The sequence below is a fragment of the Photobacterium salinisoli genome (genome assembly GCF_003614885.1).
Lineage (GTDB): Bacteria > Pseudomonadota > Gammaproteobacteria > Enterobacterales > Vibrionaceae > Photobacterium > Photobacterium salinisoli.
The window spans coordinates 287,020-344,690 of sequence record NZ_QZMS01000007.1 but is presented as its reverse complement, the minus strand read 5'-3'; the positions used below and the strand labels follow the sequence as shown (position 1 = coordinate 344,690).

General features: G+C 50.3%; 54 protein-coding genes and 2 pseudogenes (2 of these 56 only partly in view). 26 read left to right on the top strand and 30 right to left on the bottom strand.

Annotated features, from left to right (window positions below; all coding sequences use genetic code 11):
• The 5 genes from recR to D6M16_RS02310 all read right to left on the bottom strand — a co-directional run.
• Positions 1-196 carry the 5' portion of a recombination mediator RecR gene (gene recR, locus D6M16_RS02330; RefSeq protein ID WP_120510394.1) on the bottom strand. 407 nt of this gene lie to the left of the window's left edge, so the window shows 196 of its 603 coding nt (coding positions 1-196); it begins with the start codon at positions 194-196; the stop codon falls past the left edge of the window.
• Between the two features lie 3 nt (positions 197-199).
• Positions 200-529 (bottom strand): YbaB/EbfC family nucleoid-associated protein, encoded by a 330-nt coding sequence (locus D6M16_RS02325; protein WP_046219420.1) that lies wholly within the window; start codon positions 527-529, stop codon positions 200-202.
• Between the two features lie 28 nt (positions 530-557).
• Positions 558-2,681, bottom strand: a complete 2,124-nt coding sequence (gene dnaX / locus D6M16_RS02320) for a DNA polymerase III subunit gamma/tau (RefSeq protein ID WP_120510393.1) — start codon at positions 2,679-2,681, stop codon at positions 558-560.
• Positions 2,682-2,870: 189 nt separating this feature from the next.
• Positions 2,871-3,431, bottom strand: coding sequence for an adenine phosphoribosyltransferase (gene apt, locus D6M16_RS02315; protein WP_120511840.1), 561 nt, complete (start codon positions 3,429-3,431; stop codon positions 2,871-2,873).
• Positions 3,432-3,569: 138 nt separating this feature from the next.
• Positions 3,570-3,971 (bottom strand): YbaN family protein, encoded by a 402-nt coding sequence (locus D6M16_RS02310; protein WP_120510392.1) that lies wholly within the window; start codon positions 3,969-3,971, stop codon positions 3,570-3,572.
• Between the two features lie 376 nt (positions 3,972-4,347).
• Here D6M16_RS02310 and D6M16_RS02305 point away from each other — a divergent pair, with 376 nt between their 5' ends.
• Positions 4,348-4,710 (top strand): TraR/DksA family transcriptional regulator, encoded by a 363-nt coding sequence (locus D6M16_RS02305; RefSeq protein WP_120510391.1) that lies wholly within the window; start codon positions 4,348-4,350, stop codon positions 4,708-4,710.
• Positions 4,711-4,754: 44 nt separating this feature from the next.
• Here the strand turns inward: D6M16_RS02305 and D6M16_RS02300 are convergent, their stop codons facing one another.
• Positions 4,755-5,384 (bottom strand): YccT family protein, encoded by a 630-nt coding sequence (locus D6M16_RS02300; protein WP_120510390.1) that lies wholly within the window; start codon positions 5,382-5,384, stop codon positions 4,755-4,757.
• A gap of 90 nt (positions 5,385-5,474) precedes the next feature.
• On the bottom strand, positions 5,475-6,425 hold the full coding sequence (locus D6M16_RS02295; RefSeq protein ID WP_120510389.1) for a porin: 951 nt from the start codon (positions 6,423-6,425) through the stop codon (positions 5,475-5,477).
• A 550-nt stretch (positions 6,426-6,975) separates the two neighbouring features.
• Between D6M16_RS02295 and dinG the strand changes: the two genes are divergently transcribed.
• The 6 genes from dinG (at position 6,976) to D6M16_RS02265 (ending at position 13,180) form a co-directional block, all read left to right on the top strand.
• Entirely contained in the window at positions 6,976-9,066 is a 2,091-nt protein-coding gene (gene dinG / locus D6M16_RS02290; RefSeq protein ID WP_120510388.1) for an ATP-dependent DNA helicase DinG, read from the top strand.
• Between the two features lie 7 nt (positions 9,067-9,073).
• A complete protein-coding gene (locus D6M16_RS02285) occupies positions 9,074-9,847 on the top strand; it encodes a sulfite exporter TauE/SafE family protein (RefSeq protein WP_162940896.1) in 774 nt (257 codons plus the stop codon).
• A 29-nt stretch (positions 9,848-9,876) separates the two neighbouring features.
• Positions 9,877-10,431, top strand: a complete 555-nt coding sequence (locus tag D6M16_RS02280) for a primosomal replication protein (RefSeq protein WP_120510387.1) — start codon at positions 9,877-9,879, stop codon at positions 10,429-10,431.
• Positions 10,432-10,433: 2 nt separating this feature from the next.
• Positions 10,434-11,399 carry a histone deacetylase family protein gene (locus D6M16_RS02275; protein WP_120510386.1) on the top strand — a complete coding sequence of 322 codons (966 nt, stop codon included), beginning with the start codon at positions 10,434-10,436 and terminating at the stop codon, positions 11,397-11,399.
• Complete coding sequence (rsmS, locus tag D6M16_RS02270; protein ID WP_240435510.1) at positions 11,399-11,608, top strand: pleiotropic regulatory protein RsmS; 210 nt, start codon at positions 11,399-11,401, stop codon at positions 11,606-11,608. The genes D6M16_RS02275 and rsmS overlap by 1 nt, the downstream gene beginning before the upstream one ends.
• A 201-nt stretch (positions 11,609-11,809) precedes the next feature.
• Positions 11,810-13,180 (top strand): hypothetical protein, encoded by a 1,371-nt coding sequence (locus D6M16_RS02265; RefSeq protein ID WP_120510384.1) that lies wholly within the window; start codon positions 11,810-11,812, stop codon positions 13,178-13,180.
• Positions 13,181-13,243: 63 nt separating this feature from the next.
• On the opposite strand, the gene D6M16_RS02260 is transcribed toward D6M16_RS02265, so the two are convergent.
• From D6M16_RS02260 to D6M16_RS02235, 6 genes are all read right to left on the bottom strand, one after another.
• Entirely contained in the window at positions 13,244-13,495 is a 252-nt protein-coding gene (locus D6M16_RS02260) for a GlsB/YeaQ/YmgE family stress response membrane protein (RefSeq protein WP_120510383.1), read from the bottom strand.
• A gap of 185 nt (positions 13,496-13,680) precedes the next feature.
• Entirely contained in the window at positions 13,681-15,867 is a 2,187-nt protein-coding gene (locus D6M16_RS02255) for a carbohydrate-binding protein (protein WP_120510382.1), read from the bottom strand.
• A 133-nt stretch (positions 15,868-16,000) separates the two neighbouring features.
• Complete coding sequence (locus D6M16_RS02250) at positions 16,001-17,611, bottom strand: glycoside hydrolase family 3 N-terminal domain-containing protein (protein WP_120510381.1); 1,611 nt, start codon at positions 17,609-17,611, stop codon at positions 16,001-16,003.
• A gap of 37 nt (positions 17,612-17,648) precedes the next feature.
• Positions 17,649-18,626, bottom strand: a complete 978-nt coding sequence (locus D6M16_RS02245; RefSeq protein ID WP_120510380.1) for an ABC transporter permease — start codon at positions 18,624-18,626, stop codon at positions 17,649-17,651.
• Between the two features lie 16 nt (positions 18,627-18,642).
• Positions 18,643-20,127 (bottom strand): sugar ABC transporter ATP-binding protein, encoded by a 1,485-nt coding sequence (locus D6M16_RS02240; RefSeq protein WP_120510379.1) that lies wholly within the window; start codon positions 20,125-20,127, stop codon positions 18,643-18,645.
• 57 nt (positions 20,128-20,184) lie between these two features.
• The gene (locus tag D6M16_RS02235) at positions 20,185-21,201 is read right to left on the bottom strand and encodes a substrate-binding domain-containing protein (protein ID WP_420812224.1); all 1,017 of its coding nucleotides are present in this window, start codon (positions 21,199-21,201) and stop codon (positions 20,185-20,187) included.
• A gap of 380 nt (positions 21,202-21,581) precedes the next feature.
• Between D6M16_RS02235 and D6M16_RS02230 the strand changes: the two genes are divergently transcribed.
• Positions 21,582-22,382 (top strand): helix-turn-helix transcriptional regulator, encoded by an 801-nt coding sequence (locus tag D6M16_RS02230; protein ID WP_120510377.1) that lies wholly within the window; start codon positions 21,582-21,584, stop codon positions 22,380-22,382.
• A 39-nt stretch (positions 22,383-22,421) separates the two neighbouring features.
• Here D6M16_RS02230 and D6M16_RS02225 read toward each other — a convergent pair whose 3' ends face one another.
• Positions 22,422-22,646, bottom strand: coding sequence for a hypothetical protein (locus D6M16_RS02225; protein WP_120510376.1), 225 nt, complete (start codon positions 22,644-22,646; stop codon positions 22,422-22,424).
• A gap of 313 nt (positions 22,647-22,959) precedes the next feature.
• Here D6M16_RS02225 and D6M16_RS02220 point away from each other — a divergent pair, with 313 nt between their 5' ends.
• The 12 genes and pseudogenes from D6M16_RS02220 to D6M16_RS02170 all read left to right on the top strand — a co-directional run bounded on the left by D6M16_RS02220 (position 22,960) and on the right by D6M16_RS02170 (position 34,689).
• Positions 22,960-23,589 carry a thermostable hemolysin gene (locus tag D6M16_RS02220; RefSeq protein ID WP_120510375.1) on the top strand — a complete coding sequence of 210 codons (630 nt, stop codon included), beginning with the start codon at positions 22,960-22,962 and terminating at the stop codon, positions 23,587-23,589.
• Positions 23,586-24,572 (top strand): annotated as a pseudogene (locus D6M16_RS22455) (AMP-binding protein); the annotation flags it as partial. The gene D6M16_RS02220 and the pseudogene D6M16_RS22455, both read left to right, overlap by 4 nt.
• 582 nt (positions 24,573-25,154) lie before the next feature.
• Positions 25,155-25,832 (top strand): iron-containing redox enzyme family protein, encoded by a 678-nt coding sequence (locus D6M16_RS22450; RefSeq protein ID WP_240435565.1) that lies wholly within the window; start codon positions 25,155-25,157, stop codon positions 25,830-25,832.
• Between the two features lie 40 nt (positions 25,833-25,872).
• Positions 25,873-26,682: an SDR family oxidoreductase gene (locus D6M16_RS02210; protein WP_120510373.1), complete on the top strand. Its 810-nt coding sequence runs from the start codon at positions 25,873-25,875 to the stop codon at positions 26,680-26,682.
• A 16-nt stretch (positions 26,683-26,698) separates the two neighbouring features.
• Positions 26,699-27,352: a tetratricopeptide repeat protein gene (locus D6M16_RS02205; RefSeq protein WP_120510372.1), complete on the top strand. Its 654-nt coding sequence runs from the start codon at positions 26,699-26,701 to the stop codon at positions 27,350-27,352.
• Between the two features lie 3 nt (positions 27,353-27,355).
• Positions 27,356-28,015 (top strand): response regulator, encoded by a 660-nt coding sequence (locus tag D6M16_RS02200; protein ID WP_120510371.1) that lies wholly within the window; start codon positions 27,356-27,358, stop codon positions 28,013-28,015.
• Positions 28,002-29,453, top strand: coding sequence for a sensor histidine kinase (locus D6M16_RS02195; protein ID WP_120510370.1), 1,452 nt, complete (start codon positions 28,002-28,004; stop codon positions 29,451-29,453). The genes D6M16_RS02200 and D6M16_RS02195 overlap by 14 nt, the downstream gene beginning before the upstream one ends.
• 206 nt (positions 29,454-29,659) lie before the next feature.
• Positions 29,660-30,850 (top strand): glycine betaine/L-proline ABC transporter ATP-binding protein ProV, encoded by a 1,191-nt coding sequence (gene proV, locus D6M16_RS02190; protein ID WP_120510369.1) that lies wholly within the window; start codon positions 29,660-29,662, stop codon positions 30,848-30,850.
• 1 nt (position 30,851) lies between these two features.
• Positions 30,852-31,991 carry a glycine betaine/L-proline ABC transporter permease ProW gene (gene proW, locus D6M16_RS02185; RefSeq protein WP_120510368.1) on the top strand — a complete coding sequence of 380 codons (1,140 nt, stop codon included), beginning with the start codon at positions 30,852-30,854 and terminating at the stop codon, positions 31,989-31,991.
• 10 nt (positions 31,992-32,001) lie between these two features.
• Positions 32,002-33,018, top strand: coding sequence for a glycine betaine/L-proline ABC transporter substrate-binding protein ProX (gene proX, locus D6M16_RS02180; RefSeq protein ID WP_120510367.1), 1,017 nt, complete (start codon positions 32,002-32,004; stop codon positions 33,016-33,018).
• Between the two features lie 163 nt (positions 33,019-33,181).
• Positions 33,182-33,559 carry a DUF3302 domain-containing protein gene (locus D6M16_RS02175; RefSeq protein ID WP_120510366.1) on the top strand — a complete coding sequence of 126 codons (378 nt, stop codon included), beginning with the start codon at positions 33,182-33,184 and terminating at the stop codon, positions 33,557-33,559.
• Positions 33,559-34,689 carry an HlyD family secretion protein gene (locus D6M16_RS02170; protein ID WP_120510365.1) on the top strand — a complete coding sequence of 377 codons (1,131 nt, stop codon included), beginning with the start codon at positions 33,559-33,561 and terminating at the stop codon, positions 34,687-34,689. The genes D6M16_RS02175 and D6M16_RS02170 overlap by 1 nt, the downstream gene beginning before the upstream one ends.
• A gap of 36 nt (positions 34,690-34,725) precedes the next feature.
• Here the strand turns inward: D6M16_RS02170 and rarD are convergent, their stop codons facing one another.
• From rarD to D6M16_RS02150, 4 genes are all read right to left on the bottom strand, one after another.
• Positions 34,726-35,631: an EamA family transporter RarD gene (gene rarD / locus D6M16_RS02165; RefSeq protein ID WP_120510364.1), complete on the bottom strand. Its 906-nt coding sequence runs from the start codon at positions 35,629-35,631 to the stop codon at positions 34,726-34,728.
• A 128-nt stretch (positions 35,632-35,759) separates the two neighbouring features.
• Complete coding sequence (locus tag D6M16_RS02160) at positions 35,760-36,881, bottom strand: ABC transporter permease (RefSeq protein ID WP_120510363.1); 1,122 nt, start codon at positions 36,879-36,881, stop codon at positions 35,760-35,762.
• Positions 36,878-37,801 (bottom strand): ABC transporter ATP-binding protein, encoded by a 924-nt coding sequence (locus tag D6M16_RS02155; protein WP_120510362.1) that lies wholly within the window; start codon positions 37,799-37,801, stop codon positions 36,878-36,880. Before D6M16_RS02155 ends, D6M16_RS02160 begins: the two co-directional genes overlap by 4 nt.
• Positions 37,794-38,750, bottom strand: a complete 957-nt coding sequence (locus tag D6M16_RS02150) for an HlyD family secretion protein (RefSeq protein ID WP_420812195.1) — start codon at positions 38,748-38,750, stop codon at positions 37,794-37,796. The genes D6M16_RS02155 and D6M16_RS02150 overlap by 8 nt, the downstream gene beginning before the upstream one ends.
• A 287-nt stretch (positions 38,751-39,037) precedes the next feature.
• Here D6M16_RS02150 and D6M16_RS02145 point away from each other — a divergent pair, with 287 nt between their 5' ends.
• A complete protein-coding gene (locus D6M16_RS02145; protein WP_120510361.1) occupies positions 39,038-40,003 on the top strand; it encodes an ABC transporter substrate-binding protein in 966 nt (321 codons plus the stop codon).
• Here the strand turns inward: D6M16_RS02145 and D6M16_RS02140 are convergent.
• Positions 39,965-40,798 (bottom strand): hypothetical protein, encoded by an 834-nt coding sequence (locus D6M16_RS02140; protein WP_120510360.1) that lies wholly within the window; start codon positions 40,796-40,798, stop codon positions 39,965-39,967. The two genes, D6M16_RS02145 and D6M16_RS02140, sit on opposite strands and share 39 nt — an antisense overlap.
• A 684-nt stretch (positions 40,799-41,482) precedes the next feature.
• On the opposite strand from D6M16_RS02140, the gene D6M16_RS02135 reads away from it, so the two are divergent.
• Both D6M16_RS02135 and D6M16_RS02130 read left to right on the top strand, forming a co-directional pair.
• Complete coding sequence (locus tag D6M16_RS02135) at positions 41,483-42,349, top strand: hypothetical protein (protein ID WP_120510359.1); 867 nt, start codon at positions 41,483-41,485, stop codon at positions 42,347-42,349.
• Between the two features lie 66 nt (positions 42,350-42,415).
• The gene (locus D6M16_RS02130; RefSeq protein WP_120510358.1) at positions 42,416-44,386 is read left to right on the top strand and encodes a hypothetical protein; all 1,971 of its coding nucleotides are present in this window, start codon (positions 42,416-42,418) and stop codon (positions 44,384-44,386) included.
• A gap of 141 nt (positions 44,387-44,527) precedes the next feature.
• On the opposite strand, the gene arsB is transcribed toward D6M16_RS02130, so the two are convergent.
• The 3 genes from arsB to D6M16_RS02115 all read right to left on the bottom strand — a co-directional run bounded on the left by arsB (position 44,528) and on the right by D6M16_RS02115 (position 46,715).
• Positions 44,528-45,595: an ACR3 family arsenite efflux transporter gene (arsB, locus tag D6M16_RS02125; protein WP_120510357.1), complete on the bottom strand. Its 1,068-nt coding sequence runs from the start codon at positions 45,593-45,595 to the stop codon at positions 44,528-44,530.
• Between the two features lie 21 nt (positions 45,596-45,616).
• The gene (locus D6M16_RS02120; RefSeq protein ID WP_120510356.1) at positions 45,617-45,985 is read right to left on the bottom strand and encodes a metalloregulator ArsR/SmtB family transcription factor; all 369 of its coding nucleotides are present in this window, start codon (positions 45,983-45,985) and stop codon (positions 45,617-45,619) included.
• Positions 45,986-46,046: 61 nt separating this feature from the next.
• On the bottom strand, positions 46,047-46,715 hold the full coding sequence (locus D6M16_RS02115) for a glutathione S-transferase family protein (protein ID WP_120510355.1): 669 nt from the start codon (positions 46,713-46,715) through the stop codon (positions 46,047-46,049).
• 120 nt (positions 46,716-46,835) lie between these two features.
• Between D6M16_RS02115 and D6M16_RS02110 the strand changes: the two genes are divergently transcribed.
• Entirely contained in the window at positions 46,836-47,819 is a 984-nt protein-coding gene (locus tag D6M16_RS02110) for a helix-turn-helix transcriptional regulator (RefSeq protein WP_120511837.1), read from the top strand.
• 52 nt (positions 47,820-47,871) lie between these two features.
• On the opposite strand, the gene D6M16_RS02105 is transcribed toward D6M16_RS02110, so the two are convergent.
• A complete protein-coding gene (locus D6M16_RS02105) occupies positions 47,872-48,765 on the bottom strand; it encodes a LysR family transcriptional regulator (RefSeq protein ID WP_120510354.1) in 894 nt (297 codons plus the stop codon).
• Between the two features lie 135 nt (positions 48,766-48,900).
• Between D6M16_RS02105 and ampC the strand changes: the two genes are divergently transcribed.
• A complete protein-coding gene (gene ampC, locus D6M16_RS02100) occupies positions 48,901-50,073 on the top strand; it encodes a class C beta-lactamase (RefSeq protein ID WP_120510353.1) in 1,173 nt (390 codons plus the stop codon).
• A 160-nt stretch (positions 50,074-50,233) separates the two neighbouring features.
• On the opposite strand, the gene D6M16_RS02095 is transcribed toward ampC, so the two are convergent.
• Positions 50,234-50,479 carry a hypothetical protein gene (locus D6M16_RS02095; protein ID WP_120510352.1) on the bottom strand — a complete coding sequence of 82 codons (246 nt, stop codon included), beginning with the start codon at positions 50,477-50,479 and terminating at the stop codon, positions 50,234-50,236.
• Between the two features lie 72 nt (positions 50,480-50,551).
• Here D6M16_RS02095 and D6M16_RS02090 point away from each other — a divergent pair, with 72 nt between their 5' ends.
• Positions 50,552-51,430 carry a LysR family transcriptional regulator gene (locus D6M16_RS02090; protein WP_120510351.1) on the top strand — a complete coding sequence of 293 codons (879 nt, stop codon included), beginning with the start codon at positions 50,552-50,554 and terminating at the stop codon, positions 51,428-51,430.
• 135 nt (positions 51,431-51,565) lie between these two features.
• Here D6M16_RS02090 and D6M16_RS02085 read toward each other — a convergent pair whose 3' ends face one another.
• The 6 genes and pseudogenes from D6M16_RS02085 to D6M16_RS02060 form a co-directional block, all read right to left on the bottom strand.
• Complete coding sequence (locus D6M16_RS02085; protein ID WP_120510350.1) at positions 51,566-51,985, bottom strand: hypothetical protein; 420 nt, start codon at positions 51,983-51,985, stop codon at positions 51,566-51,568.
• 298 nt (positions 51,986-52,283) lie between these two features.
• Positions 52,284-53,342, bottom strand: a complete 1,059-nt coding sequence (locus tag D6M16_RS02080) for a fatty acid desaturase family protein (RefSeq protein ID WP_120510349.1) — start codon at positions 53,340-53,342, stop codon at positions 52,284-52,286.
• Between the two features lie 109 nt (positions 53,343-53,451).
• Positions 53,452-54,809: pseudogene (gene nhaA / locus D6M16_RS02075) on the bottom strand (Na+/H+ antiporter NhaA).
• Positions 54,806-55,801: a protease modulator HflC gene (hflC, locus tag D6M16_RS02070; protein ID WP_120510348.1), complete on the bottom strand. Its 996-nt coding sequence runs from the start codon at positions 55,799-55,801 to the stop codon at positions 54,806-54,808. The pseudogene nhaA and the gene hflC overlap by 4 nt, the downstream one beginning before the upstream one ends.
• Complete coding sequence (hflK, locus tag D6M16_RS02065; protein WP_234204166.1) at positions 55,798-56,871, bottom strand: FtsH protease activity modulator HflK; 1,074 nt, start codon at positions 56,869-56,871, stop codon at positions 55,798-55,800. The genes hflC and hflK overlap by 4 nt, the downstream gene beginning before the upstream one ends.
• A gap of 488 nt (positions 56,872-57,359) precedes the next feature.
• Positions 57,360-57,671, bottom strand: the 3' portion of a protein-coding gene (locus D6M16_RS02060; protein ID WP_120510347.1) for a TrkH family potassium uptake protein. 1,053 nt of this gene lie beyond the right edge of the window; the window shows 312 of its 1,365 coding nt (coding positions 1,054-1,365); the start codon falls outside the window, past its right edge; its stop codon occupies positions 57,360-57,362.

Here is a 57,671-nt window from a genome sequence, read left to right as displayed (position 1 = left end):
CTTCAGTGAAGGTCCGGCAATCGCGGCAATGACCGATTTCAGTCATGGCTTTGCCCAGCACATCAGCCAGCTGCAACCCACCCTGACGGTTGCGTTGCAACAGGCTGAAAGCCATACGCTGCGCTGATTTTGGCCCAACACCGGGCAGGCAGCGCAGCGCGTCCATCAACTGCTCAAGTAACGGACTGGTACGCATTGATTAAAATGGCATCTTAAAGCCAGCGGGCAGATTCATGCCGCCGGTTACACTGGCCATTTTTTCTTTCTGTGCTTCTTCGATACGACGGGCAGCATCGTTAAACGCCGCCGCAATCAGATCCTCCAGCATATCTTTATCGTCTTCCATCAAGCTGTCATCGAGCTCAACACGACGGACGCTGTGACTGCCGGTCAGGGTCACTTTTACCATGCCGGCACCGGCTTCACCTGTCACTTCCATGTTGGCGATTTCTTCCTGCATTTGCTGCATACGCTCTTGCATCTGCTGCGCCTGCTTCATCATATTCGCCATACCACCTTTACCAAACATATCTTCTCTCTCTATCGGTCTGGTTAATTTATAAGGGTCTTACGCTCTCTTCATCAAGTACAGCACTGAATCGCTGACAGATGAAAGTCACGTGAGGATCCTGCTGCAGACTTGTCTTAGCCTGATCCAGTTTCTGTTGATAAATAAACTCCCGCCATTCGAGGGGGGTACGCCCATTATCACCAGGCTTGATGTGTAATTCTATCTCGTGTCCCAGTATCTCAGCCAGCGCTGTGCTTAACTGAGCTCTGGCTTTTGGTGTATCCAGATGTTGCTGAGACGGACGCAGATACAGAATCAGTTCACTGCCTTGCTGCTCCATCGCAGAATTTAATGCCAGTTGCTGAACTAAACGATCGGTATTTAACCGAGTCACCAGTTCAGACCAACTATCCTGCTTTGCCGCTTCACTGACAAGCTGTTCTGCCATCTCTGGTGTTTTTTCGTGCTCCAGCGCTTGCTTGAGCTCGGTTGGCGCGATCACTGCTGGCGATTGAGTATCTGGCTCAGGCTGGCTCGTCGGCTGCCACTGATAATCCTCAGTCTTGACCGGCTCAGCCGCCGACAGCTGAGCAACCGGCGATCCGTGATTTGCACCTGCTGGCTGAGAACGACGACCAGCATGCTGGTTCGTGATCCGTTCCAGAACACTGGAAGCAGGTTTCTTCACCGATGCCGGTTCAGTCTTTTTTGGCTCGGCAGATTCCTGGCCTCGCCGGCTCTGGCTGCGCAAGCGATTTCTTGCTGCCAGCAGCCCGGACGCCGGTGATGCAGCCTGTGTCATTGCCGCTGACTGAGGCTGGTTGTGCTCAGTCGGCTGCGTGTGCATCACAGGCTGAGATGCCGTTTGCGGCTCAGGAGCATACTCCGGAGCCCTTGCCGGCTCAGAAGCGGCGACAGGCTGAGAAGGTGAGTCACCTTCAGATAACGGTCTTGCCGGTTCAGACGGCCTGGCCGGTGGAACCGGTGAAGAGTCCTGAGGTATCGCTCTTGTCTGAGACGCAGCCGGACGGCCAGCAGGTGCTGATGCCGGTACCGGAACTGCCTGCGGGGTTAATGCTCCCGCCGCGACAGGACGGAATGCCAGCATACGCAACAGCACCATTTCCAGCCCGGTACGGCCATCCGGTGCCAAAGGTAAGTCCTGGCGTCCCTGCAATGCTATCTGATAGTGCAGCTGCACATCCTGTGGCGACATCGATTTGGCCAGCAGGACAATTCTGTCGGCATCAGGCGCAGACAGATCAAGCGCAGCGGGTAACACCTGATACATGGCCACACGGTGAAGCTGCGCAGCTAATTCACTCAGTAAGCTATCCCACTCCACACCAACGGCGGCCAGTTCTGCCAGGCAGGCCATTGCTGGCTCGACCTGGCCCTGAGCCATAGCCTCCAGCAGATACAGCGCCTGCTCTGTATTGAGTGTACCCAGCATAGCCGCAACGGTATCTGACTGTACCTGGCCATTACCCAGCGCAATCGCCTGATCGGTAAGGCTGAGTGCATCACGCATACTGCCTTCTGCTGCTCGTGCCAGCAAACTCAGTGCATTACTCTCGAAGCTGACCCCTTCTTCTGTCAGGACATGGTTCAGCTGTTGTTGGATCTGGGTATTATCCAGATGCTTGAGATGAAACTGCAGGCAACGGGAAAGAATCGTCGCAGGCAGTTTTTGTGGATCTGTGGTCGCCAGAATGAATTTAACGTGCTCTGGCGGCTCTTCCAGCGTTTTCAGCAAGGCATTAAAGCTGTGACGAGACAGCATATGCACTTCATCAATCAAATAGATCTTGAAGCGCCCCCGCGCCGGTTTGTACTGCACGTTATCCAGCAGTTCCCGGGTATCTTCGACCTTTGTTCTGGAAGCGGCATCAATTTCCAGCAGATCAACAAAACGCCCCTGCTCGATTTCAAGACAAGTATGGCACTTACCGCAGGGGGATGCCGTGATGCCCTGTTCACAGTTGAGTCCCTTGGCAAACAGGCGGGCAATGGTTGTTTTACCTACGCCACGGGTACCACTGAACAGGTAAGCATGATGAAGTCGGTTATGTGTCAGCGCATTGGTCAGGGCTGTCAGGACATGGGATTGGCCGACTACATCGTCAAAACGATGCGGCCGCCATTTCCGAGCCAGAACCTGGTAACTCATGGTGATAAATCCTACAGAATCCGATCAATCAGTGACGGTGATCCGCCAGACTGAATCCAGTCGACCATGCTAGCACAGGGAGTGAAAAGGCGCGAGAGAACTCAAGGGGATGTTTCTCTTTCCAGATTGCTACTGACAACATTTTAACCTGAAAATCCACATCCCCCAGATTTAAGCAGAACGGTTCTATCAATGACCGTCAAAGTCACAGATGCTGAAAACGTTGAGGCCAATATTACGCAAACGCTGCTGACCACCAATCTCAGGCAGATTAATGACAAAAGCCGCATCTTCCACAATGCCGCCCAAACGACGAACCAGTTTCGTGGTGGCTTCAATGGTGCCGCCAGTTGCCAGCAGATCGTCAACCAGTAAGACTTTATCGCCTTCGACAATGGCGTCTACATGGATTTCCAGCGTATCCTGGCCATATTCAAGCTCATAACTTTCGCTGATAACATTTCGCGGCAATTTACCCGGCTTGCGAACCGGTACAAAACCGACACCCAGAGCCAGCGCCAGCGGGGCGCCGAACAGAAAGCCCCGAGCCTCGGTGCCAACAACTTTGGTAATCCCTTTGTCACTGAACTGCTGATGTAAAATTTGCATCGTCGCACCGTACGCGGCCGGGTCTTCCATCAGGCTGGTGACATCGCGAAACAGTATGCCTGGCTTAGGATAATCCGGAACCGTTTTGATGCTGTTTTTGATCAAACTGAAATCGTCTTGGACAAGGGTATCTTGGCTCATAGTCTTTTCCACCGGCTGCATATTTACAGCAGTCTGTTTAGGTATTTGACGCCTGTGATCAGGCAGTTTAGGCGCAAATAGTAGTGATTTTTACAGTAAGGGGCAACTTTCACTCTGAAATGTAAGAGCTCACAGGGGCTAACGGCTTTCACCGCGTCCTGAACATTCCGTTTCCCTGACAGGTAAGCGGTTAAACCAAATCAGCAGAACAATAGCAATCACAAACAGTAAAGCTTTGACCCAGGAGACAGGCACGATCAAGATAGAGAAAGCAAAACTGAGCGTTATGGTCAGATTGGCACGACGTTTGACTGATCGACTGATGGCATGATGCTGATGCCAGTTATCCAGTACAGGGCCCAATTTAGGATGGTTGTGCAGCCAGGAGTGTATTCGGGGGGAGCCACGCATGAAGCAGGCGCTGGCTAACAATAAAAAGACAGTGGTAGGTAAAAGAGGAAGGAAAATACCCAATACGCCTAAGGTTACGAAACACCAGCCGGAAACCAGCAACAGGGTTCGCCAGATCAGTTGTTTCACATTCCCTCTCTTTTACTTTCAGCCTGTTTCAGGCTTTCCGCTGCTGGCGGATTAATTGCTCAGAATACCCAGCCAGGTCAGGCTTGCAGGTAATGTCGGCAGCAGCATAGCAATCAGAAAACCGATAAAGTAATTAAGATTATACGGTTCTTTGAAATCATGTTCCATTATATCTTCCTTTTCCTAAGTTTAACGTACTGAAAAATAGAAAAAAGTGGCAAAGTGACCACATAAAAACAGCACGGAACTATAAAGCATTCTATTGATAACAAAAACCGACAAAAAGAAGGGTTATTCTGCTGTTGCTTTGACTTAAGTCAGTATTGGCGTGGCGTTTAGGCATACACTGTGATTCAGTTTACCTAGGAGTCTCTCTATGAATAGTGATTACCTGCAACAGCAGTCCTCTCGACTGGAGCAAGAATATGAGGCACTTTCAGTGGAACTCTATTCAGCGCTGAATGCTATTCGTGCTGACAGCACAGAAAACAACCCGCCCGAAAAAACCATCAACGAATTGCTGACGCTGGCAACTCATAGCGCCGAACCGGCACTAAGACGAAAAGCACGGCGCCTGGAAGCTATTGATGCCGCATTATGTGCAATACGGTTAGATTTGTACGGTATTTGTACCGACTGCGAAGAGCCGATTGATGCCGCCACTCTAGACCAGGACCCCGCTCAACCCCGCTGCCATCAGTGTCAGTCACACAGTAAATACCACCATCAGCGCTCATAACCCGCCCTCACCTGATAGTGGTATTGTCCCTCAGCGCCTCGCCTTTATGGCTGGTTAGCCATCCATGCCTTGAAGGCGGCTTTTTCTTCAGGTTTCGCTTTGCTGTACCACAACTTAAGTTGCGCCAGCGAATCACCGGTAATTTCTACTCTGCCGTCTTGCCCGACTTCCACTGCCGCTTGCTGTAGATCAACAGCATAGCCCTGTTCAAACGTAATACCGTGCTGGCGGTTATATTCAGCAACCAACTTTTCCATATCGCTGAATGCCGCAACGCCATCGCCCTGCAATTCCACAAAAGGTAAAACGCGTTTGCTGCCATCGGCCAGCACCAGCGTCCATTCAGGGCCGCGCTGGAAATAAGCCTGAGCCTGGCTGAGAGCAACCATAGCCGGCAGCTCAATGCGGGCATCCTGCGCCGGCATAGTTAACTCAAATAAGTAGGGCCGGGTGGTATAAATGGTATTCTTGCTGCCGTTTTTCAGTTCGGCATCATAACGCAAAACCACCTGGTGCTTACCTGCTGGCAGCTCCACCTCTGTCGCTCGTGACCACAGCGATGTACTCACTTCTTTGCCGTCTACCACCAACAGCTCAATACCATTGCTTACCGACAGGGTTGCCGCCTGCACATGCGTCGCCAGCAGCGAGGCAAATAAAAGAATTTTTTTCATAGCCAATCAGTCTTGTTATCTTGTTCACCAAAACAAAAAGCCGCCCAAACGGCGGCTTTTGCAATATCTGTGTACTGGTAGAAACCGTTCTTAGAACAGTACTTCCATACCTGCTACGTAGCCCAGATCCAGGTCATATTTGTCTGAATCAGCCCAACCCAGCTCAGCATACAGCTTCACGTTGCTGTGCAGTTGGTGAGTCACGTTTGCATATACGTTGTTGTAATCGTTTTCCAAACCACCGGCTTTTGGATCGCTTTCCAGGTCAGCAAATACATAACCCAGAGCGAAGGTGTTCTTGCCCATAGTGTATGAACCAGCTACTTCGACAAGGTCAGTATCAGCATTGTTCTCTTCAACATTACCGTAAGATGCAGCCAGAGCGAATGCATTGAAGATATATTCAGCTTCGATGTTGTAACCGTCAACTTCGTTACCAACTGCGCCTACATCATCAGAGGTGTAGTAGTAGCCACGTACATCCAGACCGGCAAAACGCGCACCCAGACGTGCATCAGTGATACCACCGTTGTCGTCCGCGTTAATGTCGTGAGAAGCGCCGAAATAGAACTGGCCGTTGTCGTAAACGTACTTAACAACTTCACTGCCCTGAGTTTTACCCAGATCCAGCTGCTCCAGACCCATTTCGTAGTCTTTGCCGATACCTGCATCATCAGAGATCAGGAACTGACGACCGAAAGTCAGAGTACCAAAGCTTGCACCTTGGAAACCAGCATACAGCTCGTCATTGAAGAAATCAGAAGAGCTACCATTGTCATTAGTGTTAGACAGGTCAAAGCTCAGACCAGCAACCACGTTCAGGTTGTTGTTAACCGGGATAGTGGTGTTCAGCGTGATGTCACCATCATCCAGACGGATAGTTGGATCTGAATCTGTAGTATCGGCAACAATGCCTTGGAACAGCTGAACTTCAGCAGAACCAGACAAATCGACGATAACGCCGTCTTGGTCCAACAGGTTAACAGAAGCGTTTGCAGAGCCTGCAGCCAGTACAGATAGTGCAATTAGCGTTTTTTTCATGATATCCACTGCCTTTTCTTATGGATGGAATTCCTATTTCCAGAATCCCTATTGTTTTTTTATATCCCTTCCCGGCAGCCTGTGTGCGGCTCAGAAAAACCTGACCATGCAAAACCATGCCGGGATGGCGTAACTTGCGGAACTCATCCTGACAGAGAAATTATTACCATGTCAAATTCTCACTGTGTAACAACAAATTTTTCTTACGGCCTTTATATTCAATAACTTAGCTTTATTATTTAGCATAAATTTAACAAAGACACACTTATCACATGGAATTTAATGGTTACTTAATAGCGTCAAATAAAAGAATTTATAGCCACAAAAGCATTTAAAACACCACAAAAGTAGAATATTACACTTCATTTTAGTTAAATATAAGAACATTGGATTAATCAAGTGGTTAACAACCCGCCATTCAACTGAGGTTCAATCTTATTTCGTGAGGAGAATCCCATTTCAAGTTAAAAATGCACGAGGATCAGCGAGAGGCTCCATGACCAGAGCTTCGTGTTATAATGTCAGCCCCAACCAAGATTAAGTTTCAGTCATGCTTCACAACCAGATAAAAACTGATATTAAACAGTGCTATACCAACCTGAGTGCACAACTTGAGCATTTTATACCCCGTCGTGCACAAAACTATCTGGTTGCTGAAATCGCGAAAACGCTATCAGGCGAATACCATGATAAACACCGTATGCTGGTTGCGGAGGCAGGTACAGGCATAGGCAAGTCCCTGTCGTATCTGATGGGGTGTATCCCGTTTGCCCTGTTCAATAACAAAAAAGTACTGATCGCGACAGCAACCGTTGCCTTACAAGAACAGCTGGTTCATAAGGATTTACCGCTTTTCAGGCAAATTTTTCCGAAAGAATTTAGTTTTATCCTGGCGAAGGGCCGTCAGCGTTACTGTTGCAGTCATCGCCTTGAAGCCAGCTGTGCCGGTCAGGACGACGGTCAGCTGGCGCTCTGGCAAGAGAAACCGAAAAAGTCTGATCTCAATATGCTTAAGCGCATGCTTGCCGCCTGGCAGCAGGGAAAGTGGGATGGCGACAGAGACAGCTGGCCCACTGTGGTGCCTGATCGTGTCTGGCAGCAAATCGTCTCGGATAAGCACAGTTGCAATTCCGGCATGGCCAAACACAGAAGCTGCCCTTTTGCGAAAGCCAGAGAGCACATGGATAAAGCCGATGTGATTATTGCCAATCATGCCCTGCTGATGGCCGATCTGGAGTTAGGCGGCGGCATCATATTGTCAGAGCCTGAACACACCATTTATGCCATTGACGAAGCACACCACCTGCCGCAAGTGGCGAGGGACTTTTCCGCTGCGGCCGCCAGCCTGAAAGGTGCCAGTAACTGGCTGGAAAAACTCAATCAGTCGGTCAGTAAGCTGGCCGATCTGGCTGATGCCCAAAAAGCTGGCCGTTTTCAGAATACCCTGCAGGAATCCATCCAGCATTTAGTGCCGACGTTACGCCAGTTAGCCAGTCAGGTCGATCCTGCGGTATTCAGCAAAGACGGCAGTTACCGTTTTCCGCACGGCGAACTGCCTGCCTGGCTGGCGGAAGAGGCGCAGGGTTGCCGTGATGCCAGCAAAAAAGCCAGGCAATCTCTGGCGAAAATGCATGACATGATCACTGAGCGCCTGAAAGATGACGAAGTACCGGCGCGCAGTGCGGAACCGGCATTGGCAGAATCAGGCCACTATCTGCAGCGCCTTGAAAACCTTGAGAAAGTCTGGTCGCTCATGGCGCAGCCCATCAAAGAGCATGGCGCCCCGTTAGCGCGCTGGCTGGAAAAAACCCCGGAACAGGACGGGGACTTTATCGTTCAGGTATCCCCGCTGGAAATCGGCTATCGTCTCGATCAGCTCCTGTGGAGCCGGGCAGCAGGCGCTATTTTAGTGTCGGCGACACTCAGGGCTCTGAATCAATTCAGTTATTTCTGCCGTCAGGCCGGTATCAGCGAAACAGAAGGGACACGCTTTCTTGCCCTCGCCTCACCGTTTGATTACCAGAATAACGGCCGGTTGGTGATCCCGCAGATGAAATGCGAGCCACAGGCTGAGCAGTTCACTGACTTACTGATAGAAACCTTGCCTGAGTATTTTGAAGGCGAGACCGCTAGTCTGGTGCTGTTTTCTTCATACTGGCAAATGAACAAAGTTGCCGAAGCCTTAAAGCCGCTTTGTCAAAAAAACAGCTGGGAACTGCTGGTACAAGGCGAAGAGTCACGTACAATCCTCCTTGAAAAACACAAGAGCAATTGTGAACAAGGAAAAGCCAGCATTCTGTTCGGTACCGGCAGCTTTTCAGAAGGTCTTGATTTACCCGGGCACCTTTTGAGAAACCTGGTGATCACCAAAATACCGTTTGGCGTTCCTACCTCGCCGGTTGAAGAAGCGCATGCGGAATACATTGAAAGTCGGGGCGGCAATCCTTTTTTACAGATTGCCGTACCGGAAGCCAGCAAGAAGCTGATCCAGTCTGCGGGCCGGCTGCTGCGCAAAGAGCAAGATTTTGGTAGAGTTGTGCTGCTCGACAGACGGATCATCACACGGCGCTACGGCAAAGCACTGCTCGATTCATTGCCTCCATTTAAGCGCGTAATTGAACACACCATCAAAGAAAAATGAATAATTAATGATTGAAATGATAGATCCGGGCATGTGGCTCATTCTCGGTCTGGTAGCGCTGGCTGCCGGTTTTATTGATGCGGTCGCCGGCGGCGGCGGCATGCTGACAGTCCCGGCCCTGTTATCGTTAGGATTGCCTCCCCATATAGCGCTAGGGACCAATAAACTGGCTGCGACTTTTGCATCCTCCACTGCCGCGCTGACCTATTATAAAAAACAGCTGTTTTCCCCGGCTTTCTGGAAAGCTTCATTTGTAGCGACCCTGATTGGCGCTGTGACAGGTACGCTGGTTGTAAACATCATCAGCACTAACTGGCTGGAGAAAGTGCTCCCGCTGATCATTCTTGCAGCGGCGGTTTACACCATCTGGCACCCGCACCCCAAAGCTGACAATCACAAGCTGCCTGAACCCAGCGTCAGCCTGACGCGAAAACAGTGGCTGCAAGGCACGGGGCTGGGCTTTTATGACGGTTTAGCCGGTCCTGGAACCGGGGCGTTCTGGACAGTATCGAGCATGGCTCTCTATAAACTGGACATTTTGCTGGCATCGGGCCTGGCTAAAGCCATGAACTTCACCAGCAACCTGACCTCACTGATAACCTTTGCCATACTGGGTCATATCAATGTTGCCCTCGGGCTGACCATGGGCGTCTGCCTGATGCTCGGCGCCTACATTGGCGCTCACTCTGCCATTCGCTTTGGCAGTCAGTTCATTCGACCGGTATTTGTGACCGTGGTGGTTATTCTGGCTATCCGGCTGGCCTGGCAGGCATGGTTTTAAGCGGATAAACGGTAAGAGGAAAAACAGCTATGACGAACGATCTACATCGCCTTTCTGATCTGGTCGAAAAGCTGCTCTCTCCTGCCGAAGCACTGGATCATCAGCGCAGAGAAAGCAGTAAACCTCTTTTTGACAAACAATTATTTCACGGCCAGTCACGCCTGCTGGTTCCTTGTATTCGCGAGATTCAGCAAGAGATTGCGGCACTGAAAAGCGAGCAGGCATCGGGCCGGTTACACGCCACCAGAGCCAGTTATGTCTGCGAAAAAATTCTGGCGCAGATCCAGGCGGTACAGCGTGAAATGGCCACCAAGCAGATTCGTGAGTCTGAACCGAAATATCAGGTCAAACAACGTAAAAGCCTGCACGAGCTGTACGATGAGCTGGCACAGCATCAGGACTGGGAAAGGCGGCTTGCCGCTATGGTGAAAGACAAAGCGTTTGCGCTGGAACAGGCAACGCAAGTCAGTTCTCGTCAGCCTTTGCAACAACAACTGCTCGCGCTGGAGGGCCGGCTTGCCCGCTGCCAGCAGGCCATGACCCGCCTTGAAAAGGCAATCCTACAGCTTGAACGTAAAGGGTAACTATGCTGCCACTCGTCTATCACCCGGTGTACTCTCAGCTGGTTCTGCCAGAAAAGCACAGATACCCTATCACCAAATATGAACGTTTGTTCCTGCATCTCACTCAGGAAAAACAGATAGAAACATGGGCTGATGTGGCTTTTTTCGAGCCGGAAGCTGTCACGCCCGATGCCCTCAAAACGCTGCATCAGGCTGACTATATTGACAGCCTGATAAACAACACTTTACCCGCAGCAAAAATGCGCCGTATCGGTTTTCCCTGGAGCCCGCAGCTGATAGAGCGGACCCTGACCTCGGCAGGCGGAACCAGAATGACGGTGGATTTAGCCTGCCAATACGGCATCAGTCTGCATTTAAGCGGCGGTTATCATCATGCTCACTATGACTTCGGCAGCGGTTTCTGTCTGGTCAATGATCTGGCGTTTGCAGCCCGCCACGCGCTGACGCTGCCCAATATTGATAAGGTCATGATCATTGACTGCGATGTCCACCACGGCGACGGCACCGCCACCTTGCTGGCCAATGACGACAACATCCTCACCTTTTCTGTCCACTGCGACAAAAACTTTCCGGCGCGCAAGCCTGACTCTGACATTGATTTAGCCTTACCGCGCGAAACAGGCACCGTCGAATATTTATCGGCCTTTAAGGCTGTGCTGACACTGGCGCTGGCACAGCACCGGCCTGATCTGGTGATCTATGATGCGGGGGTAGATATCCACCAGCACGACGCACTTGGCTATTTTAACGTCACCACTGAGGGCATTTTTCAGCGTGATCACTTTGTCATCAGCCAGTGCCACGACAACAACATCCCGCTCGCCGCTGTGGTGGGAGGCGGATACCGTGACGATCACCAGCAACTGGTTAATATCCACGCCCAACTCTTCTGGGCAGCACTGGCCGTCCATCAACCCGAAAAACAATTTACCGCACCAGATATTGCTTTTGACTTTCAGGATGCATGATGAACAAAAAACAACCGACACAGTCAACCGGACAAAACACAGTGAAACATTCACTCACAGATGCCCCTAAAGAGGTTCAGCTGGCGGTAGATTTAATCTATCTGCTGGAAACCAATAATGTTGATCCCGAATTGGCACTGGCCGCGCTGGAGATAGTGAAAACCGATCTGCAGGCGAAAGTGCAGCGAAAAAGAGATGAACAAGGTTAATCCGTCAAAACAATGACGAAATAATAAATAAAACCCGTCATTTCATCGCCCCGATTTTTATTTACCCTAAAACGCAATATATCCATTCAGATTCATTCTGTTCTTCTCTAAAATACCTACTCAAATTGATAAAAATAATAAATCAGCCAGTATCAGGCACGGAAACCTGATACTTGGTGTGTTTTCTCAGGGATAAATAAAATGACAAAATTATGCAACCAGTCCATTGTTAATGGGCTGAAACTCACCAGTATTGCCAGCCTGCTGCTATTAGCCGGTTGCGCCTCAGACTCCGCCTCTGTTGCCAGCCCAACAACCGGAACAAATGCCAGCTTCACGGCCACCAGCCTTGAACCGGTAAAAGATATGCAGGCAAAAATCAAAGCGGCCGAACAAACTTTTGCGCAAAGCCAGGCGCTTACCTGGTTTGCCACTGATACCATGAATGAGGCCAAACAATCGCTGGATGATGCACTGGAATACTTCAGTGAATATGAGTTGGATTCAGACAAAGCGAACGACAGTATCGGGATTTTCAGTTCGAAAACCTATCTGCAGGCAACACAAGAAGCCTTAACCCAGTTCAAGCAGCATATTAAATCTGCCGAGCGTACTCAGACAGAAGCCATGAAAATACTGAATGAAGCATTCAGTAACCGCCGTGAGTTAAACAGCATCAATGCCGGTACTTATTTCCCTCAGGCAATGGCACAAGCTGAAAAAGAGCTGAAAAAGCTCGTGGATTATATTGCTGACAATGATAATGACAGCGCCATTAACGGTCAGGCGGATTTGCTGCGAAAGCAACGTGCTTTAGAAGTTGATACAGTGACGACTATTTATCTGGCTGACAGTCAGAAAGAACTCAAGCGTCTCCAGACAGAACAAGCCGGACAGCATGCCCCCGAAACGCTCAGACATGCGGAGACGACGCTGAAAGCAACAGAAGCTTTCATTAATGCTGAACCTCGTGCGAAAAGCGTTATCCAGGAAAAAGCTGACGCGACTGCCTTTGCACTGGCACACGCCAGACATATCGCGCATGTTGTCAAACAGCTGAAAGCCATGAAAACCAGTGATTACGAACGCCACATTCTGAGCTATGAAAACATGCTGCTGGCAATCAGCCAGGAACTGGGGACTGAAGATCTGCGTAATCACCCCATTTCCGAGCAGGGCAAAACACTGGTGTCTGCTATTCGTGAAACGCTGAACGAACAAGGCAATGAAGCCAGACACTTAGCACAAGCCAAAAACAAACTGGCAGAGCAAACCCAGCGCGGTGATGAACTGGCTGTCTCACTGGTGGCAGCGAAACAACAGATTGCGGCACTTGAGCGCCAACATACCGCAGAAAAAAACCTGCTGATACAACAAATTGCCCAGTTGACCGACAGCAGCCTGCCGACAGAAAAAACAGCCCAGTCGCCACAATCTCCGGCCACCTCTATTCAACCCAATCAGCCGGTAAAACAAGCTGAAATCTCGCAACCGGAGCCGGATGACAACGCTTCCACGACGTCCGGCGAGATCACTTCACCGGCGACGCAACAGGAGCAGCCTGCCGCGTAACCCTTCAGGATAAACAGATAAAGCCGCTCAGCATGAGCGGCTTACCCGCAACGAGATAATCGACTAAGAACGAATGAACTTCTTGTAAACAAGCAAGACGATAAATGCCCCTAAGGTCGCGGTAATCAGGCTGCCAATATTCACCCCGGTAACTGGCCCCAGGCCAATTAAGCTGCCAACCCAGCCCCCGACAAAAGCACCGACAATCCCCAGAGCCATAGTCACAATCCAGCCGCCGCCATCTTCACCCGGCATCAGCCATTTGGCCAGTGCACCCGCAATCAGGCCCAGAATAATCCAGGAAATAATACCCATTTTTCACTCCTCTCGTCGGAATTGACCACGTTCAAAAGAAGCTTAGCTGAGTTTACAAGATATGATGTATTGGAATTAATGCAGATTAAAAAGCAAACCTTTCATTAAATAAAAACCCGGCAATCGCTTACCGGGTTTTTTCGTTAGTCTCTCAAGGAATAGGTTTAATTGTCATCAATTACCGATCAGTTACAAGGACCAATCAATGCCCAAGGTCCACCCTGATCAGGCTGATTATTGTTCGTCCACCATTTGGCTTCATAAATAATGCCGTCATAAAGCGCCTGATCGCCTGCGGTATAAATCTGTCCATTGACCCAAGGTGCGGGGCAAGATGAACCCGGTTCAAAGCTCACTACCAGAGTCTGGTTTGCCGTCACAGCCGTAAAGGTGTAGCTGCTACTCACAGGCTGAGCAACACCATTAACAATCACTGAACTGACGGTATAACCACTGTCAGGGACAAAATTGACAGTGAAATCATCGCCACCTTTCGCAGACAATACACCGGATGCATCAGGTGCAGGTGAAATAGTACCACCGCTACCACTGACACTTACGCTGATATCAAAGTAAACCGGGATATCGATGGTTGTCTCTGAATAACTCCCCGTGAAGCCGGCGAAATTACTGGCAGACAGTGTAGTCACATCAGTATTGTTCAATACCAGACGTTTCTGATTGCCCTGAGCAAATGGTTCCAGCAAGGTTATCACAGTGTTTGCGCCTTCCTGGGTCAGCTTCACAGCACTAAACGGAATCGCTTCATTGCTTGGCGTTGTAATGACGGTTTTTGCCACATCAAAACTATTCACGACCAGCTCAACATTCCAGCCCCAGGTCACACTATTGATTGGCACAATGTAACCCAGACGGTCATAACCTCCTGTTACATTGACAAACATATCCGGAGTGAGATCCGCCAGTGTCAGACCCACCAGCTCATAAGAGGCATAAATACCGCCATCTTCAGCCTGTGGCCCGATAACGACTGAGGTTGCAGTTTCGAAAGCTTTCAAATGCTTAAAGCCTATACCAGCAGTACCTTCAATCTTATCAACCGCGGGATCAAACCCAGTAACCACTTGCTTGCCCGAGTTCCAGGCTAGCGTATAGACATCCGACTTAACAATAACCTGCTCAGTATTTGCCTGGACATCTGAGGCATTGACTCCGGTTAAGATCACTGTCTGCCCGGAGAACTGTAACTCTGTTCCCCCAGCAACGGAAGAAACCACCAGGCCAGCTAATGGATCCGCCGCTTGCCAGCCGCGCAGCACGATAATGTCATCACCAACGGTAAAATCGTTCACTGTCGTGACCGCACCAGTTTGCTCATTCAGCAGAATCTGATCCTTACCGCCACCGGTAATCACAGTGTCATTACCTTCACCGGCAGTCAGCACTTCGTCGTAAAGTGAACCCTCAATGACATCATTTCCTGGGGTATCAAAAATGGTGTTATAACCGCCAAACTTATGTACATATTTAGTAATGCAAGTTCCCAACTCGTCGCAGGTAATCTGATCATTGGTCAGCAATGCGGCAGTCCCCCAGGCACCACGTAAGTGGGCTGCTGCCAGGATACCGGACATTGTTGCCTGAACCTGAATTGGATTGCCGTCATCGTCTGTACCCGGCCAGCTTTTTGCCAGAGCCTGTCCCCAGGTCATGTTGGCATCTTCCAGTAACTTGCTGATCACTTTAACATTAAAGTGCATCGCATCCCGCATCACCAATTCTTGCTTTTCAGGCAAACGCAAATCGGCCAAAGAGTTCACACCATTTTTGCCAACAAATGTGCCTTCCCAGCGGTTATTATCAGTCACATAAACCTGATTGCCCCCTGATCCATCAATTTCAGCTAAGGCTTCGGTTTTACAGCCAATCCAGGTTGAGTCAGGAACAAACATATAAAAACTGTCGTAATCTGTACCGTCGATATTAACCACTTTCGGGCTGTAATAACCGGCATCAATCAGAACGGCCTCACCTAACTGATAACCTATAAAACCCCACGCATTCATAGAGTTATACTGCATCTGCCGGAACATTTCCGGATCGTTCGGTGTGCTCGGATTATAAATATTATCAATACCCAGTTTGGTGAAAAACTGGCTGATAGTTGTAGGCTCAGAGAGCATAGTACCAGTCGAGCAGTCACGAACCAGCCGTCCCGGTTCTGTCACTTGCGCGTAGGTGTACACTGGATTATCAAGGTTCTGAGCATAAAAATCTGCCAGAGCAGGATTAATACCCGATTCAAAATCACGCAATGAATCTAAGAACCCCTGAATACCGCTAGCCTGCGCCTGTCCACTTAATGCTGAAGCCACCAGCAGAGTGACGAGCCCGTATTTTGTGTTTAACATAATTTCCCTTTCTACTTTTATTTGAGGCAAAACCTCTCCCGAATCTCCCAACCACAAAATACTGGGAGGCCACCCCGCTGGCGTACGCCAGCAGGAAATTTAATGTGTGTAAATTCGATCAGACAGTGAGCGGTCAGCTCACCCGGCTCACCGCGCAGCCATTTCCGGCTGCGTGCTCACCCGCCAGTACCCTGGCTGCAGCGGCAGCACTTTCAGGGCGGGAGGAGTGAGCACAAAGGTAGTGAGAGACTGTGGGATAACGCAGCAAGTCATAAGGGCTGCGCAACGCCACAACGATCAGATTGCTGAAGTCCTGACTGAGTTGCTGAACCAGTTGCTGAGCCTGCACCTGGTCAAAGTCTTCACCGGGCAGCGGATGATTTTCTGTTACCACCACGAGGTAACCATCATTACAGCTGTCGGGGAGTTGCTCGACACTGACTTCCTGCCACACGGCTTCGGTCTGGCGCAGAGTTTGGATGAATGCCTCATAAGCAGGCTGAGACTGGTTAGGACCAATCCCTCTGGGGTTCATCAGATTATGATAACTGGCATCCGGCGTGGCATTGATAACATAGAGTTTCTGACCACTGATTTCTAAGCCGCCGCGAACCCAGGTCACCGCCGATTCTGCCGTCTGCCTGGCCACTATCTGGCCGGCTGGCATAGAGACTTTGTGAAACAAGGGCATGGGCTGCAGTTTATCCAGCTTGAATCGCACCACTTTTTGTAATGCTTCATCAATCACTTGTTCTGAAAGTTCACCCGATTTCACGGCATCTATCACGCCGTGAATCATCGCCAGTTGCTTATCCAGATACGCCTCTGAATGGTCATAGTGCTCTTCAGAGAGCATGATCATAGTAATCCCGGCCTGCATCGCTCTGACAGCCGCCTCGACCGGCGTATAGTGATGCTGGATGGCACCCATGTTCATGCTGTCGGAAATAATGATGCCGTCAAATCCCATATCCCTGCGCAACACCTGCTGCAAGATAATTGATGACAGTGTCGCCGGGTAAATGTCATCAAGCTGAGGGTAAAGAATGTGGCTGGTCATCACCAGATCCACGCCGGCATTGATCGCCGCCTGAAACGGCGCCAGATCATTGGCTTTCAGCTCGTCGTAAGATTTATCGACGCGGGGGATATCCCTGTGCGTGTCCCCTTGCGTGTCACCATGGCCGGGAAAATGCTTGGCGCAGGCTGTTATTTCGCCTTGGTGTAATCCGCGAACCGCAGCAGCAGAATGGGCGCTGACTTTTTTCGGCTGATCGCCAAACGAACGGGTATCAATGATCGGCGACTCAGGGTTAAAGTTCACATCACAGCATGGGCCAAGGATGCAGTTAAAGCCGGCATAGCGCATTTCATCACCGATCACTTTATACATGCGTTCCGTACCCGTCACCGTATCCGCTACCCCCAGAGCCAGATTGCCTGGCCCGGTCGTCGACTCTCCCACCAAGACACCCCAGGCACCTTCCTGATCCACGCCCAGCAACAAAGGCAAACGGTGGTGATGCTTGACGATGACATCCAAAGACTGGCTTAGCTGATGGGCTTCGGTGAACGTTTCCGCGTTGTCCTGACTTAAGTAACAGCCGCCCAGGTTGTACTCAGCCACCATCTTACGCGCCGCCTCGGCAGATTTGCCGGGAAATGCCAGAATAAACAGCTGACCCACTTTCTCCTTGAGCGTCCAGCTGGCAATCAGCTCTGCCACTTTTGTATCTGCATCCATGTTTCTCTCCCTAACATCCCTTATAAAAATCAAATCATTATTTCTTACGTAACTGACGGATCTGGCCCATGGTGAAAGTCACCGCCACAATCACAATAATGCCGCGCAGGATCAGTTGCTGATCAACATTCAGCCCCATCAGAATCAAGCCATTGTTCACCATGCCCATGATGAGTGCCCCAATCACAGAACCAATGACAGTCCCCTTACCGCCAAACAAGTTGGTACCGCCTATGATCACGGCAGCAATCACCAGCATCAGATCGTTCTCACCTAAGGTGTAGCGGGCACTGTAAAGGCGGCCTGAATACAAGATACCGGCCAGTGCAGCAAGAAAGCCGTTCAGCATCAGCACATACAGCTTGATACGGTTAACATTGATCCCCGAATACATGGCAGAGACTTTATTGCCCCCCGTCGCCAGCACATGCTTCCCAAAAGTGGTGTTGCGCAGCACAAAGGCGCCGATGACGGTGACGATAATGGTCCAGATAAACAGAATGGAAAACGGGCCTATGTCGCCGGAACCAAAGATGAAGGTATAGGTATCATTATCAATCGGAATCGACTGCAACGACGTAGACCAGCGGGCAATACCGGTAATAATGCCAGTCGTACCCAAGGTGACCAGAAAGGATGGAATACCCACCTGAGTGACAAAAACGCCGTTCACAAAACCTATCATGGTGCCCACCATCAGAGCGGCCGACATTGCGAGCAAAATACTGTCGGTTTCCTGCAGTGTCAGGGCCGACACTATGGCGGCTAAAGCAACCGTTGCGCCAAAAGACAGGTCAATCTCAGCCGCACTGAGCACAAAAGTCATGCCGACCGCCATAATCGCAATCGTTGCTGTCTGACGGGCAATGTTCATCAGGTTCACTGAGGTCAGAAATCCTTTGTCATGCAGCATCACCGAAAAGAAGATGAAGATGCCGATAAAGACAAAGTAAATGATGTAATCGCGCCAGTTAATGCGGGTTGTACGTGGCGGCTGAAGTGTTTTCTCGTTCATTCGCAATTCCTTATCCTTACTGCACTGCTGCCAGCAATGCTTCTTCCGTCATACGCTGGCCACTGAAATGGCGAACGATACGCCCTTTGTTGACCACATAAATTACATCGCAGAAACTGCCAACTTCGGCATATTCACTGGACACAAAAATCACACCATTACCCTGAGCGACATACTGATTCACAATTTTCATGATTTCGTATTTCGCGTTGATATCAATGCCGAATGTCGGATCATCGAGCAGCAGGACTTTAGCGTCTGTGGACAGGCATTTGCCAATCACGACTTTCTGCTGATTGCCCCCGGACAAAAACCGTACCGGCTGAGTCACGCCAGTCGTCTTCACGCCCAGTTTTTTAATGGTGTCTTCCACCATGGACTGGCCCTTGGCTTTATCCAGCACCATAGATCGTGAAATCCGGTCAAACGAGGCCATCAATACGTTGTCTTCGACAGAAAAATCCAGCACCAGTCCCTGTGAACGGCGCTCTTCCGGCACCATGTTGATCCCGTTTTCTATCGCCTGCCGGGGGGAGTGAATATTCACGACCTGGCCGTTCACCCTTACTTCGCCACTCTGTATCGGCGTTAAACCATAAATGGCTTCCAGAATTTCCGTTCTGCCGCTGCCCAGTAACCCAGCCAGACCTACCACCTGGCCCGGCATCACCTTAAGGGATACCGCATCAAGATCGCAGGTCGTCACATTACGCAGCTCTAATAAAGGCACTGCCTCAGATGCAGAAGTGGCCGGTCGCTCCCAGACAAAATCCGTGTCGGTCTTGCTGCCCAGCATGGCTTCGACCAAGGCATCAACAGAAGTGTCTGCCGTCTGGGTTTCCAGCACGCTATAGCCGTCCCGCAGAACCGTAACTGCATCACAGATACGCATGATGTCGCTCATATAATGCGTGATGTAGATAATTGAAATGCCTCTGCTTTTCAGGTTTCTGATCACAGTGAACAAGGCATTGATTTCATTGTTCGACAAAGAAGCGGTTGGTTCGTCCAGTACCAGAATGCGGGCATCCATTGCCATGGCTTTGGCAATCTCAATAAACTGCTGCTCACCGACACTTAAGTTCTCAACCTTTTGCCGTGGATCGATGTCCACCCCCAGCGTTGCCAGAATCGGCTCAGCCTGTCGCACCCGGTCACGATTGGAGATCAGTGCAGAGCGCTGAGATTGAGTCAGAAAAATATTGTCTGCCACACTCAGGCTGGGTATCAGGCTGAGATCCTGATAGACCATAGCTATCCCTTTCGCCTGAGCCTCTTTCGGGGTGGCGAAATGACTCTCTTCGCCAAAGAGGCGGATCTCACCGCCGTCCCGCTGATGAAAACCATTGATCAGTTTCACCAGGGTCGATTTACCGGCACCGTTCTGACCAACCAGGGCATGTACCTCTCCGGTTTTCAAGGTGAAATTAACCTCTTTCAGCACCGGATTACCATCAAAGCCTTTCTTAAGGCGACGGGCTTCAATTGCATTCACTTCCATTGGATACCTCTTCATAGCGGTATGCCGACAGCTAACTGGCATACCTGCAAACCGAATTTAATTACCCAGTGCTTTTTGCACAGAAGCCGGTGCTTCGCGGCGTAGCGCCTGCTGCCAGGCATCAGCCAGATTATCGCGGGTCACAGCACTGGCACTGACAGTGACAAAAGGTGGCGTGTATTCACCCAGTTTTGCCAGAGCGCCCATGCGGGCCAGGGTCTGCCCGAGGTCATAAGGCAAATCGGTCACGATACCGGCAACGTTTCGGCCTTTGGCCATATCCAGCGCATTGGCCGCGCCGAGATCCATGGTCACGACTTTGATATCTTTACGACCTGCGGCGCGCGTTGCCGCTACAACGCCTTCGGCAATGCTGTCCCAAGGGGCATAAATGGCGGTCATATCCGGGTACTGGGTAATCAGTGCCGAGGCAACCACCTCGCCGTCATTCGCATTGGCAATACCGCGTTTTGCCACAATCTCGATACCCGGGTAGTTTTTCTGCAGATTGGTCAGTACCGCCTGATCACGCTGATTGGTGACGTAATAATTGGCTTCGTGATAAATAAACCCGACTTTGCCTTTATTACCTACGGCCTTGGCGATCATGTCCGCTGCCAGCTTACCCATCTGGAACAAATCATCGGTCACGATACCGGCATAATCTTTACCGTGCTCAAAGCCACTGGGCAGGTTACTGATCAACACCAGTTTGCTGCCCTGCTGTACCGCGGGTTTAAACGCAGCGGCCCCTGACACCGGGTCGACCACCAGCGCAATCAGAATGTCGGGCTTCATGGCCATAGTGGTTTCAACATCCGTTTTCTGCTTATTGGCATCAAATTCCGCGTCCGTCACAGCCACCACATCAATGTTCAGTTCGGCAAACATGTCTTTCGCGCCATCAATCAGGGCGTTAGACCAATCTGATGTGCTGTGCATCAGAATCGCCGCGGTGTAGTCCTTGCTTTTAATCGCGCTTTCTTGCGATGCATTTAATGTCACCTCGGTATAAGGCGTTGCTTTTTCTCCGTTAGGCCCCTTCGTTGAAGTGACTTCTGCTAATGACGGCATGGTCACTGCCAATAGAGCTGTGAAACCTAAGGTTTGGCATACCTGAGCGATTTTCTTCAATTTCATTCCCTGTCCCACCTTTTCTTTGAGTATTACATGAGTATTAATATAGGTGTTTTTTAGGTATTTAATGCGATCGAGATCTCGACACATAACCTTTACATAGTGATAACAATCACAACAACGATTGAAAAAACAACAGGAAATTCATTGACCCTATCAATAACACCTGTAAATAACGTCATGAAACGCGGCAAAACACCCAGTAAATACCTATAAACAAAAAAGCAAGGTGATTGATAGGTAAAAGCTGGGTATCATGACAGGAAAATACAGACCAAGGCCGCGGTCTGTAGAAAGAAATGAGGTAATCAGGAAACATGAGTCAGCACACCGCTAATCAAAACAGCAGTTCTGCCAAAGTGACTGCCGGTATTTACCACCAAATACTGGCGCATCACGATATCTACTTCATTGCATTCGATCAGCATGAGCAGGTAATTGCCAGTAACTACCCGGTTGCAACACTCACACTAAAGCAGTTGGATGATCTCGTTTTTCTGGTTGGGCCGGCGAATCTTGCGCAGATCAGATCAGTGCTGTTGCAGCAAACCGAACAATGCCGTTTCTCTGTCGCTAATCTGGCATTTGAAGCGCTGTGCCTTCAGGATGGCAGCGGGCCTGCGATCTACTGCCTGCATATCAAAGCCAAAGACGACAATACAGCCGAGCCTAAACTGTCTGCCATTGAGCAGGATTATAAGATTATCAATGAACTTGCCAGCTCCCTGAGTTTCCTTACCTCGGCATCGGAGCATCATCTGCCTGAACATTTGCAGCAGGAAGTACGCGATACCCATTTACCGGAAGTGGAGGCCCGTCTGCAGCAAGTACAGGATCCCGGGCTGAAAATGTGCCTTGAGATTGTAAAATCCAATATGGAAAACCTGCTGAACGATGTGCCGGGGATGAATAGCCGTTTGCTGGAGGTGCTAACCCCGTCAGAACTGCAGGTTGCAGAATTCATTCGAGGCGGAATGTCGAGTAAAGAAATTGCGAGTACCCTGAATGTGGCGCGCAAGACAGTGGAAAACCACAGAAACAGCTTACGCAATAAACTGGGTATAACAAACAGAGGGGTAAATCTCAGAAATTACCTGTTAAGTCTGGAAAAGAAATGATCGTCCATGATGCATCGTGGTCTGACTCAACTCTTCAGCTTAATACCCGTTCACAGTACGCAGAGGTTTATCCCACTGGGTCGTACCGGACGACAACATGACAATCTTCCCTTCCCTTGCTTCACCCGAATGATGGGAAAGCACACTGCCCAGCAGCGGTTCAACTTTCATAGGACTGCGCGAAGCCGGAGTCATGTCGATTAAACGGGAGAACTCTTCAAATCCCATTGGTTCCAGATGATTGGTTCGAATTTTCATGTTCATTGCGCTTCTACACTCCTTTCCTTGGCGGTCATCATCGCAACAAAATATGACAATAATAAATCTCAATGTGACATTTATGTTAAACGTTAATTCCCTGTAAGAAATTGACATATCCCTCAATAATCTGGACGTACCACTGCGTTCTCTTCGAGCAAGGTCACAAATATTAAAGATAGGAAACATAATCAAAATCAATGTATCACCTCATTGCGACGGAAAAGCCGTAAAGATTAGATGATTATTTTTATGTCTTAAGTCTGTCTTAAGTTTCTCTTTCTAAGGTGTGTATACATACCTTAAGGGGAAATATGCGATGAATCAGAATAATTCTAACAATTTAACCTTGGTGCATATTGATAAAGATCATCCTTTTCGTGAAAAAACAGAATCTTATGTCGCTTCACGCTATGCTTCTGCCTTTCACGCACGTATCAACACCTTCATGCCCGACTTTCTGGCATTAGTCGATAACCAGAATCACCTCCTGTCAGTATGCGGTTTTCAATCTGCCGCCGCCGGGCCGCTGTTCCTGGAGCAATATCTGGATCTGCCCGCTGATCTTCTGATGTCTGAGAGATTGGGGTTGCCTGTCTCCCGTTATGAGTTAATTGAATTCGGTCAGCTTGCTGCATTCTCTAAAGGGATGTCATCTTTGCATTTCACCCTGATTGCCCGCTATCTGGTCAACCTGGGTTATCACTGGTGCATTTTCACCGCTACCGGGCCACTGCAAGCCATGATGCGCCGGTTGGGATTAACCCCCCACATACTGGCTGATGCATCTGCCGATCGCATTCCTGATGCTGAGAAAACCTGGGGCACTTATTATTGCCACCAACCCAGAATATCCGGCGGCAACCTGGCGACTGGCCTGCAAACCCTGATACAACGTCAGCAGGCGTCACCTTCTGCACTTAACCAGACTCAGGGAGGACAGGCATGAGAAACCTGATCCTTAAGCGATTATTTCAGTTCGCAGAAACCGCGCCCCAACAGACTGCCCTTCAGGGGCGCAATCCGAAGACGGGTGAAGCCATCAGCCTCAGTTTCAGCCAATTGGCTGAAGAGGTTGTGCTGGCTGCTGACACCCTGAATCAGCAGAACGTTCAGTGTATTGCACTCCAAGCCGACAACGGGCTGGCCTGGGCCGTAGCCGATCTCGCGGCCATGGCCGCAAAAAAAGTGCTGATACCGGTGCCCGCTTTTTTCTCTGATCAACAAATCCGGCACCTGATCACTGCGGCACATGCTGATGCGCTCTGGGGCAACTGGTCTATCGACCAACAGGCTGAGCCGGAAAAGATTGCCGCTCTGCCGTTTTACCGGATCACATCACCCGTCCCGTCAACAGCCTTGCCTGAACAGACCAGCAAAATCACTTTTACATCCGGTTCCACCGCCCAACCTAAGGGGGTATGCCTGAGTCAGCACCATCTGGCCACCACCAGTCAGGTGTTAGCGGAAGCTATCACCCCGAGTGTCAGCCCCAAAAAACATCTGGTTATGCTACCGCTTGCTACTTTGCTGGAGAACATTACCGGTCTGTATGTGCCGCTGCTGCTGGGGGCCACTTCCGTTATTTTACCGGGTGAGGACGTGGGACTGACTGGCTCCAGTACCTTTGATCCGGTGCGATTCGCACAGGTTCTGGCCGAGCATCAGCCGGAAAGCCTGGTGCTGACGCCGGCGTTATTGATGGCACTTTGTCAGATTGCCGCTCAACAGCCCGCGCTGGTCAGGTCACTGCAATTTGTAGCTGTGGGTGGCGCACGGGTTGCCCCCTCCCTGCTGGCAAAGGCGCGAGCGCTGAACATCCCCGCTTATGAAGGTTACGGACTGTCAGAGTGCGGCTCTGTGGTCAGCCTCAATCTTCCCGGTGCCGACAAACCCGGCAGTTGCGGTCGCCCTCTTTCCCATTCACAGATCAGCGTCACGGCCGAGGGCGATATTCAGGTTACCGGAAACAGCATGCTGGGATACCTGGGTGAAAAAACAGCTTCAAACAAGGTAGACACTGGCGATATTGGCTATCTGGATGCCGACGGATTTCTCCATATTACCGGTCGGCGCAAGAACCTGCTGATCACCGGCTTTGGCCGTAATGTCTCGCCAGAATGGATTGAATCGGAGGCTCAGGCATTTCCCTCGCTGGTTGGCATGGTGGTTATTGGTGATTCGCAACTCACGCTGAGCGGCGCCGTGTTCAGCCAGTCACCGGACTCAGTGCTACCGGCAATACAGGCACTTAATCAGCAACTTCCGGATTATGCCCGAATCGGTAATCTGATCATCACAGACCGACCGCTGTCTCATATTCCGGGTTTGATGACGGCCAATGGCCGCCCCAAACGCGATGCTCTGCATCGCTACTTCATGCCTGCCTTGCTCGCCGCGCAGACAGAAACAGCGTCTTTGCACAGCAGCCAGGCACCGCTTTCGCTTTATACAGCCAAAATCTTCACTGACCAGCTTGCGCTTTACCCTTTTACGACCAAAGAGGATCCTCCTATGAGTTCGGGATTTTTCCAGACCCTGAAAACAGAAACAGAAGCCGCCCGCAGCCGCATGACAGATGCCCCTATTTTTGCGGCCTGCCAGCAAGGGACTATCGATAACGCCACTTACCTGGCATTTCTGACTCAGGCTTATCATCACGTAAAACATACTGTGCCCCTGCTTATGGCTTGTGGCAGCAAATTAAACGAGGACTATGAATGGCTTCGTCAGGCCCTGGGGCACTACATTGAAGAGGAAATGGGTCATCAGGCCTGGATTCTGAACGACATTAGCGCCTGTGGTGGCGATCCCGATCCGGTGCGCAATAACCAGGGACAAGGCAGCGTTTGTGCCGCCATTGAACTCATGGTGTCTTACCTCTATCACCAGATTGACCGTCGAAATCCGATGGGACTGTTCGGCATGGTCTGGGTGCTGGAAGGGACCAGTGTCAGTATCGGCGGTCAGATTGCTCAGCAGATCCAGCAAGTACTCGGCCTGCCTGATAACGCCATGACCTATCTCAAGTCACACAGTGAGCTGGATCAAAGTCATATTCAAACCTTTGAAAGCCTGATGAACCGCATTGACGACCCCAACGATCAGCGCGCCATTATAGAGAGTGCCAATATGGTCTATGGCCTTTACGGCCAGATGCTGGCTTCACTGCCGATACCCAGACTGCACTAATCAGACAGAACAATATATTTACGCGCACAGGAGAGCTTACATGGATATCCACAATAAACGCCTGCTGCTGACCGGCGCTTGCGGCGGAATAGGCGCTGAGATTGCCGCAGTATTGGCTGATGCCGGCGCCAGCCTGATTCTGGTCGGTCGTAACGAAAGTAAACTCAGGGCGTTACAACTTTCACTGAACCAGCCCGATTCACACCGGCTGATTGTGGCCGATCTGAGTACGCCGGCAGGCATTGAAACCATCAATCAGACCTGTCAGCAATGGAAACTGGCAGGCACGCCCATTCACGGCCTGATCAACAATGCCGGCAGTAATTGCTTTGCCAGTTTGTCGCAACGTGAACCGGCCAGTATCAGCAATGAAATTCACCTTAACCTGACTGTGCCGGTTCTCCTGTGCCAACAGGCGCTGAACTGGCTGTCCCGTCCGGCTCTGATCCTCAACATAGGCTCGACGTTCTCGGCGATCGGTTATCCCGGCTACACCACTTACTGTGCCAGCAAAGCCGGACTGCACAGATTCAGTGAAGCCCTGCACCGTGAGCTGGACGGAACCGGGGTGCAAGTGCTTTACCTCGCCCCGCGAGCCACTGATACCACACTGAATTCCACCACAGTGACCGAACTCAATCAGCAACTGGGCAATCATATTGATGCTCCCCGCTGGGTGGCTGAGCAAGTCCTGCGCTGCCTGATAAAAGAAACACCAATTTGCTGGCTGGGGTGGCCGGAGAAACTCTGGGTCAGAGTGAACCAGATACTCCCTGCGTCGGTCGCCAAGGCTATCCGGAAACAAAGCCACACCATACGCCAGTACCTCACCAAAGCCGAAGTCATTTGATATTCATGGAGGCATTATGAAAACATTGACCTTTTCACCGACTCGATCCCTGCTGACCATCGCCTGTATTCTGGGTGCATCAGTCAGTTTCAGCAGCCTGGCTGTCGCTGATGAACTCAGTGATATCCAGCAACAATGGGCGAAATGCCAGTACGATACCTTTAACAAAGACAACAAAGTGCAGTGCCTGAATCAGGTGATCGCCAGCAATCAGCAAGCCCTGCGCCAGGCGCCAACCCGCTCCGACCTGAAAGTCTGGCTGGCCATCAACAAAAGCAGCCTGGCCGGCGCTAAAGGTGGACTGAGCGCCCTGCCACTGGTAAAAGAAGCTAAGTCGTTGTTAGAAGATGTGATCCGCACCGACCCTAATGTGCTGGATGGTTCGGCCTATACCAGCCTGGGCACGTTATACTATCAGGTACCGGGCTGGCCTATTGGCTTTGGTGATGACGACAAAGCAGAAGCTATGCTGAAAAAGGCACTGGCAATCAACCCGAACGGCATCGATCCTAATTACTTTTATGGCGATTTTCTGGCTCAGAACGGGCGCCGTGATGATGCAATTAGCTACCTCAAGAAAGCCAGTCAGGCCAAACCCCGCCCCGGGCGCAAACTGGCCGATACAGGCAGACAGCAGGAAATCCGACAAAAACTGAAGGAGCTGCAATAACCGATGCGCATCTTATTAATCGAAGATGACCTGATGCTGGGAGAATCCATGGTGGCCTCATTAAGCCGTCGAGGCTACACCGTTGACTGGTTGCAGCAAGGCCAGGGAGTTGAACTCACCCTGAAAACCGAGGACTTCCTGGCCGTTATTTTAGATTTAACCCTGCCCGATATCGACGGTCTTCAGGTATTACGGCAGATTCGGCGCGCAGGTCACCAGCTTCCCGTCATGATCCTTACCGCCCGTGACGGGATAGACGATCGCGTCAAAGGACTCGATGGCGGCGCAGATGATTACCTGGTAAAACCGTTCGCACTGGAAGAGCTGCTGGCCCGCCTGCGGGTGATGATACGTCGGCTGTCTGGCAGCTCTGAAACCGAGATTCAGTTAGGCGAACTAACCTTATCCTTGCTCAACAACGATGTCAGCTTTCGTGGCGAACCGGTGAAACTCACCCGCAATGAATTCAAAATTCTCAGTACGCTAGTCGCGCAGGCTGGCCGGGTGATGAGTAAAGACAAGCTCCAGCAAGCGCTTCACGGTTGGGATGACACTGCCAGCGACAACGCGATTGAAGTGCATATCCACAATATCCGGAAAAAACTCGGCAGTCCTGTGATTAAAAATATTCGCGGCGTAGGGTACATCATTGAAAACCGCTGAGACCAAACCTGTTCTTTCCATCAAAAAACGGCTGATCACTCTGACAGTGGCGGCGGCCACTGTGCTGATTGCCATTTCATGGAGCCTGATCTTTGCTGAATCTAAACATGAAATTGATGAAATTTTTGACGCCCGGCTGGGACAATCGGCAAAGCTGCTGGCACTCAGTGCACCACAACTGCTCAACATGCCGCCGGATCAAATCGAGCAGTTTTATAACGACTGGTATCAGGGAATCAGCAATCATGCCACTGCCAGTGATGATGATCCAACCCCTTACGGCCACCCCTATGAACAGCATCTGATGTTCCAGCTGTTCGACACCCAGAGCAAGGTTCTGCTGCGCTCTCCCGGTGCGCCGGCGCACCCGCTCTCGGCCACCGAGAACATTGGTTATCATCCCATTACCTTTGATGAGCAGCTTTGGCGTAGTTTTCAGATTCGCCTGCCATTTAGCGATAACAACCAAGATGCCACATACCTGGTGGTCGCTGAAAAACAGGCGATCCGCGATGAACTCATTGATGAAATTGCCTTCTCAACCGGCATTCCGCAATTGCTGCTTATTCCCTGCCTGGCTTTGGCCATTATTCTGCTGGTCAACTATGTCATGCAGCCGGTCGGTGAACTTCAGCAAGCCCTTTCACAAAGAACAATCAATAGGTTGCATGCCATCAGGGTGTCACAGCCCACGGTTGAGCTCAAACCACTCATCGATCAATTGAATTACCTGTTGTCAGAGCTTGATAAAGCCTGGGTGCGCGAAAAACGCTTTACCCACACAGCAGCTCACGAGCTGAAAACACCACTGGCTGTCCTTCGGCTAAATGCAGAAAATGCCCTGTCCAGCGATAATCCGGCTGATCTGCAGAGCGACCTCAACCACATTCTCAAAGGGATAGACAGGACTGACCGCCTCATACAGCAGTTACTGATGCTGGCGAGAGTCGAGAGCGGTAACACCTTTTCGTTCAGCCATCTTGACCTGATGGAATGCCTGCGTGAGGTGATTGCTTCACTGGCTCCTTTCGCGTTAAAACAAGAGCAGAATTTGTCTCTCGATGGCCCGCCTTCGCTCACGATTGAGGCCAATCTTCCGCTTCTGCTCAGTCTGTTCAGCAATCTGATCGACAATGCCATCCGCTATGCCGGTGAGCACGCCGACATCAACATCCGTGTTCTGACATCGGAACCTAACCAAGTCCTGATTCGTGTCTGTGATTCGGGCCAGCCCATTCCTGACGCGATCCGCGAGCGGATATTTGAAAAGTTCTTCCGGGCCAATACAGAACGCGGCGATGGCGCGGGACTGGGTATGTCTATCATACGTGACATCGCTGAACTGCATGGCGGCACTATTTCGCTGGAACCACAATCTTCGACTGGCAAAAACTGTTTCCTGGTCACGCTCCCGCTCAAAATGGGCCACATTCAATAGTAACCTAACCCTATCATCAGGCTATCTGGTCGGCGGCACCATTGCTGGCTATCAGTATGATTAAAAAACAGAAAGCCAAATCCAAGCACTTCTTAATCGCACTGTCATTGCCAAATTAAACCCTACCCACTTGGAATCAGCTGCCATAATTACTTAGATGACAAAACATTTTATCTGTAAGGATTTTCTAGCGGACACCCTCATTTATGACTGTCAAAATGGAAGTAAAGAATCTCTACAAAGTGTTTGGCAGCGCCCCTGAAAGGGCGTTCCCATTACTGGAGCAGGGGTTAGATAAGGATGCCATTTTTGAGAAAACCGGCCTGACTGTCGGCGTCAAAGATGCCACTCTCACCATTAATCAAGGCGAAATTTTCGTTATCATGGGCCTCTCCGGCTCAGGAAAATCGACCCTGGTTCGCCTGCTTAACCGCCTCATCGAACCCACCAGCGGCCAGGTATTGCTTGATAACAAAGACATCGCCAGCATCTCAGAAGACGAGTTGCGTACTGTGCGGCGCAACAATATCAGTATGGTCTTTCAGTCATTTGCCCTCATGCCCCATATGACGGTGATTGATAATACGGCCTTCGGTCTGGATCTCGCGGGCGTCGATAAAGCTACCCGCTACGATACCGCACTTCAGGCGCTGGCACGGGTTGGGCTGGAAGCTTATGCCGCCTCCTACCCTGACGAGTTATCAGGGGGTATGAAACAAAGGGTCGGCCTGGCAAGGGCACTGGCTAATGACCCGGATATCCTGTTGATGGACGAGGCTTTTTCTGCTCTTGACCCCTTGATCCGCTCCGAAATGCAAGACGAACTCATCCGGTTGCAAAGCGATGACAAACGCACGGTTGTTTTTATTTCTCACGATCTGGATGAAGCCATGCGGATAGGCGATCGGATTGCGATTATGCAAAATGGTGAAGTGGTTCAGATAGGCACACCGGATGAAATCCTCCATCACCCGGCCAATGACTATGTGCGATCTTTCTTTAAGGGCGTCGATGTCACCCATGTCTTTACGGCCAAAGACGTCGCGCGCAAACACCAGGTCACTGTGATTAAAAAAACTGAAACGGACGGCCCGCGCGCCGCATTGAAACTGCTCAATGATAATGACAGGGAGTTCGGCATTGTGGTCGACCGCCGCAACCTGTATGTCGGACTGGTATCAACAGACACACTGCAAACGGCCAGTAAATCAGGTCAAACCCTGACTCAGGCACTGCTGGACGATACCGTGACTTTCCTGCCTGAAACCCCTGTGGGTGAGCTGATAGGTCGGGTTGCCAACCTGCCCTATGGTGTACCCGTTGTCGATGAAAACCAGGTTTATCATGGTGTTATTACAAAAGCTCGCCTGTTACAGACTCTAGATCGGGAGGCCTGATATGAGCCAGGAAAATCGCCCAGAATCATCCGCACCGGTAACGGATACCCCGTCAGCACCTGCCTCACAAGACCCCTGGTCCAGTACAGACACCAGCAATACCGATCCCTGGGGCAATCCGGCGACCTCGACGCCTAACTCAGGTTCCGACTGGCTCAATACCACAGATTCAGCGCCCGTTGACCCTTCCATCGACTGGATACATCCGTTTCAGGATGCCCTGATCCCGTTTGATCAATGGGTCGAAGACGGCATCAACTGGCTGGTTGTTAACTTCCGGCCAGCGTTTCAGGCTATCAGTGTGCCGATTGATTACATTCTCACAGCCTTTCAGACCACGTTACAGAGCACACCGGCACTTCTGATGATTTTTCTGATCATGATCCTGGCCTGGCAGATTGCCGGACCGCGTATGGGCATTGCCAGTGTCGTCTCGCTGCTGCTGATTGGTGCCATCGGTGCCTGGGATCAGGCAATGGTCACGCTGGCGCTGGTGCTGACATCTGTCTTCTTTTGTTTACTGATCGGACTGCCGACCGGTATTTGGCTGGCCAGGAGTGAAAAAGCCGCCAGAATTGTCAGGCCGATCCTTGATGCGATGCAAACAACCCCGGCTTTCGTCTATCTGGTACCTATAGTGATGTTATTTGGTATCGGGAATGTGCCCGGCGTGGTGGTAACCATCATTTTCGCCCTGCCCCCCATCATCCGGCTGACGATTCTGGGTATCCGTCAGGTGCCTGAAGAATTGATTGAAGCAGCCCATTCTTTTGGCGCGAACCCGAAACAAATGCTCTATAAGGTTCAGTTGCCGCTGGCTATGCCCACTATTATGGCCGGTGTTAACCAAACCCTGATGCTGGCGCTGTCCATGGTTGTGATTGCTTCCATGATAGCCGTTGGCGGGCTGGGACAGATGGTACTGCGCGGTATTGGTCGTCTGGATATGGGCCTGGCAGCCATTGGCGGGCTGGGTATTGTCATTCTGGCTATCCTGCTCGACCGGCTTACACAGGCGATGGGGGCATCCGAACGTGGCCGATCTTACCGCCACTGGTATGAACATGGCCCTATCGGGTTCATATACCGTCGGTTCAAAAAAGACGAGGCTCCACACCTGACAACACATTCACAACCCTAAGGAGAAGACAATGACAAGGTCCCGGAAGTCACTTTCACTAAGCGCGGCCTTATTGGCCGGTGCCTTTTCATTTCCTGCAATGGCAGCCGATTTACCCGGAGAAGGCGTTACCGTACAGCCCGTACAAAGTACAGTAGCGGAAGAAACCTTCCAGACACTGATCGTCAATAAAGCGCTGGAAGCGCTGGGTTACGACGTAAAACCCACCAAAGAGGTGGATTACAACGTGGGTTACACCTCGATTGCCAATGGCGACGCCACTTTCCTGGCCGTGAACTGGGCACCACTCCATAAAGATAAGTTCATTCAATCAGGCGGGGACGACAAATTCTACCGCCAGGGCTATTACATCACCGGCGCCGCCCAGGGCTACCTGATTGATAAAAAAACCGCCGAACAATACGGCATCACCAATATCAGTCAGCTGAAAGACCCTAAGCTGGCAAAGCTGTTTGATGCCAACGGAGACGGCAAAGCCGATCTGACCGGCTGTAACCCGGGCTGGGGATGTGAAGGGGTCATCGAACACCAACTGGATGCTTACGGGCTGCGCGACACAGTCACCCATAACCAGGGTAATTACGCCGCCATCATTGCCGATACCATCTCCCGCTACCGCAATGGCTCGCCCATTTTGTACTACACCTGGACCCCTTACTGGGTCAGCGGTGTGCTGGTACCGGGCAAAGATGTGGTATGGCTGGAAGTACCGTTTTCGTCATTACCGGGCGAGCGGGAAAACGTTGATACCGCCCTGCCTAACGGTAAAAACTACGGCTTTGAGATGAACAGCATGCGTATTGTTGCCAACAAACAGTTCGCTGAGGACAACCCGGCCGCAGCCAAACTGTTTGAAATCATGACACTGAATATCAATGACGTCAGTGCTCAGAATATGCGTATGAGTCAGGGCCAGAATTCCCAGAAAGACATAGAAAACCATGCTAACGGCTGGATTCAGTCTCACCAGCAAGAGTTTAACAGTTGGATTAATCAGGCAAAAAAAGCCGCTGAAGATGCCTCTTAATAGCTGAACTATGCAATTAATCTGATACTATATTTCCAGGCCAGCTTCTCATGCTGGCCTGATGTAATCTGAATTAAACCTGAAAGACAAATAACCTCATAATTGCTAAGTTTATTTATTAGCTATATTCTTGAGATCATGGTTCAAATTTGACGGTAAATATATGTTCTTGGATTATTTTGCATTGGGATTACTTATTTTTGTAGCCCTTGTTTTGTTTTACGGCATCATAGCTATTCACGATATTCCTTACGAGATTGCCAAAGAGCGAGAACATCCTCATCAGGATGCTATTCACTATGCTGGCTGGGTAAGTTTATTCACATTACATGCTCTGTGGCCATTTTTATGGATATGGGCAACCCTGTGGCGTAAAGAAAGAGGCTGGGGGTTCAAACAGGTTCATGATGAGCAAGTATTACTTCAGACCCAGTTAACCAAAATGGAAATGCAACTCCAGCTACTGCAATCAGAACTTACCGCGTTAAAACAACAACAGCCTATGAATAACAGCAATAATAACACTGAGGGTAATCAATAATGGAAACGTTACTGATCCTCTCTTACGCGGCCATCTGTATTTTTATCTTCAAAGTTTTCCGTATTCCACTAAATAAATGGACAGTGCCGACTGCGGTACTTGGCGGTATCGTCCTTGTCGGCGCCCTGGTTCTGTTCATGAACTATAATCACCCGCATACCAGCCTGGGCGGAGAATATTTTGTCTCAACGCCTATTATGCCGAACGTACGCGGTAAGGTGATTGACGTACCTGTCACCCCGAACGCCCCGCTCAAGCAAGGCGACATACTGTTCAAAATTGATCCCACGCCTTTCCAGGCCGAAGTTGACCGGCTGGAAGCCCAGCTAGCAGAAACCCGGCAAAACGTACTGGGACAGGAAGCCAGCTACAAAGCGGCGATGGCAACCCGCATCAAAGCGCAGGCAGAACGCGATCGCACCTATCAGCAGTACCAGCGTTATGCCACAGGCTATAAACGCGGCGCCTTCACCAAAGCCGATGTTGATAACCGTGAGCAATTCTACCGCAGCGCCGAAGCCGCCCTGGAAGCCGCGCAAGCTGATGAGCGCCGGGCTAAACTGGCTTATGAGTCCAACATCAATGGCGAGAACACGGCTGTTGCTCAAATCCAGGCCCAGCTGACCAAAGCCCGGTTTAATCTGGATTCGACGACTGTTCGCGCGCCTACGGATGGCTTTGTTACTCAGGTGCTGCTGCGCCCTGGCATGATGGCGGTGCCACTGCCACTGCGTCCGGTGATGACCTTTATCAACACCAACGATGACTTCATCATAGGTGCTTTCCGTCAGAACTCCCTGCTGCGCCTCAAACCTGGCTATGAAGCCGACATCATTTTCCGCGCCATTCCCGGAAAAACCTTCAAAGCCGAAATTATCGACGTATTGCCCGCGATTGGTGAAGGTCAGGCACAGGCGCAAGGCACACTGATTGGCACCGATATGTTAATGCGTCAGGGCCGGCCGCTGGTCAGGTTTAAAATGATAGACGACCTCAGTGAATACCAACTGCCTTTAGGGGCCAATATGGAAATTGCCGTGTATTCCGATCACGCTCACCATCTGGCGGTGATGCGTAAGATTTTGATCCGCATGAAGAGCTGGCAGAACTACCTGTATCTGGATCATTAATCCCTTCCCGGCATGCCTGCCTCGCGCAGGCATGCTTCACTCTCTGACCTTTACTGCCAGCTGAACCTGTTTCTGGGTCATTATCTGGCGAACACAATCAAGAATAAGAAAGAACACGGCTATCCAGATAAAGAGATAGGTCGGCCATTCTCCTTCGCCAATACTTTCCCCGAGCGCCAGTGACACCACCACCAGCAATACAGGTTCCACATAGCTCAATAATCCGAACAGACTGAAACTCAGCAGTTTGCTCGCCACAATGTAGCTGCCAACGGCAAACGCACTGATAATGCCCAGCCCCATAATGAGCCAGCTAAGATGAGGATGCTGAGCAAAAACATCCAGGCTGTCGTGCTTGGCAAAAAGCCACCAGATGGCGGGCGGAATCATGATGGCCATATCAAACCACAGGCCCCCCAGGCTGTCTGTGCCGAGTTTACGCCGCAGCATAAAATAGCCGGGATAACCTATCGCAACCACCAGGGTTTCCCAGTATAAACCTCCTGAAAGCCAAAGCTTGCAGGCAACGCCAACAGCAGCAAAAGCCACTGCAATTTTCTGCCAGCCGCTCAGTCTGTCCTGATAGACAAAGCGGCCCAGTACCACCATCACCAGCGGCATCATGAAATAGCCCAATGAAACAGGCAGCGCTCGGCCATTGATCGGCGCCCACATAAACAGCCAGAACTGAACCCCCAGCAAAAATGCCGACAAGGGTAAGCCCAGCCATAACAGGGGGCGCTGGCGGACTGAGGACACAATGGCCGCCACTTGCGGCCATTCTTTACTAAGCAGCAGAAAGGCGGTGAGAAAAGGTAACGTCAGTAACAGACGCCAGCTGAAAATCGCTTCACCATTGAGAGGATCGAGCAAGGTCGAGTAGTAATACAGTGCCCCGAACAGACAAGAAGACATCACTGACAGAAAAACGCCTTTACCCACATTACACCCCTGACATCCAATCCATTTGGCGACAACCTTAAACGCACAGGATGATATCAGCCCGCTGTCGCCAATGGCGATGCAAATTTCCGTCAGGGGTTCAGGACGTTGCGAATATGGGATCCGGGTCAGTCCAGCGTTTTCTTAAACCGCCAGGAAGCCAGCAGCAAACCGAACAAGGTAAAACCCAGCAGCCAAAGAGCGTCTTTCCACAGCACAGTCACATCGGCGCCGCGCAACACTATGCCCCGTATCATGCGCATAAAATGGGTCGCAGGCAGAATTTCAGCAATCCACTGGGCAGGTACAGGCATACCTTCATACGGGAACATAAAGCCGGATAGCAAAATCGAAGGTAGCAGAATGAACACTGTCATCTGCATGGCTTGCAACTGGGTCTGGGCAATCGTTGAGATCACCAGCCCCAGGGTCAGGCTGGCAGCAATAAACAGCAAAGTGCCCAACAGAATCTGACTGACCGGGCCATTAATAGGCACGGCAAAAATGTAATGGCCCAAGCCAAGAATGATCACCACCTGAATCAGACCAATAACGATATAAGGGGCGATCTTTGCCAGCATGAGCTCTAGGGAATGCACAGGCGTGGTGATCAGTAACTCCAGGTTGCCCCTTTCCCGTTCGCGGACTATCGCCGCAGAGGTGAAGAGTATCATGGTCATGGTGAGTATTACGCCGAGCAGGCCCGGCACAATGTTCACCGCCGTTCGCCGCTCCGGGTTGAAATACAGCGCGACTTCAAAGGTCGGTGTCATCACGCTCGACTGCTGCGCTTTGTAATCCGAGACCAGATTATCAACCGGCATATTCTGTAATTGCAGCAAAGCAGAACTGACCATAGTATCCGAGCCATCCACCAGCCATTGCCCGGCCTTTCTGTGTTGTGCCAGCCGCTGGTCCAGATCCCTCGGCAGCACAAGCACACCGCGTACTGTTCCGGCAGTAATGGCTTGCTCCCCTTCCTTGGCCGTGGCGTAGCTGGCCACCACAGTGACCACCTGAGTGGCTTTCACCGCTTCGGTAATCACTCTGCCATACTGAGACTGGCTTTGGTCCACAATCGCGACGGGAATATTGCGCACATCGGTATTAATCGCAAAGCCAAACAGCAGCAACTGTATCAGGGGGATCATCACCACCATGCCGAAGGTGATCCTGTCGCGGGACAGTTGGCGAAATTCTTTAACCAGAATCGCTTTCATTCTGATCAGACTGGAGGTTAAGGCATTCATTTTTTGCGCCCCGTGCTGGTGACAAACACATCTTCCAGACTGGGGCGAACCACATCCAGCTCAGCCTGAGCCAGTGCCGGCACCTGGCGTTTCAGCCAGGCCACGGGATCAGATTCTTCTGCGCGCACCAAGACACGCAGGCGAATACCTAGCTGCGCGGCAGAAACCACCGCCGGTATGGCCAGCAAACTGTCTTTGATCTGCCTGAGTCCTGGTGCTTTGATTTCAACCACACTGACGCCCATCTGTTTCATCAATGTATCAGGTGGGCCGTCTGCCTTGATTTCACCGGCTTCCATGATAGCCAGACCGTGACAGCGCTCGGCTTCATCCATGTAATGAGTGGTCACCAGAATAGTGGTGCCAGCGTCAGACAAGTCAAAAAGCTGCTCCCAGAAATCACGCCGCGACTGGGGATCCACGGCTGAGGTCGGTTCGTCCAGAAACAGTAAATCCGGTTTATGCATCACAGCCGCCGCCAGGGCGAGCCGCTGTTTCTGCCCGCCACTCATGCTGCCAACCCGTTGTTTCATCAATTCATTAAGGTTATAAGTACTGCCGAGCTCTGCCACCCTGGGCTTCAGCTCTCGGCCTGGCAAACCATAAATCTGGCCGATAAACTGCAGGTTTTCTTTGACTGACAAGTCCTCATACAAGGAAAATTTCTGCGTCATGTAGCCAATTTTCATCCGTAATGCTTCCGCCTGTTCGGGAATACGCAGGCCAAGTACGTCTATATCTCCCTCACTGGGGCTCAGCAAGCCGGTTAACATCCTCAGCGTGGTGGATTTACCACAGCCATTTGGCCCCAGAAAGCCATAGATACTGCCTTTAGGTACTTGCAGGTTCAGCTTGTTCACCGCAGTGAAATCGCCAAACCGCCGCGTCAGGCCGGTTGCTTTGATTGCCAGCTCACTCAAAGGGCATCTCCACCTGAACCGGCACTCCGGAAGGCAATGACTCGGCATCCGACAAGTCGAACTCCGCCAGATACACCAGCCGCGCCCTGTCATCCTCATTCAGTGCGTAATAGGGGGTGAAGGCCGGCTCTGTCGCTATCCAGCGCAAGGTGCCTTCAAAAGGCTCTGCAACGCCATCGACATACACCTTCGCCACACTGCCTGGCTGCAAGGCGACACGGTAAGGTTCAGGGACATAGACTCTGGCGTAAGGCTGACTGCTGGCCTGAATGACAGCAACAACAGCGCTCATGGGCACCCGCTCACCCAGGTTATATGGCAGGCTGTCCAAAATACCGTCGCGGGTTGCCACTACCGTAAGATCATTGAAAATCCGCTGTTGCAGAGTCACATCGGCTTTTGCCGCTTCCAGTTCAGCCTGAGCCTGCTGAATATCTTCAATTCTTTCGCCCCGGGTCAATTTGGTGAAATTTTCCCGTGCCGCGGCCACCTGCGCCCTTGCACTGTCCCGCTCGGCTTTTGCCGTGTCTCGTTCGGCTACGCTGATCAGCTTCTGACGCACCAGACTCTCTCGGCGCACATACGTTTTTTCCGCATCCGTCAAACGGGCATTCGCCTGTTCAAGCTGTGCCTTAGCCGCCGCTATATCTTCAACACGCTCGCCATTGGTGAGCCGAAGCAGGTACGCCGCCGCTTTGGCCTGCTCAGCATTGGCTCGCGCCAGAGTGGCGGCCTGCCGTGTCGTATCCAGCCTGACCAGCACCTCTCCGACTTTCACTGGCTGACCTTCTGCTACCGGCATGTCACGGATGATTTCATTCGCCGTCGCCGTCAATGTAATACGATCGCGCTCCAGAGTGCCCAGAGCCAGTGAAGACGGAAGATTATCGCACCCAGCCAGTAGCAAGAGTGCCAGCACCATAAATTGCAATGACCCGGCCGATTTCATTTAGCGTCACTCCAAGACAGACTGTAAGGTAAAACTAGCTAAGATAAGGTGAAATTCAATGTGTTAGCGCAAGCATGCCGTAATTTCATACGCATTACTGCTGCGTATTTCTCAATTCACAACAGCGGTGGAATATGCCCGATAGGCATTGATCATGATCCAATACTGGCGGCCAGCTCATCACTCCCCCTTGTACTGCCAACAAAAGCCATTAGAATGTCGCGCAATGAAATACACTTCATTATCAAGTAAAAGTAAAATTTTTCTCTGACTTTTAAGGGAGTACCATGTCACTGTTGGGATATTTGCGCTGGATTACCTTTTCTCTTTTCCTTTTCACCAGCCCCACAGCTTTTTCCACTACCATCACTGACAGTCTTGGGAACCCGTTTACCCTGGACACACCACCTCAACGTATTATCACGCTGGAATATGCTTTCGCTGATGCGCTGGCAGCCATTGATATCAGCCCTGTGGGTATTGCCGATGATAATGATCCGCTCAATCTGCATCCTGCGGTATTGGCAAAGCTGGAGGGATGGGTATCGGTCGGTGACAGAGCGACCCCGAATCTTGAAAAAATAGCCGTGCTGAAACCGGATCTGATCATCGCCGATGTTAACCGGCACCAGGCGATTTACGCCGCGCTCAGCCACATTGCCCCGACACTCCTGCTGGCTTCCCGCGGCGAAACCTACCAGGAAAATCTTGACGTTGCCCTGAAGATTGGCGACATCGCAGGCTATCCGGATGTCATGCAGGCCCGGCTCCTGCAACACCAGAACATCATGCAAGGTGCGGCGGATGCACTCAGCCGCTATCACGGTAAAAGCGTGCTTTTCGCTGTAGCGGCCGAAAATGGCTTATACGCCTATTCCGGTGCCGCTTACCCTGGCGGTGTATTGAAAGTCCTCAAGCTGACGGTACCCGAGAAAGTCGGTGAAGAAGACAGAGCACTGAGACAGCTGACTTTTGACGATATCGCAAACATGGACCCCGACATTCTGCTTTCGGGCCACATAGAACCTGTCAGTATTCTTGAACAGTGGCAGCAGCAGCCAGCCTGGCAATCGCTGAAAGCCATTTCCAGCGGGCAGCTCATCAGCGTCGACGGCAATCACTGGGCCAACTGCCGGGGCATGCTGGCTTCTGAAGCAATGGCAGACAATCTGCAGCAAGCCTTGGCGGTGACGCCAGAAACACCATCCGAAATCTTACCAAGCGAGCGGGATCTCGGCATAGAGCCTGAATAAAAGGTTCTCGTCCCAGGGCAGGATAGGCGCTTTGCCCTGGAGGCGGTAAGGCGCCAGATTATAACGGGTGTATAACAACGAGACATTCAGGCTGTCCATTACGGGGTGGAGAATCGGGTAATGGATTGCCAGAAAGAGTTGGTTTTCCAGCCAGTTATCCCGATCCCGCCACTGCTGCCAGTACCCCTCCCAGCTGAGTTCCGTCTTGACTGAACGCTGAAAAAACAGCTTCCAGGCTAATGCCTCACTGCTGCGTTTCAGCGCTTCCCGGCTATAGCCTCTGGCTTCAGGGACATCGTCATCGAATTCCAGCCCGTAGTAGCCGCCGCCAATCGTCAGCCCGGCAGCATCAGCCTGATGCTGATAATTTACGGCGATCCCCACTTGTGCCTGCAGCGCCTCCTCCACCCCGGACACAGTGTTCTCAAACCAGCTAACTCCCGTTTGCCAGCCAAGTGTTACAGCAGAATGGTTCAGGCTGACCAAGGGCTGGGAGAGCGTACCGTTTGCCATTACCCAGAAAGGGTCATGATCAGGGTCCAGATGATCAATAACGTGATCATAATGCGCGATGATCCCGGTTTGCCCGCTCAGGTTTTCAGCACCGGCATATAACAGGCCGAGGCCAAGGTTAACTCCCAGGGTATCTGAATCTGCCTCGGCAACCCGGGTATCATGCAATCCTGCCGAGGCGACAGTGCGCCATGCCGAGTGAGTCACAGGCGCAGCAATACATACCGGCACTAAGGCCAGTAAGGTCCACTTAGTTCTGACACAACGCCCGATACCTGTCATTAGTCTGCATACAAGCGACACAATACAGACAGTGTAGTGACTCACTGATGACTCAGTCGTTTCAATTATTAGTCATGGTAAAAATATCCGATATCAGGATCAGGGATAAGGTAAGGTTATTCAGAAGGAAAAAGATTTTCACACAACGTTAAACACTGACAATCGGCACCATCCGCCTAATGACATAAAAACCAAGCCGATAGTTTTATTTACCAAAACATTAGCTATCGCTAAATAATAATAAATTAAATAACTCAGTTTTCATTAATAGCCCGTTTATCCCCATAGCAAGCCTCTTTCGTTAGCATTCATAACAACTCATCAACGGGTGTTTCATTTAACTTCCTTTGTTCACATTAGCATCAATCAGATAAAAACACGCTCGAACGAAAATTATATGGACTTTATTTTTTCATTTTGATAATTTCAGCAAAAGAATAAAAAACAGCGATCAATACGCTGAAAAAACAACAAAAAAAACATAAACCCCTTTATTAGAACAGGTAAATATACATACCTGACAATTAGTTTCCTTATTTATCACAAACAATGTCAGTCAGATAATTATAACATTAGATAATAATAATTTAGCGTAAACATACTTTCTAAAGGTATCCACCAAGTTTGTGTAATTCAGAAAAACCTCAAGATGCGTTAACACGCCTATTTTATAAGGAAACCTTTATGGCCAAATTTAAGCAATTAGCGATCATCGCTTTACCCTTATTCAGCCTGACTCCGGTTGCTCACGCCTCGTTGTATGGCGACTGTGTTGCTTCAGGTGAGACGCTTGTCGACGCCCGCTTCGGCGGCTCCTACACCAAAGATGTGGATGACTCCTCACAGGATCTGGCCTCTTCCACCATTAAAGGCTATCTGAACGTGCAAGGCCGCAGCAGCTGCCTGCGTGTCGAAGGTGTTGCCGGTATTGATGGCAAGCTACTGAACAATGATATTCAGGTTGCCTCTGTCACTGCGGGTGCCACTGCCACCAATACGGCGCAATTCGGCGTTGACGGACGCGTCAATGTCATGGGTACCGATATCCTTTCTCAGGAATACACTATGTCTGCTGAAGAAGGGCCATCCCTGAAGAAAGATCTGCCGATCCTGCCGATTCCGGATCTTGGCCTGTATGCGGGTATTCCACTGGGACCTGTCATTCTGGATGTTGGTGTCGGTGTAAGAACCAAGCTCAACGTGGCACTGGAAGCGGGTTACGACAACCTGGCACTGACCGCCAAAGCCGTGCCAAGCGCCGATGTGACAGGATTCACTGAAGCCTCCGCCCGCATTTTGCTGAATAAAATCTCTCTCGGTGGTGAAGTGTCTATTATCTCAGATGATCTGGCCTTTGAAACCTATGGCCGCTGGGATGCGCCGCAGAACGGCTTTGCATTTGGTTACGGCATTACCAACACCGCCAACCTGGCCGGTGGCAATATCTACGGCTCAGTGAACGACAAGTACAAACTGACCATTTATGAATGGCCTGGCTACACCTTTGAGAAAACGTTAGCGCAAGGAAACACTTTCCTGCCCGTTCAGTAATCTCAGCGCCCTTCCTCCCCGCATCCAGAATGCGGGGAGCATCTCTGTGTCATGAGTCAATAGTCTATGAAGAACAAATTACTTTTTATTCTGGTGCTGGTCAGTTGCATAGCCGCCGGCGCCGCGCTGTTTCGTCTTTCGGGATCGCCCGCTTCCGCCGTACCTGACCATGAATCCGGTTCTGCCTCAGCCCAGCCAACCGCTACGCCAGCCAACCCGAACAGTCATCCTCCGGCTTTTCAGCACACAGGCACAGCGTCTTCACACAGTAAGAACACCGCCTCTGAGGCATTTGCCAAACAAGTCTTTGCGCTGCAATACAGTGCCGATATCGCTTTTTCAGCCCCTGGCACCACGGTTGAGCAAACAATCCGATTCGATATCAGCGGCGACATGCTCCAGTACCGGCAAACCCGGGATGATCACATCTATAAACTGATCAGAATGCCGGCGCCGGACATTACCGCCGCCGTCAATCAGCAGGCCAATCCAGAGATAGTGGCAGCTCTGCGCCAGCAGGTACAGCAAGGGATAGAGTTCATCAGCTCCCCTGAAGGAGAGATCCTGGAAGTCTATTTGTCACAGCCCCATCCGTCGCTGAAGTCCATGGAAACTATTGCCTTCATGATGCAGCACATTGTTCCTGAAACACTCAGCGCCAACACACAATGGCAACGTTCAGAAAAAGACTACAACGGCGAGTTCACTGCTTTCTACAGCCTGCAGCCGGACACAGCACCGACGCCGGCAACCGACAGTTACGCGTTATTTAAACGCCGTGAGCTGGAAAAAGCCGTATATGATCAGGCCCGTGGACTGGAAAACAAACTCAGGCCCATCTACTCGTTCAGTCACCAGGCCCGCTGGGATCAGCTACATCGTATGCTGCAATCGTTGTCGGTTGATGAAAGCGTCGAGCACCTGCTTAACGGTCAGCCGCTGGCAAGCAATAACAATCGCTTGATTCTGAACCTGACATCATGGTCTGAGGACATCAGCCAGACTGAACTCGCCCTGATCCAACAGGTCCAGTCGCAGCGTCAGATCGAGTTAACCGCCGCTGAGGTGTTTCTCTCCACCGGAGGCAAAGTAAGCCAAGGTGCCGGCACTTTGGACGAAGCGAGCGATGAACAACAACACTCAGAGCAGGCAACTCAGGGTGCCAGCACCTCTGCCGAAGAGGCCTATCAGGAAATCAAAGATCTTTATGATGCCATGCTGTCTCTGGATGGCCTCGAGAGAGTCAAAGCAGAAAGTCAGCTGAGCGCCCTGCTGCAAAACTTTGCCCGCACCTATCCCGGCGATCTGGATCTGCTAACGGATGATTTGGCGAAATTTGGCACTCATGAACCAGGGTTCAGTCTGTACCTGAGTGCACTGAGTACAGTCGCCAGCCGCGCTTCACAGGAGGCTATGCTGACCACACTGAATGCCCGGATGAACGAGAAACAGGCAGCAGCCTCAATCATGGCATCGCTGGCACTGTCACCGCAGGGCAATACACAAACGTTTGAACGCTTCTCGAATATGGTCGGCAACAGCCAGTTAGCGGAGTCGATGACAGCCAATGTCGATCTGGCGAAAAGCGCCATGGTTCAGCGCATGGGCGTGGAAGACAGCACAACGGCCAACGCTTATGTCTCTGAACAATTGCGGGAACTCAAGACTGCACCCGATACCTCGGCCACCCTTCATCATCTGACGGTGCTGGGCAATATGGGGCAATACCTGAGCTTTGGGGATTTGCAAACGTATACCGAACAAACCAATGCTGACATTCGTCAGCGGGCTACCCATGCCCTGCGGTTTGTTCCCGGCTCGGATGCCACCGACTATTTGTTGCAGACTCTCAAAGATGATGCAAATGTCACCACCCGTGAAGTCGCCGCCAATTCTCTGAGTTACCGCGCGCTGGACAGCAATACCCTGATGCAGCTCCAGCAGCAGATTGAGACGGAATCCAGCCCGCAGATCAAAGACAGATTACAGGACATAGTCGATAAATATGCACAAGATCAGAGTGAAATAGCTCAGTAACTGCCAATATCAGTCGCTTTCGGTATAAGCCAGAGCGACGAAACCCTGCCAGTTGCGTGTAGTAGCAAAGCAAAACTCACCTTTGCTGTGCCACTACACACATCAGATTGGACGGAGCGTCATGATGTACTGGATCCGCAACTAGGCCAGGTAATACTTACGCTTCATTTTCAGCGCCACATTCACCAGAGCAATCAGAACCGGCACTTCCACCAGCGGGCCAATCACACCAACAAAAGCCTGATCAGAATTCAGACCAAAAACCGCAATCGACACCGCAATGGCCAGTTCAAAATTATTGCCAGATGAGGTGAAAGCAATCGAGGTATTCTGATCGTAAGGTAAGCCCATTTTCTTGCCGATAAAGAAGCTGGCAAAAAACATGATCAAGAAATAAATCACCAGCGGTATCGCTACCCGTACCACATCCATAGGTAGCTCAATGAGCATTTCGCCTTTCAGGCTGAACATCAGCACTATGGTCGCCAGCAGAGCGATGAGGGTGATCGGCGAAATTCGCGGAATAAAGACTTGGTTGTACCAATCCTCGCCTTTGGCAGCGACCAGCCATTTGCGGCTCAGAAAGCCCGCAAGGAAGGGGATGCCAAGATAAATCAATACGCTCTCAGCAATATCGATAATGGTAATATCCACCGCAAATCCCTGCAGCCCGAACATGGGTGGCAGTACAGTAATAAACAACCAGGCCATCAAGCTATAGGTTAAAATCTGGAAGGCACTGTTCAGGGCAACCAGAGTGGCTCCGTACTCTTTGTTCCCACCACTGATATCGTTCCATACCAGCACCATAGCAATGCAACGCGCCAGACCAATCAAAATCAGTCCAACCATGTATCCTGGCTGATCGCGCAGGAAGATCACCGCAAGTGAAAACATCAGAATCGGGCCGATAACCCAGTTCATGATCAGCGACAGGGTGATGGCACGCTTATCCCGGGTCACTTCACCCAGCAAGCTGTAATTCACCTTCGCCAGCGGCGGGTACATCATCAGTATCAAACCTATCGCCAGCGGAATATTGGTGCTTCCCACTGACATCGATTCATTCCATTGCGCCACTTCAGGAAAAGCCACGCCCAGACCGACACCCGCCGCCATGGCTAAAAAAATCCAGACGGTTAAATACCTGTCCAGAAAACGCATTTTGTGGGATACAGCCACATCCGCGCAGGCTTGTGAATTTGTCATGTTTTTCGTTCCTGATATCAGTTAAATACGCGACGCTTGCTGCCACTCAGGCATTGCGCTTATCTCATTGTCACACTGATTGTCTTCAAGTTTGCTCAGCTCTCTGGCAATCAGTTCCGGATTGTTTTTCAGTGTCCCCATCAACACCTCTTGCATCCATGCAGGGAGTTCGTCATTGAGCCGGTAGTACACCCATTTGCCACGACGTTGATCGCTGACCAGACCATTCTTCCTGAGTTCCGCCAGATGGCGAGAAACTTTAGGCTGGCTCAGATCCAGCGAAGACATCAGGTCGCACACACATAACTCTTCTTTAGACACCAGCAATAACAATGATTTAAGCCGAGTTTCCTCGGCTAGAGATTTGTAAAAAGTTAATGCGTCACACATGTTTTTCATATATGAAATTTCGAATATGAAGAGCCTATTGGCTTAAGCACCGTAAGTCAATTTAGTTTGAAGCCTTCTGCGTCAACCGCTCAGCCTCATGCTCAGCCGCCAGTCGGGTATCCAGTGCCTCGGCATAGGCAAAACCGGGCCGTATGGTGACCCGCGCCAGATACTGAGTAATCACGGGATCTGGCTCTACCGACCCCAATGCCGTGCAATATTTCAGCGCGGTTGCCCATAACAGATCTGCCGCCGTGAAACGCTCGCCCAGCAAATAAGGGCCTGCGCTGAGTTGCTCAATGAGTACCCGGATCACTGTGTCATAGTCTCCGTAAGGGCTGATCTTTTGCGCACTGGGCACCCACCCCATGGCTTTGTCACAGACGGCAGGTTCAAAGCAGGCGGAGTAAAAAAGCATCCAGCGCAAGTAGGGACCACGCAGCGGATCACTCAGGCCGGGCGCCAGTTCGCCGGAAGAAAATAAATCGGCTACGTGCAGATAGATAGCCACCTGGTCGGTAATTAAGGCATCGTCATCCAGTAAAGCCGGCACCTTACCCAGCGGATTAATCGCCAGATAATCGGGTTGTCTGTTTTCCCCCATTTGCATATTCAGCACGTTCAGCTCAAAAGGCACATCCAGCTCGTTAAGCAAGATCAGCACGCTGGACGAGCGCGTATGCGGTGAATGAAACAATATTAGTTCGTTACCAAGTGCTTTATCGGACATTGTTATTTCCTGTTGTTGTTATCAGTCCGGGTCACTATATTGGCAATACCTGTCAGATTTTGTCAGGTTTTAAAACTATCCTGTCTCTTTATGATTTCTTACTTTGCAGAGGAAAAACTGATGCGCGCCAGCCGGCTCCTGACCATTCTGATGACCCTGCAATCGCGCGATCGGGTCAGCGCCGTAGAGCTGGCCCGCGACTGTCAGGTTTCGGTGCGGAGTATCTACCGTGACATCGACAGCCTGAGTGCGCTGGGCATTCCGGTGTACAGCGAACAGGGCGTTAATGGGGGCTACCGACTGCTGGAAGGTTACCGGACACAGCTCAATGGTTTCTCGAAACAGGAAATCGAAACACTGTTCATGCTCGGTTTGTCCGGCCCGGCGCAGGAATTAGGACTCGCGCCCGCCATGTCGGAAGCCAGACTCAAGTTACTGGCCGCCATTCCGACCAGCCTTCGCACGCATGCCGAACGTTTTCAGTCCTGTTTTTTACTCGATACCCCGGGCTGGTTTACCGAAAAAGAAACGGTTGGCGACCTGCCGCAGCTGTTCAGCGCAATCTGGCAGAAAAACCCAGTCTCGTTTCATTATCAAAGCTGGCGTGGCAGCAGCCAGCGGGTCGTCAATCCGCTCGGTATGGTATTAAAAGCAGGCAGCTGGTATCTGGTGGCTCAGTCTGAGGGCCAGTTCAAAACGTACCGAGTCGCCCGCATCCGGGATCTGAACATCCTGAATCAGTGTTTTGAATCAGAGACACACTTTGACTTACCCGCCTACTGGCAACAAAGCAATCGCCAGATGGAAGCTGAACTCTACCCCAATACCGCCGAGATCAAACTGACGGCCAAAGGGCTGCGAATGCTGCACAGCCTGAGTCCGCCTTATGTCCGGCAACACACGCAAATTATGCAAACCGATGATGCCGGCTGGACAAGCGTCACCTTACCTTCGGGCAGAACAGAGCAGGCTATGGCAGAAATGCTGAGATTCGGACCGGAAGTTCAGGTGATCCAGCCTGAAGCACTGCGATTAGCGATGAAAAATGTGATTGCGGTGATGCGCGGGTTGTATGGCGACGATGAATCGCCGCCTTCACGATAACAAGCATCCCTTCAGTGAATTCGCTGAAGGCTCTGGCCGCGAACTTCGCATTTCATTCCGAGGCGCCATCCCCCGCACCAGCCTGTGCCAGTAACCATTGTTTAAAATTAATCTGAGCCTGGCTCTCTTTCTGCGCATGCAGCTTGGTGAGCCAGTAAGATCCCTTATGCAGATAAATATCAAACGGCTGCACCAGCTTTTCTTCCGTCAACAACCTTTCAAACATGACAGAGGGTGCCAGTGCCACACCATAGCCCTGCATGGCCGCTTCAACCATGGCGATGGACGAATCAAACACGATTGCGCTCAGTTTCGCTTTTGGCACTGCCACTTTGGCTTCGTTCAGCCACAGTGACCACTCATCGGGTTGATAGGATCGCAATAAGGTGTAGTTCAGCACATCTCTCGGTGAGGACAGTGCCAGGCCGATTCCCGGCGGGCACAATACAGTCAACGGCGCGGGAAAAAGCTCAGTCGCCTCCGTGGCATGCCAGCTGCCTTTTCCGAAACGGATCAGATAATCCAGGCCTTCTGCCACCGGGTCGGCTTTGTTGTTATGAGTTGAGATACGCAGGTCAATAAGGGGATAACGCACCTGAAAATCCGCCAGACGAGGCAGCAGCCAGTTCACCGCAAACGTGCCGACAACCCCCACAGAAACGACTTCTCTGTGGATTCCCTGCATCAGCATATCCATCGCTTCAGACAGGTTTTCAAACGCCCCTTTCACCACAGGCAGCAGTATGCTCCCCTCTTCCGTTAAATTGAGCCCTCTGGACTGACGGATAAATAAAGACACGCCCAACTGCGCTTCAAGCATTTTGACCTGCTGACTGACAGCAGCCTGAGTGACACACAGTTCGACCGCCGCCTTGGTAAAATTCAGATGTTTTGCCGACACCAGAAAAGCACGCATCGCATTCAGCGGCAGATGGGTAATATTCATCCCAAGACCCTAGATTTTCTAATCACTCTTCTTAGATTTCGCACATTGTGCCTCAAATGAACTCACTTTAATATCCGCCCATCGCTCCGGGGTTCCGATCAAATTCATTCACTTTTAACCGAGTCAGAAGTCACCATGAAGCATATTCTCTGCAACACCAGAACATTGATTTTATCTGCCTTGTGCCTGGCATCAGCCGCTGCGCCGGTTCACAGTCAGACCGCAACAGCGCCCGACCCGATCAGACAAGTCGTTGATCAGCAGGCAGCAAGACTCATGGCTGCTTATCAGATTCCGGGCATCGCTTTTGGCATCACCATGCATGGCAAAGCATATTACTACAACTATGGTCTGGCAGATGTCGAGCGTGATCGCCCTGTCACAGAAAACACGATATTTGAGTTGGGCTCGGTCAGTAAAACCTTTGCCGCGACGCTGGCCAGCGATGCCCAGCGTCAGGGAAAGCTGTCGTTTGACGATCAGGCATCGGCATACCTGCCAGTGCTGAAAGGCAGCGCCATCGGCGAAACCTCCTTAATCCAGCTTGCCACCTATACCGCAGGCGGATTACCGCTGCAGTTTCCGGACCCGGTGACGGATCACGCGACCATGCTGGACTACTACCGTCACTGGCAGCCCGCATTTCCGGCCGGAACCCGCAGGCAATATTCAAATCCGAGCATTGGCCTCTTTGGCCATATTGCGGCACTGAGTCTGGGTGAGTCCTACTCTACGCTGATGGAAAGCCGAATCTTGCCGGCGCTTGGCATGACCCGTACCTTTGTGAAAGTGCCCGACGCCAAGCTGGCTGACTACGCCTTCGGCTACAACGCCGCTGGCGAGGCGGTTCGGGTGACTCCCGGCGTACTGGACGCCGAAGCCTACGGCATTAAATCAACGGCTGCCGATATGGTGCGCTATATCGAAGCAAACGTCGGAACGGCGCAGGTGAGCCCGGCAATGTCGCAAGCACTGGCCAATACCAGAACCGGCTATTATCAGTCCGGCCCGCTAACCCAGGGACTGGGCTGGGAAATGTATCCGTATCCGGTGACGCTGGACACCCTGCTGGCAGGCAACACCAGCGAGATGATTCTTAACCCGATGCCCATTCAGCCAATCGATTCCCCCAAGCCGCTTCCAGCCCAGATCTGGGTGAATAAAACGGGTTCAACCGGCGGATTCGGCGCTTATGTGGCGTATATCCCTGCTGAACGAACCGGCATCGTGATTCTGGCCAACAAAAATTATCCTAACGCCGAACGCATCAAAGCAGCCTATGCGATTTTGAAAGCGGCCGTAAAATAGTTCGTCTGCACTTCACATTGTTTTCCGTGTGCTCCGCTGTCCGTCAATCCGGCAGGGAGCACACGAATTTCTTCTTTACTACTGGCCGCAGCTATTAACCACAGCCATTAACCGCAATGTCTGCCACTTTTTATAATTTCAGACATTCATTCAATTAAAACTAACAAGCCAATACCTTTTTCTGCTGAAATGCCGCGGTTATCTCTTGCCATTCAAACCGGCTCATAAAACTGGCACGGGCATTTTCTGAGTTGTTTGCCTCAATGAATACCGGTGCTAATACAAACCCCTGCCTGAATAAACTCATGATAATATCCGATGAGCTTTCTGCATTGAGGGCTTCAAAAATCAATACATCTTCTTTTACCAGCACACAAAATTTCATATAAAAACCATCCATCAACATTCGATATCAGAATTATCTACGTTTATGCTATAGTGCATAGTGATTTTATTTTTATGGCGATAACTTTAAGTTATGAAGGTTAATCCAAAATATTTACGCTCTATCGAGGTGCTTGCCAAAGCGAAAAACTTCCGGGTTGCATCCCAAATACTCTGTATTTCTCAGCCAGCATTATCAAAACAAATAAAAAACGTTGAAGATGCCTATAATATTGAAATATTTATCAGAGATAGCCAGGGTGTGACTCTCTCCGATGCAGGAAAACTCATTATTGATGAAATCACCGCGTTAAATCGGCATATCAAGAAAATAGATGAATTGATATCCAGCATTTCGCAGAATAACCTGACACCTTTATCTATTGGGTTTGGTAAATCAAGTAATGATTTCCTGCCTGTTTTTATTCGTGACTTCCAGAAAAAACAAAATAATATTTCTATTTCGCTGTCAGATATATGCTCACAGGATCAAGAGGAGCAATTGCTTTCAGGTTCTTTAGATATTGGATTCATGAGAAAGCCGTCTTCGCAGTTACTCTGCAGTATGCCTGTTTCAAGTGATGAGTTTGTTTTAGCTGTGTCAAAAAACCAATATAACAGTGACAATGTTGATTTCTATTTACAGAAATATAACTTATTAATGATGAGTAATCACAGTAAATCTCAGATCAATGTAAACACTATGTCTCTGTTAAAGAACAGAACATACAAGATCACCAATATTTCAGCCGATTTGCAAACCATTATTACATTAATTTTATCCAATACAGGGGTGGCTATTTTGCCCAAAAAATCCATTCTCGGTATCTATGACGCCATACAATTAATTCCGTTTCAAGAAGAGACAAGCTGGGATATTCACATGGTATGGAATCCAAACAGGCTATCCCGTTCGGTCTCGCTGTTCATTGAGCATGTCAAAGATCAGATTGCCCGTCCTGTTTCAGGGTAATGCCAGAAGTACGATGCCATAACCTGTTTGACACGCACGCCATGCACAGTGCTCCCTATCAGAAAGAGGGCTGCAATACTTGAAGGCTCGCTTAATCCTCCAGCTTGCGCCCCCCCTTCGACAGCAGTTATCACCCTAAGAGGATGTCCGCTTTTGTACCTCAGTGAGCATAAAGGTTAACTCATCCACTGAGCCGACCGGATAGGACACCATCTCTTCAGCATGGATAGTCTGGCCGGTTTCATCCGAAATCAATCTGGCCAGTTGCTCAGGCTGGAGCTGTCCATCCTGTGTCTTGAGCATGTTCAGTTCTTCTTCATTTAAGGTTTTAGCGGTTCCCGGTAAGTAAATAGTGCCGTAATACAGATCCACCCCAAAAGCGATCAACCCGGGAACAACAAATAAAAGCAAGCCCGCCGCATCCAGAACCGCAATGGCCGGATCTACCTGACCGCCCCGTTGGCCTTTTCGCTCCGGGTGTAACAACACACCACACCCCGACAGCTGAATCGTCAATATCGCCGTCAAACCTATCCCCAACACCTGATGTTTCATTTGGTCTCCTTACCCCGGTCGATCCGAAAAATTTGTTGCCGTTTTTTATGATTGCTTGGTCTAATTATGGCGATAAATGAGCAACTTGCAGAAAATTTTGGCGAAATTTATCCATCTTCACCAGCCTGTACCTGCCGAAACAACAACTGAATAGCCGACAGTGACTGCGATGATGTTTTCCCTGCGAAAGCAAGAAATCGATCTGATGTGCTATCCGTCACGGGCCTGCGACGAGATCGCTATAGCGAATTCAACGATGAGACTACGCCATTAAAGCGCACCTTTAACGACACGAACCTTACCTGGCTGCGTCTTCTTTGCTTGTGCTCGCTTCACGATAAGAAACCATGCGTTGTTTTTCTTCATCCCATAAGGCCGAGCGAAAGCAGTCTGCAATATCTCTGGGGGAAAGCGTTGTCACTATAGGGGTTTGCAATTCAGGAATCGCTGCCATTACTTCAGGTAATCGGTAGAAAGGGATGCGAACGTTCAGATGATGAATATGGTGATAGCCGATATTGCCGGTAAACCATTGCATAATCCGGTTCATACGCAAAAAACTGGAAGATTCGATTGCCGCTCTGTAATAATTCCAGGCCTCCGGAGACACAATCTGCATGCGTCGAAAACTGTGCTGCGCAAAAAACAGATAGCATCCAATCGCAGAGGCAATCGTCATAGGCAACAGGATGACAAAAAAGACCAGGTTGAATCCACCCAGTACCCACAGCAAGGCAATGAGTCCGAAGTGAGCAACGAGGGCTATAAGCGAATCCAGATGTTTAGCCGGAGAGCGTAACAATGGGATAAGCGTAATGTTGATAGCAAATACAATAGGATAACTCAACAACACTACCACCGGGTGTCGTTGGACTCGATAGGCCAGCCGTTGCCAACGCGTTGAGGTGTGCCACATTTGGGTGGATATAATGGGAAATGCCCCCGCACTGATGCTCGATATTTGCCCTACATGACCATGATGATAATTATGGCTTTCAAGCCATGACCGGGGCGGCGTTAATACAAAGGCTCCAAAAGCATGAAAGAGCCAGAAAGCGATACGTGAACGTCGGAGAATTGCACCGTGCAGATAATCATGGAAGGTGATGAAAGAGCGAACAATGAGCAACGCCCCCAAAACAGAAAAGACCAGCCGGAGGGGCCACGCCGACACTATTCCTGCTGCCGCCAATGCTGTTAGCATTAACACAAAGGTAGAACTGACATACCACCAACTTATTGCCGGCGACTCTTCAGTATAAGGCCTGGTCGCGTCAAGCAATTCCTTGCCTACCCTAAGGCCTGCGCTATGCTCGGGCGGGCCTGCATCATCAGATCTCGCATTTCCCATGACCATGGCCTTTCCTCCTCAATATAAAATTAGATCTGTTGCCATCGAATTTCCATCAGAGAAAAGAGGGTCCTGTGCATTCACGAAGGGATACACATTGAGCTGAGTAAAAAGGTTACGCTTTCTCTTTCATGCGCAAAGCATCTCGCCTTAACAACACACTGAGCAGGATAATTCCCGTCAGAGCCGAAACTAATGAGGCGGATAAAATACCCAGTTTTGCAACGCCAGCGAGTGCCGGAGTTAAAGCCAAATGGGCAATAAACAACGACATGGTAAACCCGATGCCGGCAAGCATCCCCCCGCCACCAGATAGAGCCAGGGTAAATCAGGCGGCCGGACAGCCAGTTTCATCAGGATCGCCAGCCTGCAGAATAAAAGAATACCTATGGGTTTCCCTATTACGAGTCCGAAAAATATAGCCATATACAAAGAGCCGGATGATTCAGAAAAAGAAAAAGAAACACCTGCATTTGCAAAAGCAAACAGAGGCATGATGACAAAACCTACCCAAGGATGGAGTAACATTTCCAAGCGCTCCAGAGGCGAAAGTGCTTCGCGTGCTGCCGCTTCTGCGGTTTTCAGAACTTGGCGTTCGATATTTTTCACACCGTGTTGTTTTGGCAAAGATGGCGGCACAACACATTCCATGATAGTTAACAAACGCTTTTCATTGATCCAACGACCTGTCGGCGTCATCAGCCCAAGAATCACACCGGTTACCGTGGGATGTACACCTGACATGTCCACCGCGAGCCAGATTAGTCCACCTATCAACGAATACAAGGCGATACTCCGAACGCCGAGAAGGGTCATGGCCTTAACTGTTATAAATCCGATCACTGCCAGACCAACATAATAAAAATTAATGTTTTCCCCGTAACCGACAGCAACAACCACAATGGCACCAATGTCATCAATGATGGCCAAAGACAGCATAAATACCCGCAAACTTTTCGGGACACGAGGACCAAGTAAAATAAGGCAAGCAATAACAAATGCCGTATCTGTCGCCATGACGATTCCCCATCCCTCTTGCCCTGGCTGGCCCAGTTGAAAAGCCAGATAGATCAATGCCGGCACCAGCATGCCTCCAAGGGCTCCTGAAATAGAGAGCATTGCCAAACGCGGCGTATTTAATTCTCCCAACACAATTTCACGTTTAAGTTCCAGTGCAACCAGGAAGAAAAACAATGTCATCAGTGCATCATTGATCCAGGCCTGCAGCGACCGGGTAAACGCCACCGACCCTATTGATATTCCGATAGGTACATCCCAGAACGATAAAAATGTTTCCGCCCAGGGAGAATTCGACAGGGCCAAAGCCACAAGGGTAAAAAATAGCAAAATAGCCCCGGCAGCGGCCTCAATTCGCAGAAACCGGGTGATGGGCTGGGTTATCCAATCAACATATTCTTTAGGTAATTGCGTAGGATGCCCTCTTTCATGAGGACGAAACGCTGATTTTTTCATGGCCCTTCCGGTGTGATTTGCTCACTGACAGGTGGGGATATCCGCTTCAGAAACTTAAATAAGTCACTTTCAGTGGACAGTATCAGCGTGGTATTTTCGGTCATGATGGCCTTGTAGGCTTGCAAAGTCCGGGTGAACTCATACAAATTCGCGGCCAGAGGACTTTGGTTGTATGCCTGAGCATAAATCTCAGCGGCCTTGGCATCAGCCAAGCCCCTAATCTCTTCCACCTGACGATAGGCTTCTGATTGAATCTTATTCAAATCACGCACGCGATTACCTCGGATTCTGGCCGCTTCACCGTATCCTTCAGATAAAAAGCGTTCAGCAATCTGGCGGCGTTCACTGATCATTCTTTCATAGATTTTGGGTCTGACACTTGCGTTGTAGTTGATTCGTTTGAAGCGGATATCCAATAATTCGATACCAAATACACGCACTTTATCAGCAGCCGCAGTAAAGATTTCATCTTCAATAATCTGGCGTCCCTTATGAATTGGCACCAAATTGCCCATTGTTGAATCTCGTACCGCATCTGCCAACAATGCATCCCTTAATGGCTGCCGACCTTTGGTCGTTCGGATGATTTCAATCAGTTCATGTTTGGCCACCGCGTTGCGCGTTTCACTACCAAGAATGTCATCCAGCCGGGACTGAGCGCTGCGTTCATCACGCAGACGAAGGAAAAACTGTAAAGGCTCTGTGATCCGCCAACGTGCAAACAAGTCGACCGAAATATAGAGTTTATCCTTAGTCGGCATATCTGAAGGGTTGCCATCCCATTCTAAAACGCGCTTATCTATCGCATTAACCTCCTGAATAAAAGGTATTTTAGTCTTGAGGCCGGCCTGCGTAATAGGCTGGCCAACAGGTTTACCGAATTGGGTAATGATAACCTGCTCCACTTCACTGACTGTATAAAGGGTCCCACGCAATGTCAGCATGAATAAAGCGAGTACCACAATAACAATCACTGGAACAAATTTTTTCATGGCTGCTTGCCTTGCTGTATTGTTTCGGCTTTAAGATCCAGAAATGGCAAGATACTGTGTGTTTGTTCATCTATGATGATTTTGGAATGAATCCCGGGCAAAATGACCTGCATGGTTTCAAGGTATATTCGCCATCGAGTCACTCCTGGCGCTTTAACATATTGAGTAAGCAAAGCATTAAACCGAGCCACATCCCCTTCTGCCTCATTAATTCTTTTTAGTCGGTATCCATCTGCTTCACGAATGCGCTGATCTTTCTCACCTTCCGCCAGCGGGATCACTTTGTTGTAGTCGCGTCGCGCTTCGTTGATGAGCTTTTCTTTTTCTTGCTGTGCCTGATTGACTTCATTAAATGACTCCTGAACGGGTTTAGGCGGGTTAATATTTTTCAGTTGCACCTGATCAATATTGATTCCCATTACGTACTTTGTTGCAAGTGCCTGCATTTTCACGAGCGCTTCAGATTCAATCTCTTGTCGGCCAATAGTGATAACTTCATCAACGGTGCGATCACCAACCACTTCTCGCATGACTGATTCTGAAACATCACGCAAGGTGGCAGTGGGGGCGCGAACTTCAAATAAAAATTTCACCGGATCGGCAATACGGTATTGAACGACCCATTCCACTAACGCTGCGTTTAAATCGCCGGTAACCATCTGAGTTTCTAACTCGCGATCTTGTTCAGACGGATTCTGATAAGGATCAGTTGCACCCAGCGTGATAAACCCAAACTCTTGTTTTAGCTGGCGTTTAACAGGAACGACTGTTGCTGCATCTATACCGAGTGGTAATTTGAAATGTAAACCGGGTTGTATTTCTGAATAAAACTTGCCAAAGCGTTGAACCACAGCGATAGAGTCACTGGGAACAGTGTAAATAGCCTGCCATAAACTGATTAAAGTAACGACTATCAGCATGAAAATCACAGCACTACGCATATTACTCACAGGAAAAAAGCGCCGGATTTTACTCGCACTTTTTTTCATACTGCGGCCAAGGTTTTCAGGCGCTCGGGCTTTTAGTCCATAAAACGATTCACTGGAAGAAGGATCATTGGGTGCAGGCATTATCGTTGCCTTAAAATTTAGCAAAACAGCATACTATGAATAAGGTTGGTTGGTTTTCGCCCATCTTTCAAGCTGAACGGGGAATTAAACCCAAATGCATATGCATGCAGTCTTTTACTATTTAACACTGCATAATGATATTAAGATGTTGATTTTTAATATCAAATAAAAATAAACAGCGCCGAATGACATTTAAACTTCAACACGATGCCAGTAGTATATATTGGATATAAAAACGGCATTGTTATTATAAAAACAATGCCACTTTTTCGTCCCTTTAAAGAAATAAATGACATTGTTCATACATCGTATTTATAACCTCGTCATACACTGTCATCAAATCAGGGAAATCATCAGGTTATTTTTATCTCACCCACTTTTTATTCATCCAACACTATGAATATCCTCAGAGTTGCCGACCATAGCATCAGACTTCTCGGCGACTGCGATGCCAACGGAGAAACAAGCATTCACTCAACCAGCCCACACTAGCCAATCGCCAGTTTGGTTTCAGCGTAGCGAATTTTTTTCTTTCTGGGGCTGGCTAAAAAGTACGCCAGTGTCAGCGGTCCTAACCTGCCCATATACATCATAAAGATAATGATAAATTCCCCCGCGGCGGAAAGATTACCGGTGAGTCCTCTCGACAGGCCCACAGTGCCCAGCGCAGACACCGCTTCGAAGACGATATCCAGCATGGGCGCGTTTTCACTCAGTAACAGAGCAAAAATGGCCAGCCAGGTTACGCCGGCAGAGATTAACGTCAGCGCCAGCGCCTTGCTGATGGTTTCTTTGGTGAT

What these genes read in the sequence shown, in the direction of transcription:
- D6M16_RS22450 (WP_240435565.1), top strand. Translation starts at nt 25,155, where the DNA reads ATGAGTTCGGGATTTTTCCAGACCCTGAAAACAGAAACAGAAGCCGCC.
- D6M16_RS02240 (WP_120510379.1), bottom strand. Translation starts at nt 20,127, where the DNA reads ATGGAAGTGAATGCAATTGAAGCCCGTCGCCTTAAGAAAGGCTTTGAT.
- apt (WP_120511840.1), bottom strand. Translation starts at nt 3,431, where the DNA reads ATGAGCCAAGATACCCTTGTCCAAGACGATTTCAGTTTGATCAAAAAC.
- D6M16_RS02325 (WP_046219420.1), bottom strand. Translation starts at nt 529, where the DNA reads ATGTTTGGTAAAGGTGGTATGGCGAATATGATGAAGCAGGCGCAGCAG.
- D6M16_RS02230 (WP_120510377.1), top strand. Translation starts at nt 21,582, where the DNA reads ATGAGTCAGCACACCGCTAATCAAAACAGCAGTTCTGCCAAAGTGACT.
- D6M16_RS02295 (WP_120510389.1), bottom strand. Translation starts at nt 6,425, where the DNA reads ATGAAAAAAACGCTAATTGCACTATCTGTACTGGCTGCAGGCTCTGCA.
- D6M16_RS02090 (WP_120510351.1), top strand. Translation starts at nt 50,552, where the DNA reads ATGAAGGTTAATCCAAAATATTTACGCTCTATCGAGGTGCTTGCCAAA.
- D6M16_RS02260 (WP_120510383.1), bottom strand. Translation starts at nt 13,495, where the DNA reads ATGGGTATTATTTCCTGGATTATTCTGGGCCTGATTGCGGGTGCACTG.
- D6M16_RS02145 (WP_120510361.1), top strand. Translation starts at nt 39,038, where the DNA reads ATGTCACTGTTGGGATATTTGCGCTGGATTACCTTTTCTCTTTTCCTT.
- D6M16_RS02245 (WP_120510380.1), bottom strand. Translation starts at nt 18,626, where the DNA reads ATGAACGAGAAAACACTTCAGCCGCCACGTACAACCCGCATTAACTGG.
- proW (WP_120510368.1), top strand. Translation starts at nt 30,852, where the DNA reads ATGAGCCAGGAAAATCGCCCAGAATCATCCGCACCGGTAACGGATACC.
- arsB (WP_120510357.1), bottom strand. Translation starts at nt 45,595, where the DNA reads ATGACAAATTCACAAGCCTGCGCGGATGTGGCTGTATCCCACAAAATG.
- dnaX (WP_120510393.1), bottom strand. Translation starts at nt 2,681, where the DNA reads ATGAGTTACCAGGTTCTGGCTCGGAAATGGCGGCCGCATCGTTTTGAC.
- D6M16_RS02265 (WP_120510384.1), top strand. Translation starts at nt 11,810, where the DNA reads ATGACAAAATTATGCAACCAGTCCATTGTTAATGGGCTGAAACTCACC.
- D6M16_RS02140 (WP_120510360.1), bottom strand. Translation starts at nt 40,798, where the DNA reads ATGACAGGTATCGGGCGTTGTGTCAGAACTAAGTGGACCTTACTGGCC.
- D6M16_RS02300 (WP_120510390.1), bottom strand. Translation starts at nt 5,384, where the DNA reads ATGAAAAAAATTCTTTTATTTGCCTCGCTGCTGGCGACGCATGTGCAG.
- D6M16_RS02280 (WP_120510387.1), top strand. Translation starts at nt 9,877, where the DNA reads ATGACGAACGATCTACATCGCCTTTCTGATCTGGTCGAAAAGCTGCTC.
- D6M16_RS02210 (WP_120510373.1), top strand. Translation starts at nt 25,873, where the DNA reads ATGGATATCCACAATAAACGCCTGCTGCTGACCGGCGCTTGCGGCGGA.
- D6M16_RS02305 (WP_120510391.1), top strand. Translation starts at nt 4,348, where the DNA reads ATGAATAGTGATTACCTGCAACAGCAGTCCTCTCGACTGGAGCAAGAA.
- ampC (WP_120510353.1), top strand. Translation starts at nt 48,901, where the DNA reads ATGAAGCATATTCTCTGCAACACCAGAACATTGATTTTATCTGCCTTG.
- hflC (WP_120510348.1), bottom strand. Translation starts at nt 55,801, where the DNA reads ATGAAAAAATTTGTTCCAGTGATTGTTATTGTGGTACTCGCTTTATTC.
- D6M16_RS02170 (WP_120510365.1), top strand. Translation starts at nt 33,559, where the DNA reads ATGGAAACGTTACTGATCCTCTCTTACGCGGCCATCTGTATTTTTATC.
- D6M16_RS02120 (WP_120510356.1), bottom strand. Translation starts at nt 45,985, where the DNA reads ATGTGTGACGCATTAACTTTTTACAAATCTCTAGCCGAGGAAACTCGG.
- D6M16_RS02080 (WP_120510349.1), bottom strand. Translation starts at nt 53,342, where the DNA reads ATGGTCATGGGAAATGCGAGATCTGATGATGCAGGCCCGCCCGAGCAT.
- D6M16_RS02275 (WP_120510386.1), top strand. Translation starts at nt 10,434, where the DNA reads ATGCTGCCACTCGTCTATCACCCGGTGTACTCTCAGCTGGTTCTGCCA.
- D6M16_RS02225 (WP_120510376.1), bottom strand. Translation starts at nt 22,646, where the DNA reads ATGAACATGAAAATTCGAACCAATCATCTGGAACCAATGGGATTTGAA.
- D6M16_RS02085 (WP_120510350.1), bottom strand. Translation starts at nt 51,985, where the DNA reads ATGAAACATCAGGTGTTGGGGATAGGTTTGACGGCGATATTGACGATT.
- D6M16_RS02250 (WP_120510381.1), bottom strand. Translation starts at nt 17,611, where the DNA reads ATGGATGCAGATACAAAAGTGGCAGAGCTGATTGCCAGCTGGACGCTC.
- proX (WP_120510367.1), top strand. Translation starts at nt 32,002, where the DNA reads ATGACAAGGTCCCGGAAGTCACTTTCACTAAGCGCGGCCTTATTGGCC.
- D6M16_RS02175 (WP_120510366.1), top strand. Translation starts at nt 33,182, where the DNA reads ATGTTCTTGGATTATTTTGCATTGGGATTACTTATTTTTGTAGCCCTT.
- hflK (WP_234204166.1), bottom strand. Translation starts at nt 56,871, where the DNA reads ATGCCTGCACCCAATGATCCTTCTTCCAGTGAATCGTTTTATGGACTA.
- D6M16_RS02095 (WP_120510352.1), bottom strand. Translation starts at nt 50,479, where the DNA reads ATGTTGATGGATGGTTTTTATATGAAATTTTGTGTGCTGGTAAAAGAA.
- D6M16_RS02255 (WP_120510382.1), bottom strand. Translation starts at nt 15,867, where the DNA reads ATGTTAAACACAAAATACGGGCTCGTCACTCTGCTGGTGGCTTCAGCA.
- D6M16_RS02130 (WP_120510358.1), top strand. Translation starts at nt 42,416, where the DNA reads ATGAAGAACAAATTACTTTTTATTCTGGTGCTGGTCAGTTGCATAGCC.
- D6M16_RS02150 (WP_420812195.1), bottom strand. Translation starts at nt 38,750, where the DNA reads ATGAAATCGGCCGGGTCATTGCAATTTATGGTGCTGGCACTCTTGCTA.
- D6M16_RS02115 (WP_120510355.1), bottom strand. Translation starts at nt 46,715, where the DNA reads ATGTCCGATAAAGCACTTGGTAACGAACTAATATTGTTTCATTCACCG.
- D6M16_RS02285 (WP_162940896.1), top strand. Translation starts at nt 9,074, where the DNA reads ATGATTGAAATGATAGATCCGGGCATGTGGCTCATTCTCGGTCTGGTA.
- D6M16_RS02135 (WP_120510359.1), top strand. Translation starts at nt 41,483, where the DNA reads ATGGCCAAATTTAAGCAATTAGCGATCATCGCTTTACCCTTATTCAGC.
- dinG (WP_120510388.1), top strand. Translation starts at nt 6,976, where the DNA reads ATGCTTCACAACCAGATAAAAACTGATATTAAACAGTGCTATACCAAC.
- D6M16_RS02160 (WP_120510363.1), bottom strand. Translation starts at nt 36,881, where the DNA reads ATGAATGCCTTAACCTCCAGTCTGATCAGAATGAAAGCGATTCTGGTT.
- proV (WP_120510369.1), top strand. Translation starts at nt 29,660, where the DNA reads ATGACTGTCAAAATGGAAGTAAAGAATCTCTACAAAGTGTTTGGCAGC.
- D6M16_RS02235 (WP_420812224.1), bottom strand. Translation starts at nt 21,201, where the DNA reads ATGCCGTCATTAGCAGAAGTCACTTCAACGAAGGGGCCTAACGGAGAA.
- D6M16_RS02220 (WP_120510375.1), top strand. Translation starts at nt 22,960, where the DNA reads ATGAATCAGAATAATTCTAACAATTTAACCTTGGTGCATATTGATAAA.
- D6M16_RS02105 (WP_120510354.1), bottom strand. Translation starts at nt 48,765, where the DNA reads ATGAATATTACCCATCTGCCGCTGAATGCGATGCGTGCTTTTCTGGTG.
- rsmS (WP_240435510.1), top strand. Translation starts at nt 11,399, where the DNA reads ATGAACAAAAAACAACCGACACAGTCAACCGGACAAAACACAGTGAAA.
- D6M16_RS02110 (WP_120511837.1), top strand. Translation starts at nt 46,836, where the DNA reads ATGCGCGCCAGCCGGCTCCTGACCATTCTGATGACCCTGCAATCGCGC.
- D6M16_RS02200 (WP_120510371.1), top strand. Translation starts at nt 27,356, where the DNA reads ATGCGCATCTTATTAATCGAAGATGACCTGATGCTGGGAGAATCCATG.
- D6M16_RS02205 (WP_120510372.1), top strand. Translation starts at nt 26,699, where the DNA reads ATGAAAACATTGACCTTTTCACCGACTCGATCCCTGCTGACCATCGCC.